The sequence below is a fragment of the Paenibacillus kobensis NBRC 15729 genome, assembly GCF_004000825.1.
Lineage (GTDB): Bacteria > Bacillota > Bacilli > Paenibacillales > Paenibacillaceae > Paenibacillus_T > Paenibacillus_T kobensis.
Genome location: NZ_BILZ01000012.1, coordinates 1 through 57,671, shown reverse-complemented (window position 1 = coordinate 57,671; position 57,671 = coordinate 1). Strand labels below are relative to the sequence as shown.

Sequence of the window (57,671 nt, the reverse complement as noted above, 5' to 3'; positions counted from 1 at the left end):
AATCATCGATTAATGATTAAAGGAGAAGTGCCGATTTGGACCATACCGAATTTATGCCGGGATCGATTATTACGAATTTGCTAATCGTTATCGTGCTCGTTCTGCTGAACGCTTTCTTCGTCGCCGCCGAGTTCGCATTAGTGAAAGTGCGACAGACGCGGCTGACACAGCTTGCGAATGAAGGGAACGCTCGCGCCAAATATGCGCTGAAGGTGAACCGGAAACTGGATGCCTATCTATCCGCGACACAGCTTGGCATTACGCTCGCATCGCTAGGTCTTGGCTGGGTAGGCGAGCCGGCGATTTCGGAGCTGATCGTCGAACCGCTATTGTATACGTTCGGCGTAACAGATAAGGTGCTGATATCGACTTTGTCGGTCATTATCGGCTTTATCGTCATTACGTTCATGCACATTGTGCTTGGAGAGCTGGCGCCGAAGTCGCTTGCGATCCAGAAGTCCGAGAGCGTGTCGTTATGGCTGTCTTGGCCGCTTATGATGTTCCACCGTATCTTCCTGCCTGCGATCTGGCTGCTTAACGGAACGGCGAACCGGCTTCTCCGGTTGATCGGCGTTCGGCCTGCCAGCGAGATGGAAGGTGTACATACTGAGGAAGAAATTCGTATTCTGATGGATCAAAGCGCACAGAGCGGCGTCATCGATAAGGACGAGATGACGCTGTTCGATAACATATTCGAGTTCTCGGACCGGTTGGCACGGGAAGTGATGCTGCCGCGAACAGACATGGATTGCATCTATATGGACCAGACGTATGATGAGATTGTGAAGCATGTATTTACAACTAAGCATACCCGGTACCCTGTTGGCATCGAAGACAAAGATCAAATTATCGGCTTCGTCCATATTACCGATCTGCTGACAGCGGACGGTCTCGGAAAGAAAGACATTCGCCGGTTTATTCGTCCGATCCTGAGCGTGCCCGAGTCGATGGAGATTAGCGATGTGCTGAAGCTGATGCAGCGGAAGCATTCGCAGCTTGCGATCGTCGTCGACGAATATGGCGGAACAGCTGGTATGCTGACGACGGAGCTCATTCTGGAAGAAATCGTTGGCGAGATTCACGACGAGTTCGATACGGAGCAGCCGAGCGTCGTCGTGAAAGGTGACATCACATCTGTCGAAGGACGGATGTTGATCGAGGACGTGAACGATATGTTCGGTCTTGAAATCGTCGACGAGGACGTCGATTCGATTGGCGGTTGGCTGTTCACGAGGATGGAGGGCGTGCCCGTACAGGGCGCTCGAATTGCTTACGACAGCTACTGGTTCGAGGTCGCAGAATGCGAGCCGCTTAGGGTGTTGCGGGTTAACATTTATAAGCAGGATTCAGAGTTGGAGCCGGAGGAATAGAAGTCTTAAGGCTGCACAAGTAGGAATTATACCGCTCCCACTCCTCAGACGAATGTTCTTCCGTTCGCTGTTGTTGCCAGACATTTTGAACAATCATCCAGTGTGGAAATCCGATAAAAACGGCTAGCTACAAGTTTCTCGGTGAAAAGCTACTTCGAAAGCAAAGGCTCGCTTCTTCAGAATGATTCGTCTTCTCCGTTCCCCGTGTACGTCATTTCAAAAACCAACCTCTCCTCAGCAGTATGCAGGCATCGGCCCCTTCTGCTCTGGGTAGAGGTTTTTTGAACTTTTTCTCCTGATTACTTGATTTTCACTTAAAATAGGCTGTGCGAAAGGTCATCACCCCGAAAACTGTTTCACTATATGTTGAATTACTAAAAAAGGGTAATATAGACCTGTAAATAATAAGAGATGTTGTTGATTAATCTTATTAAGCCATGACTTCAAAGAAAGGGAATAAATCCAACCACATTAGTTGAATATTCTGGAGGTAAATGATGAAATCAAAAATTATTTTGATCGTATTTCTTCTCCTCATATCTATCATGCTAGGGATATTCAGATGGGATAAAGATTCTTTTATTACTGGGGATATGGAATATAAAGTAGATAGATGGACTGGACAACAGTGGGTGGAGTTTTATCCGCCGAATGCATTAGTTACAAAACCATTTGAATATCCTGTTTTTGGCGAAGCGAAGTATTCAAGTAACGAGGAAATGGCGGAGATTATAAAGGACAGAACATTGAATGGCGATCTTATCGATCCTTGGCTATTAAGGATGAGAATAACTCATATTTATTATGGCTTTAATATTGGATTGGTGTTGTTGCTTCTCTATAGCGTGATGTTATTCTTCAAAGAAAAGAAACGATGATAAAATCATGATTGAGTAGATTTACAAAGGAAAAATCTAGAATTTATTCGAACATACGACACCTGTATGTTCTTTTTTATGTCCACGACAAAGAGGGCTGTTCATTGCCTGGGAAATAGTTCACATGTTCTTGGGACAAACGCCAGGCACATATGTTGGAGAAGAGTGATTACGACTCGAAGGAGGCGGCGATCATGAACAGCAATAACAACATGATTCCGAACGTGAATCCAACGATGACCGCGAACGCCAATGCCAACGTATATGCCCAGCCATTTGTTGCTGGCGTGAATCAAGCGGGTTATCGCGAATGGCGGCCTTTTATCGGTCCCCATGATCCTTGCCCGCCCGTGTACGTGAAGACGTATGTCGTACCGCCGAATCAATATATCCCCTATCAGCCCATGAATTTGCCGCAATTCTCGCTGAGTGAGGCGCTGAAGTTCGGGACGCTATGGCCAGCATTGTTCAGCGCATATGAATCCAAGAAAGGAAAAGGGGGGTGACCTTCGTTGAGCGAACAACAGCAAGAGCAGATCGAGGAACGGAAGCTGGATGAGCAGTATTATCAGAAGCTTCGGCAACTGCAAGAGCTGGACTTTGCTCTCGTCGAGCTGACTCTGTATTTGGATACGCATCCGAATGATTTGCATGCACTCCAGCAATTTAATCAACTGGCGCAGCAGCGGCAGCAGTGTGCCTACCAGTTCGAGATGCAATATGGCCCGCTGCTGCAATTTGGCCACAGCTACTCGCGGTTTCCGTGGCAGTGGTCAGAGCCGCCATGGCCGTGGCAAGTCTAATGCTGAATCGGGAGGGGGTGCCAGGAGATGTGGATTTATGATAAAAAGCTGCAGTACCCGGTACGTGTCAGCAAATGCGATCCGATGATGGCCAAGTTTCTGCTGGAGCAATACGGCGGGGCGGACGGAGAATTAGCCGCTGCGCTTCGATACTTGAACCAGCGGTATTCGATTCCCGATAAGGTCATTGGGCTGCTAACGGATATCGGGACGGAGGAATTTGCCCATCTCGAGATGATTGCCACGATGGTGTATAAGCTGACGAAGGATGCGAGCGTTGATCAGATGAAGGCTGCGGGTCTTGGTTCCAATTATGCGCAGCATGACAACGGAATGATGTACACGAATTCCTCCGGAGTGCCGTGGACGGCTGCCTACATACAGGCCAAGGGTGACCCGCTCGCCGATCTGTATGAGGATATCGCGGCGGAGGAGAAGGCGCGGGCGACGTATCAGTGGCTCATTGATATGACCGACGACGTAGATCTGCAGGACAGCTTGAAGTTTCTGCGGGAGCGGGAGATCGTGCATGCGCTTCGCTTCAAGGAAGCGGTCGAGATCATTAAAGAAGATCGGGCAACGAAGAAAGTATTCTAAGACTTCGAAGAACAAGTCAGCTCAAAACTAGGAAAAGTCATCCCATATTGGATGGCTTTTTTTAAGTTGTTTTCTAACCGGGAACGGCTACATTGCGAATGATGGGGAGCCTTAATCGCGGATAGACGCTAACCATATGTTACTACATAGTTAACAATGTAGGGATACATCTTTAATTTGTTAGGTTTTTATGAGTATGCTTTCATTTTATAATCTTCTTACCAAGAATAAACAATAGACTATAGACCAGGGGGAGAAATACGGTTTGTTCAAAATATTCGATCATAATTACAAATCGTTCGAGGGGATGGTTGCTTCACCTGATCATGAGGTTGTCGCATCCACTATACTTGATGTCATCTCGATCATTCGCCACTACGGAGTCATCACGATCTATGGAAAAGATGAAATGATCTTAACGAGAAAGCAATTCAAAGCAGCGATGGAAATACTCAGCACGCGCTAACATTACAGCACGGAACCGGTTTAGGGCGTATCTTTATATCACAAGGCTTGGTCTGCCTCCTGGCAGGCCAAGCCTTTTATTTGCGTCCGGTATCGGCGCTGCCTCAAGCGCAGGTTTCATTAATGTCCCCGCTGATTGGGAACGATAACAATAGTATCCGCTTTGAATCGAAGCTGTGAAGTAATGCTAAATACAAAAATTAAATATATAATAATAGCTAATAAAGAGGGTGGATTTTATCGGAGGGGGTTGATTCAATGCGGTTTTTGCAATATTTTAATGGCCGCTGGAACTCTATACGCAATAAAATATTCATTTCAACCTTGATATTCCTTATTATTCCATTTATTATCACATTTAATTGGATGAATAAAACGTTGGAAAACGTCATTGAGCGTAAAATCGGCAGCTCTGCCCAGGAGTCGCTGTATCTTGTTAACCTGAACATTGGGCTGTTCCTGGAGGATATGCTCCGGTCTTCCGTCGACATTGCAACCAATCCGAGCATTACCAAGCTGCTTAAAGAGCCGGAGTCGTTCACGCCGTACGAGAAGCTGCGGTTGAACGACACGGTATTGAACCGGCTGTACAGCTCCTATTTCACCAATACGTATGTAACGCTGTTCGACCGGGAGGGCCGATGGCTCAGCACGAGCTATTTGCCGGAGGAGCTTCATCAGCAATATGTTGGCGCAGCTTGGTACAAGCAGATGTTTGGCAAGCCCTATCAGCAGAAATGGATGTTCAACTACAACGAACGGCTTTATTTGGACCGCAAGCCCATCATTACATTGGTAAAAACGATTACGGAGCTCCAATCAGCACGTAATATCGGGATGGTTGCATTCAGCGTATCCGAGATGGATTTGCGGAGGTATCTCGTTGGTCTGAAAGGCGAGGTTTACCTCGTGGATCAGAAGGGGACGGTCGTCTCCAGTCTAACCAAAACGATGGTTGGTCAAAGCCTAGCTAGCGATAGCTATATGGACATGGTCAGAACGAGCAAGAACGGCCAAGAAATTTTCGAGAAGAACGGGGAAAAATGGATAGTCAATCACGGCACGATTGGGATAAACGGGTGGAAAATCGTTCAGTTGGTGCCTTACGACACCGTATTCAAAGAAATTTTCGATATCCGCCATACGAATCTTGTCTTGTTTATTCTCATTTTTATCGTATTCCTGCTCATTACGTTCTCGATTTCGTACGGTATTTCTAAACCGTTGAAGCTGCTGAGGAAGCGAATGCGTGAACTGGAGGAAAAGGGCTTTCACTCGACGCTATCCGTGTCGGGTCCGCAGGAGATCGCTTCGCTCATAGAAACCTACAACCGGATGGTGAAAGAAATACGCGGGCTGCTGATCCGGGTAAAGGAGGAATATGAGCAAAAGGAGGATATGCGTTTTCGGGCGCTGCAGGCGCAGATCAATCCTCATTTTTTGTTAAATACGATCAACAATATCAAGTGGATGGCCTATATTCGCAATAACGAAGAGGTTGGGGACATGCTCTCCAATCTTGGCGGGATCCTGGAAGGAAGCATCGGCAGAGGGGGAAGCCTCACTTCTCTCAAGCAGGAGCTCGACTACATTGGAAATTACATGGGTCTGATGCGAATGAAATATCACGATACCGAGATGACGATTGACGTGCCGGACGATCTGATGGACCAAGAGGTCATTCAGATCATGCTTCAGCCGGCGATCGAGAACAGTCTGATGCACGGTATCGAGTCCTCAAGCGAAGCGGGGCGGATTGCGGTCAGAGCCTACGAAGCGGAGCGGTGCTTCGTGCTGGATATCTCGGATAACGGCGTCGGCATGCCGCCGGAGCGGTTGGAGGAGATTCGGCAACGCCTGTCCGGCGAAGCATCGGATGCGAACCCGCTGCCGGAGCGAATCGGGATCAAAAATGTGCATGACCGTTTGCGGCTGCAATATGGAGAACAATATGGTATCCGCATATTCAGTACACCGGGAGAAGGCACCACGATCCAGTATGTGCTGCCGCTTTGCCGCGCGAATAGGGGGGATGAAACGTGAAGCTGAAAGTGATGCTGGTCGACGACGAGCTGTTGGTGCGCCTTGGAGTCAAATCGCTGATTGACTGGGAGGAGCATGATTTCGAATATATCGGCGACGCTGCCGACGGCGAGAAGGCGCTTGAACTAATGGAGCGGCAGGCGCCGGATATTTTGCTGACCGATATCGTCATGCCGCGCATGGACGGACTTGCGTTAATCGAGGCTGTGAAGCATCGCTACCCGAATACGCTTATCATCGTATTAAGCAGCCATAATGAGTTTGAGTATGTGCGCAAGGCGATGAAGCTGGGCGTGGAGGATTATTTGCTCAAAACGTCGATGAAGCCGTCCGAGCTGCTGGAGCTGCTCGTCGAGGCTTCGCGCAAGCTGGCCGAGAAACGGGAACGGAAGCCAGCAGCGGATGCTGTCAGCCAAGGCTTGGAGGGATCGGAGGCTCCTGCGTCTGCGTATGAAAGCCGCCGGGAGCGAATGGCGGAGCAGTTGACCATTCGGTTGTTGGGTCATTCGGTACAAGGAGAAGAGCTGCCTCCCGGCCGTTATCTTCTTATGCTGGGCATTAAGAGCAGGCGGGATGGGGAATTGGAGCAATCGGTTACGCGGCTGCTGGAGCATTTGATCGAATCCGAGCTTGCTGCCGTATTAGACAGTCGTCCGGTGCCGATCCGCGAAGGTGAAATGGCCGCTCTACTGGCAAGGCCGGAACAGGCTGAACAAGCGCCGGATTCCGTTGCCAATTCTGAACGGCCGCATGAGCTGGAGCGAGCGGTAAGTCAATTAGTGAATGCATCGAACCGGTTGCTTGGCATAACGCTGCATGCGGAGACGAGCGGGCTGCTAGCGGATTGGGCGGCTGCGGCTGATTTCTATGAGGCGTTTAGGGAGAAGCTGACGGAGCCGGCACCGCGCGAGCCCGCGCGCGAGGACATCAAGCGTTTGCTGGATTACATGTCTGCGAATATTGCGCAGGATATATCACTAAAGCAAGCTGCAGACATGATCAATATGAGCGAGAGCTATTTGAGCACCATTTTCAAGAAGGAGACGGGCTTAGGATTTACGGATTGGATCAACGTCAAGCGAATTGATCAGGCAGCGGCGTATTTGGAAGAAACGAGCCTGCCTAGCTATACGATCGCAGAGCAAGTCGGCTACGAGAACATTAATTATTTCGGGCGGATATTCAAAAAGCTAAAGGGTGCCAGTCCCCAAAAATATCGCGCACAAAGGCAAAAGCAATAGTCTGTCTCTCTTATTTTGCTGAGTGTCATGCAGCTGCGTATAAAGCCTCCCTCTCTAAAAAGACGAGGAGGCTATTCTTTGATTATTGGAGTTGTAAGCGCATTCAAAAGATCGTGAACAATGATTCGTAAAATCGTGAATATTCGCAACGAATCCAAAAATGTTGAATAAATGTCCTTAACTCTGTTCCTATTGGAGGCGTTTTCATCGCTATATAATTGGCGTAGAAGCCATCCGAACAAGCTAGCGTGGAACACAGCCATCGCGCTGCATCAACGCTCATCGGCACGGATCGTTTCGTCACCTTTGGAAGAGGAGGATAGAGCGACATGATTATAGGATCCGTCGATCATTGGGACATTCAGCGTCAATGGATGCACCCCGTCATAAGCCGGGCGATCGATTATTTGGTCCGGCAGGAAACGGGCACACTGGAAGAGGGCGTTCACCCCATCTGGGGCGAGGAAATGTACGCACGGCTCATGCAGCTGAAGACGAAGCAGAAGGAAGAGCAGCCTGCCGAGAAACATGAACAGTACCTCGATATACATTACGTGCTGCATGGAGAAGAGATTATCGGCTGGAAGCGGGACGACGGTATGAGCATTCCGGTTCAGCCATACGATGCGGAGAACGATTGCGCATTGTACGGCGAGCTTCAAGACGAGATGATGGTTACGCTGCGTCCGGGCATGTATATGGTGCTCTTTCCCGACGACATCCACCGTCCGTGTCTGACGGCCTCGACGGCTTCCGATCTTCGGAAGATCGTCATCAAGGCGAAGGTGTCATTGTTATCGTATTTCATAAGAACGGATTGAAGCGTACGAAGTGACAAGATATTCAAGGGGGAAATCATCTATGTTCAACAAACGCAAGCGCTTGTCGGCAATCTGTACATTCCTGCTTGTCATTGCCGTCCTGGCCGGCTGCTCCAGCAACTCGGCAGGAACGGATACGAGTCAGAATAACGGCACCGCAGCAAGCGGCAAGAAGAAGGTCGACATCTCGCTGTGGCTTACGCCGCAATGGAAAGGCGTACTCGACGCGACGGAGCCAGATGCGGACTACGACAGTTTCTTCAAGTATGCGGCCGATAAATTCGCCAAGCAATACAGCAAGTACGATGTAAAGGTCAATGTCCAGGTCGTAGCCGGCGATCAGCGGGACGAGCTGCTGAATGTCAACCTTAATGGCGGAACGCCTCCTGATATTTTCTTTGAAAGCGTTTTTGCAATGGGCGACTATGCTCATCGCGGTGCATTGGTACCACTCAATGACATCGTCGACGATGCAGCGAAGAAAGATATCGAGCAAGGCTACTGGGACAATGTAACGTTCGGCAACAACAAGGACATCTACTTCTATCCGTTCTCGCATAACCCGGGTACGCTCGTATACAACGCCGATATGTTCAAGGCCGCAGGCCTCGAGACCTTCGTCGGCGGCGAGAACGAAATCAAGACGTGGACGATGGACGAGTACAACACCATTCTGAAGACGCTGAAGGAAAAGCTGCCTAAGGATAAATATCCGAACGCTTATCCGATGGCTCTCTATGCGCTCAATAACCAAGGCGACACATGGAATCTGGCTTATCTTCGCTCGTTCGGCAACTCGTTCTTCAACGCGAACGGCAATATCGTGCTTAACGATGACAAAGGCGTAAAAGCGGCGCAATGGATGAAGAGCATCTATGATGCAGGCTATACGAACCCTGGCGCCGAGTCCGTATCGTCGAACGATGCGAACGCGATGTTCCAGAACCAGCAGCTTGCGGTCAGCTTCACGAACTCGATTCTGTACAATAATGCCAAGGCTGATATGAACGCAGGCAAATCGCCGAAATTCGATGTACGCCTGGCTAATATTCCGTCCGTAACCGGCAATCCGCTCACCTTTACGTATGTAGTAGGCGCTAGCGTATTCAAAACCGGTGACGCAACGAAGACGGAAGTTGCCAAAGACTTCGTCCAATTTTTCTCCAGCGATCCAGAGCTTGTCCAAGCATCGAAGAACAGTGTGCCGGTCAGAACTTCGGTCGTTAACGAGCTGAAGGATCAATACCCGCTGTTCGCTGCTTATGGCGCCAATGCATCCCACATGTTCAGCTTCACGGGCAACGTGCCTGGCTACAGCGAGCTTCGGCAAGTGCTTTATCCGGAACTGCAGGCTATGTACGTCGGCGAGAAATCGCCGGAGCAGGCCGTTAAGGATTATGAGTCCAAGGGCAATGCCGTTATTCAAAAGGCGAAGGACAGCTCGGTTATCAGCAAGTAGGCGCCTTAGCGCCGCGGACCAACCGAAGAGCGGGTAACGTCCCCTGCCCAAGCAATGCCGTTAAGAATCAATACTCGGCCTTCCGCCGCTCTGTGCGGCGGGAGCCGAATAAGAAAGGGAACGGATAACCATGAAACTACGCAATCAGGTTTGGAAGGAAAACGTAACGGGCTATCTGTTCATTTTGCCGCAGCTGCTCCTGTTTCTTATTTTTATCGTCTATCCGATTCTGGAAGGCATGAGGCTTAGTCTTTATAAGATCCAATACAAGCAGGAAACGTTCGTCGGCTTTCAAAACTATTCCACGCTGTTCCATGATCCCGTGTTTTTTAAATCGATCTTCAACACAGTCGTATTTGTTGTCTTTATCGTTATTCTGACTGTAGGCTTCGCCCTGTTCGTATCATCCGCCGTGTTCGACAAGAACGCGAAGTACGTATCCTTCATCCGGGGAAGCTATTACATCCCGGTCATGGTATCGATGGTCGTCATGAGCATGGTGTGGGGCTTTCTGCTCAACCCGGCTAACGGATTAATTTCGTTTACCGCACGCGAGATGCACTTCAGCACATTCAATCTACTTGGCAACAAAAACACGGTATTGCCGGTCGTCATCTTCGTTACTTTTGCGACCAATGTCGGCCAGGCGATCATCCTATATATCGCGTCCATGATCGGCGTTCCCAAAGATTTGTTCGAGGCGGCCGAAGTAGACGGTGCAAGCCGCTTGAGAGTTATCTTCCAAATCTTGATTCCGCTCGTCAAGCCGACAACGATCTATATTTCGATCATCAACATCATTGCTGTTCTGAAAATATTCGTTGTCATACAGATGCTGACCGGCGGGGGACCGAACAACGCGACCGTTACGATGATGTATTACCTTTACAACAATGCGTTCAAGTATAACCAGCTTGGCGTCGCATCCGCTGTAGGGGTTATTATGTTCATCATTACGCTGATGTTATCGGTGCCTCAGCTCAGAGCGATGTTCAAAGAGAAGTAAGGAGGATAACGATGCAACCAGTGAAACCGGTTAAAAAAAGGGAAGTCTATGACGTCGTCTCCAATACCGTCATTATCTTTTTCGCGATACTGAATTTATTCCCGTTGTACTGGCTGTTCACGAGCTCGCTCAAAAACAGCTCCGACGTGATTAAGATGCCGCCGGACTGGTGGCCCAAGTCGTTCACGTTCGCCAATTATAACGAAGTGTTCCAGAACCAGCCGGCGCTTCGCTGGACGTTCAACAGCTTGTACGTGGCAGGCCTGTCGACCGTGCTGGTCGTCGTCTCAAGCGCAATGGCGGCTTATGCGTTCTCTAAGCTTCGCTTCAAAGGGAGAAACGTGATCTTCATCATGTTCGTCTCCAGCATGATGGTGCCGAAGGAAGTGATGATCGTACCGCTGTTCAGACTTACGCAGCAGCTTGGTCTGGTCAACAGCTTGTACGGCATGATCTGGCCCAACGTTGCTATCGCATTCGGCGTCTTCTTGCTTAAGGGCTTCTTCGACAGCGCGCCGGACGCGCTTCGCGAAGCAGCCCGAATCGACGGAGCTGGCGAAGTGCGGACGTTCCTGCAGGTTATACTTCCGATCGTGAAACCGGGTATCGGTGCGTTGTTTATTTTGAACTTCGTCCAAGTATGGAACGACTACCTGTGGCAGCTCGTTGTCGGACAAGAGAAGAACAGTAAAACGTTGATGGTGGGCATTGCGACGCTCATGCAGGATCTAAATCCTAACTTTGCCTACAAAATGGCAGGTGCGACTGTCGCGGCCATTCCGATGCTGCTTATCTTCATTCTGTTCCAGCAATATTTCACACGCGGCATCTCAATCGGCGCCGTGAAGGAATAACGGGGGGGGATGAGCGATGAAACGGTATCTCGCAATCGATATCGGCGGCACCTCAATCAAATTCGCCGTCCTTGACGATGAAGCGGGCATCGTATTTCACCAATCGGTCGCGACGCCCAAGGGCCAGGCAGATGTCCGCATCCCCGAAGCGGTGTATGACATTATTGACCGTATGCGCTTCTTGTTCGACGACATCCAGGGAATCGGCATCAGCACAGCGGGCGTCGTCGATCCGCGCAGCGGCGAGATTCTGTATGCGGGAGAGACGCTGCCAAGCTATGCCGGCACGAATCTGAAGCAGCTGATCGGGCAGCGCTACGGGCTGCCGGCTTTCATTGCTAACGATGTGAATGCGGCCGCGCTCGGTGAGCATTGGAAGGGAGCCGCGCAAGGCTGCGATCACTTCTTCTGCGTCGCACTCGGCACCGGCATCGGCGGAGCGCTGTTCATCGGCGGCCAGCTCGTTACCGGCCACAGCAGCAGAGCAGGCGAAATCGGCCATACGCTGTTCGATAAGACGACGGGCACGACCTATGAGCAGCGGGCTTCCATGTCGGCATTAATGAGACGGGCGGCGCACGAGGTGCCGGGCTTCGACGGATCGGGCCGCGAGCTGTTCGAGCTGGCGCGGGCGGGAGAAGAGGCGAGCAACCGGCTGATCGACAGCTGGACCGAGCAAATCGCGAGAGGGCTCGCCGACATTGTGCTGACGTTCGATCCGTCGATGATCGTCGTTGGCGGAGCGGTATCCGAGCAGAAGTCATTTCTGATGGACCGGATCGAATCGCATATGAGCGAATATCTTCCTGACGGGTTTTCAACAACCGCGCTGCAAGCGGCGAAGCTGGGCAATCGGGCCGCTTTGTACGGCGCCGTGTATTCTTACTATAATAATTAATCGGAGCGTGAACCTATCATGGCAACCGGACTTGTATCTAAATTCGAAGGCATCTATATCGCATTGTATTCTGCTTATAACGATAACGGCGAAGTCGACCGTGAGCGTGCGAAGAAGTTAGCTCGTTATTACGTTTCGCGCGGTGTTAAGGGACTGTATGTCGGAGGCAGCTCGGGCGAAGGCATTTTGCAGAGCGTGGAAGAGCGCAAGACGATGCTTGAAGCCGTTATGGAGGAGGTCAAAGGCGAGCTGACGATTATTGTTCATGTCGGCGCCAACTCGACCCGCGACAGCGTCGAGCTGTCGAAGCATGCCGAGCAATGCGGCGCGGATGCGATCTCGGCCGTGCCGTCCATTTACTATAGAATGTCGGAGGCGGCAGTCGAGCACCACTGGCAGGCAATGATCGACAGCACGTCGCTGCCGTTTATTATTTATAACATTCCGCAGACGACGGGCTTCAATCTGTCACTGAAGCTGCTGAACAAGATGGCGGCGCAGGACAAGGTTATCGGTGTCAAAATGTCCGGTGAAAGCACCTTTGATCTGCAGCAGTATAAAGAGGCGGGCGGCGAAGACTTTCTCGTCTTCAATGGACCCGACGAGCAATTCCTCGCAGGCAGAATCATGGGCGCTGACGGCGGCATCGGCGGTACGTACGGGGTCATGCCGGAGCTGTTCTGCGCACTTAACCGTCTGTTCGAGCGCGGCCGCGTTCAAGAGGCGCAGACGCTGCAGACGAAGATTAATGGCTTTATTACAAGATTGTTAGGCTATCCGTCGCTGTATGGCGCATGCAAATACATTTTGCAATTGCGCGGAATCGAGTCGGGACAGCCGCGTCTGCCGCTGCTCCCGGTACGGCCTGAGCATCATGAGCCGCTTGCCGAGTTGAATCAGGACATTATCGCCGCTATTGGCAGTTACGCGAAGGTTGCGGAAGGGGCCGAAAGCCATGCTTAAGCAAATCGCAAGCGGACTAGTCGTCTCTTGCCAGGCGCTGCCGCATGAGCCGCTGCACAGCTCGTTCATCATGTCCAAGCTGGCGCTGGCAGCGATGAAGGGCGGAGCGGTCGGCATTCGGGCCAATACGAAGGAAGACATTCTAGCGATCAAGAACGAGGTTTCGCTGCCGGTTATCGGCATCGTCAAGCGTGATTACGAGGATAGCGAAGTGTTTATTACGGCGACGAAGCAAGAAATCGATGAGCTTCTGGCAAGCGGCTGCGAGATGATCGCGCTGGATGCAACGAACCGTCCGCGCCCAGGCGGCGTGACGACGGCTGAGCTCGTCGCGTACTGTCGCGAGAACAATGCTGCCGTACAGCTGATGGCCGATATTGCTACGGTGGAAGAAGCGGTCGCTGCGGCGGAGCTGGGCTTCGACTGCGTTTCCACGACGCTTCACGGCTATACGTCTTATACGTCGTCATCGAAGCTGTATGACAACGACTTCGAATTTCTCAAAGCCGTGCTGCGCGAAGTGCGGATTCCGGTTATTGCCGAAGGCAATGTGAGGACGCCAGAGATGCTAAAGCGCTGCTTGGAGCTTGGCGCCGCATCCGCCGTCGTCGGCGGTGCCATTACACGGCCGATGGAAATTACGGAGCGTTTCATTGAGGCGATCCGGTAGGCGGCATACGAGGGAAAGTGCAAAATATGCGGAGTGCCCCTGTGGGACTCCGCATATTTGCGTTTGCGGCGGAGAGATTATACAGAGGGCGCGGAAGCGCCGGTTCTAAGTTGGGAGCGCTTCTCAACAACCTGATGGCGATACATTCTGCTGTATAAGAAACTGTCAGGCAGAGCAGCGCTCGTATCCTTCATTTTGAACATGGCATATTTGTTTATTTATGTCAGATGGATCCTCCTATCGTTAAAATACTTCTAGCCCCCCTCAGCTTTGGCTCGGATTAACGCCGATTCCCGTACGCTGAAAGAGTTTTCCTTGCGCACGATGAGCGGCACGCCAATCTTTATCGGCACGCTGCCGGTCATCGCGGGATACGTATTTTTTAGAGGAATATTTTTATTGAAAGGCATTGTACTCGGCTCCGTAAAGGGGTAGTCATTCACATACAAAAGGCTCTGCAGCCATCGTCTTGAGACGTTGAGCTTCAGAGCCTTTTCGTACGTTGGATTATAGTCCCCGATATTGATTGGGAGACAATCCGTATTTTTCCTTGAAGGCACGGTGAAAATAGGGGTAGCTGTTAAAGCCGCAATCATAGGCGACCTGCTCCAGCTTCAGCGGCGTATGCTTCATCCGCTCTACAGCCATCGACAGACGGACGTCGAGCGTATACCGGACAATCGTCGTGCCGCTTCCTTCCCGGAACAAATGAACGGCCCGCGATACACTTAGTCCGACATGACGTGCAACGTCCTCGATTCGGAATGGAGTTGCGGCATGCTCTTCAATGAACCGCTTCATCTGCGTAATCTTGAAAGGCTCGCTTGATTCCTTGATGGCGCGGTCTAGGCATAGGCATAACGATTGGAGCAAATAACCGCTTAGCTCATGGGAATCATGCGATATGCTTCGGTTCTCGAACACCATCTGGCGCCACAGCGTCACAATCCGGTCATCGGGATTGATTCGGGCGTGGGATGGCCTGTCGGCACGGCTCCACCATTGATCCAGCCAGTCGCCGCGGCAAAATAAGTAATAGTCTGCGCTGAAGGAGCCGTTCAAATCCTGTTCGTCAATTCGAAGCTCATAGGGATCGCCTGGCTTAAATAACAGCAGACTGCCGGGCGTAACGTCGATCAGTTTGCCGCCGACAAGTGCTCTTCCCTTGCCTTCAGTCTGCAGACGAAGCAAATAGGTCGTAAGAGCGGTTAGCTTTTGGGTAGGAATTGGCGCTGCGTGTCTAGAATATCCGCAGCTCAACAGTTCGGTATTCATGATGCCCTCCATGACTTTTAGCCAAATAAGTGAACTGTCAACCACATTAGGTATGTCTTTCTGTCTGGTTTAAATCTACAATCATTAATGTGAATAAGCTTTACGCTTACATTCTATAGGAAGAAGGTCTTGACATGCAACGGATGGGAATTGGCTGCCAGCTGTATACGCTGCGCGATGAGATGGAGAAGGATGTGCCGGGCACGCTTCGCAAAGTGGCCGAGTTGGGCTTTGAAGGTGTCGAGTTTGCAGGCTATTTCAATATTCCGGCTGAACAAATGCGGGCGCTGTTGGATGAGAACGGGTTGAAAGCGTTTAGTACACATGTTGATTATACTCGCCTGAATGATGACCTCCAGGGTGAAATCGCATATGCTAAGGCAATAGGCGCTAAATATATTCCTTGCTCGTATATTAAGCCCGAGGATCGTCAGAATCCCGAAGACTGGCGCGGAATTATCGATTTCCTTCACACGGTGGCGGAAGAAGTAAACAAGCACGGTCTTCAGTTCTGCTATCATAATCATGAATTTGAATTCGAGACGAAGCTCGATGATGTCAGCGTATACGAGAAACTGTTCACGACGATTGGCGACAATCTGATGAAATCGGAGCTCGACGTATGCTGGGTTCAATTCGCGAAGGAAGATCCGCTCGCAGTTATCCGCCAATACGCAGGACGGCTTCCGCTGCTTCATGCGAAAGACTTCAAACGCGGCGAAGACAACGGCATGATCACGCTGCAGCTCGGCAAGGGCGAGGTCGATCTCCCAGCTGTGCTGGAGGAAGCGAGCCGTGCAGGAGTAGAGTGGCTCATCGTCGAACAAGACTTCTGCCAGATTCCTCCATTCGAGAGCGTTGAAGCAAGCTTGAACTGGCTCAAAGAACATTACTTAACGAAAGTAGGCGTGTCCTAAAATGTCTCAACTTAGAGTAGCCGTTATCGGCTGCGGCGCAATTGCAGTGCGCCGTCACATTCCTGAATATGCGAACAACCCGAACGTTAAACTCGTTGCATTCGCCGATCCGGTAATCGAGCGTGCAGAAGAGCTGGCGAAGCAATACGATGCGAAAGCTTACAGCGACTACGAGCAACTGCTCGCAGAAGTCGAAGTGGATGCGGTAAGCGTATGCACACCGAACCATCTTCATGCTCCGGCATCGATCGCGGCAGCGAAAGCGGGCGCTCACGTGCTCGTCGAGAAGCCAATGGCGACCAATGAGAAGGAAGCGCTTGAGATGATCGAAGCAGCTAAGGCGAACGGAGTTATGCTGATGGTCGGCCACAATCAACGTCTGATGCCTCCGCACGTGAAAGCGAAAGAGGTGCTTCAATCGGGACGTCTTGGCAAAGTTATCTCGTTCCGCACGTCGTTCGGCCATCCGGGACCGGAAGGCTGGAGTCTTGACGGCCGCGACAGCTGGTTCTTCCGTAAAGATGAAGCAGTTATGGGCGCAATGGGCGACCTTGGCGTGCATAAGTCGGACTTGATCCGTTATCTGCTCGATGACGAAGTGGCTGACGTAGCCGCATTCGTCGGAACGCTTCATAAAGAAGACACGGCAGTCGACGACAACGCGACCTGCATCCTGCGCATGAAGAGCGGAGCGATCGGCACGCTGGTGGCGAGCTGGACGTACTACCGCGGCGAAGACAACTCCACGATTCTGTGGTGCGAGAACGGCGTAATGAAGATCGGAACGGATCCAGAGCGCCAAGTCATCGTTGAACTGCGCGACGGTACGAACGAAAGCATCGATGCAGGAGCAATCTCGACGAACGAGAAGCAGCTGCCAAGCTTTGTTATCGATGAATTCGTTAACTGCATCTTGAATAAACAAGAGCCATCGATTTCCGGCGAAGAGGGACTTCGTTCGCTGCAAGTGATTCTGGCGGCGTTCGAATCGCAAGAGACCGGTAAAGTTGTGGCAGTAAAATAAGTTATATCCCATCTTGGGCAGACAGCCGCTTAATGGATAGATCCGTTAAGCGGCTGTCTGTTTGTCTATTCTTACGTATTACGTATCTACTATCTACTATATCTAATTATCTCAATGTTCCGCCGTTGTATACGAGTTCGTACACCAACTCGCCGCCCAGCCAAATTTGTTCTTGGCCGCGAAAGCTGTCTATGCTGCCCTCATATTCATTCCGGTATAGGTACCGGTCCTGTTCATAAGAAATTGGGCCCCGGTAGACGGTGACCGTATCCACTTGCATCAACGCTTGCCGAAGGAAGGCGTAGATCGCTGCCGTATCCTCCCATGACCGTTCCGGTTGCGTGATGCCGCCCGAATAGACCATCGACCAGACGGGGCGGTCATGCTGCTGAACGGTTTCTTGTCCGGCAAAGAACGACATGCCGAAATAAATATCCCGGTAAAAAAATTCTCCTCTGCGGTATTCCAGTTGCTTGGAACCGACCAACTGCGGCAGCACGGAGGCCTCGTCGCCTTGTGCGGCGTAAGTATGCTGCTTGGATTCGACAAGAAATTCGCGGAGCTGTTCATAATCGAGCGCCAATTCATATCCCTCCGATAATCCATATAAATAAATTTTTAAGAACATATGTTCCTGATTTATTATAACGGATCTTGGAATCTTGTGGGAAGTCTTTCGTCTTTAATTTTTTCGCTGCCGATGCCGATAACGAAATAAACCATATTTTTCATCGCCAAATTGGAATAATAGGTTGAAGCGTAGTAAAAAATAGAAAAACGTTTAGCGCCGATTGAGATGATTTCCCGCTCAGGATCGGCCGTTTGTAAAGCAATTTGGCGGGAAGGGAGACGGAAAGCGAACAATAACGACTGAAATCGATCTAAACTGACGGGAATTGCATTATGGTGCGCAGCTCCTGCTGATTCGGATTCATCTCTGTGTGAGAACGATATCATTCCAAAGTGTTATTTCTGTCTCACGGAGGTCTATACTATAATGGTTTCAGGAATGAATTGATTTTCCTCCATATTGAATATCCAATATATAATCCAAGACGGAGGTCTCACATCCATGTCGATGGACAATAGCAACTCACAACGGCCTTGGGAAGGGTTTTACGGACCTAACCTCGGCTATGCACAAGAACAATACGAGCTTTACATTAACGATCCAGCGTCGGTAGACGAAGCGACGCGCGCTATGTTCGAGCGCTGGGGGCAACCGCCGGCAGCCGAAGCAACAGTTACAAGCGGAACTTCGGGTTCTGCGGTCATAGATGCGAATTTGTTGAAGAAAGCGGTTTCAGCGGGCAAGCTGGTTTCGAATATTCGTAACTACGGCCACCTCGCTGCGAACATCGATCCGCTCCAGATCGGACCGAAGGCGGACATCGGAATGATGGAAGCTTCCAAATACGGCATGACCGATGCTGATCTGGCAGCAATCCCTGCTGATCTGGTCTGGTTCAATGCCCCGGCCGGAACGGCGAATGGCTATGACGCGATCACGAAGCTGAGAAAAGCGTACACGGGTACGATCGCGTACGAATTCAGCCACGTACACGTTGAGCAAGAGCGCGACTGGCTGAACGAGCAAGCAGAGAAAGTTGCTCCTGCGTTCGCCTTGTCGAAAGAAGAGCGCAAAGCGCTTCTTATAGGACTTGTTGAAGCAGAATCGTTCGAGGACTTCCTGCACCGCACGTTCGTCGGCCAGAAACGGTTCTCGGTTGAAGGCAACGAATCGGCTGTGCCGCTCGTTAACGAGCTCGTGAAGAAGCTTGCTGACGACGGCGCACGCAATATTGAGCTCGGAATGGCGCACCGCGGCCGGCTGAACGTGCTGGCGCACGTATTGCGCAAGCCATATGCGAAGATTTTCTCCGAGTTCCATCACTCGCCGAACCGGAACCTGGTTCCATCCGAGGGCTCCATGGGCATCAACTATGGTTGGTCGGGCGACGTGAAGTATCACCTTGGTGCCGATCACGATCTGAAGAACGGCGAGACCGTGCAGACGCACATTACACTGGCGAACAACCCGAGCCACTTGGAATACGTCAATCCTGTCGTACACGGCTTTGCCCGTGCCGCACAGGACGACCGTTCGAAGCCGGGTTATCCAGTACAAGATAAGAAGAAAGCTGCGGCCATTATTCTTCATGGCGATTCCGCATTCCCTGGCGAAGGCATCGTAACCGAGACGCTTAATATCGGACAGCTTAAGGGCTACACGAATGGCGGGTCGGTTCACGTAATCGTGAACAACAAGATCGGCTTCACGACTGAGAGCGTGGATTCGCGTTCGACGCACTATTCGAGCGACCCGGCCAAAGGGTTCGAAATTCCGATCGTTCACGTCAACGCAGACGATCCGGAAGCGGTCGTACTCGCAGCGCGTATCGCTGCTGGCTACCGGACGAAGTTCGAGAAGGACTTCCTGATCGATCTCATCGGTTACCGCCGTTATGGCCATAATGAGACGGACGATCCGGAAACGACGCAGCCGACGATCTACTCGAAGGTCAAGTCGCATCCGTCGGTTACCCGGATTTATGCGGACCGTCTCATCCAAGAAGGCACTCTGACGGCAGCCGAAGTAGAAGGTATCCGCGAGCAAGTGCTGAACCGCCTGAAGGATGCTTTTGAAGAAATGAAGAACAGCGAATCGCAGGGGCAGGTACACCAGCCGGTGGACGTTCGCGCAGCACGCCAGATCGGCAGCATTCCGACCGGCGTATCGCTCGAGAAGCTGCGCCAGATCAACATGCAGCTGCTGCAGTGGCCAGCGCAGTTCAAAGTGTATCCGAAGCTTCAGCGTATTCTGGAGCGCCGCTCAGGAGCGCTGAACGAAGGCGAGAAGATCGATTGGAGCCATGCAGAGACGCTGGCATTCGCGACGATTCTCGCGGACGGCAAGCCGATCCGGATTACGGGACAAGATGCGGAACGCGCGACGTTCGCTCACCGCAACCTTGTGCTGCACGATGCAGAGACGGGCGACACGTTCTGCCCGCTGCATAAGCTTCCAGATGCAAAAGCATCGTTCGCGATTCATAACAGCCCGCTGTCGGAATCGGCAGTGCTAGGCTTCGAATATGGCTACAACGTTCATTCGCCAGAGACGCTGTCGATCTGGGAAGCGCAGTTCGGCGATTTCGCGAACGTCGCGCAAGTGCTGATCGACCAGTTCATCTCGGCAGGCCGCTCCAAGTGGTCGCAGAAGTCGAGCCTTGTCATGCTGCTGCCTCATGGTTATGAAGGCCAAGGGCCGGAGCACTCCAGCGCACGTCTGGAACGGTTCCTGCAGCTGTCCGGCGAAGAGAACTGGACGGTCGCTTACTTGTCGAGCGCTTCGCAGTACTTCCATCTCCTTCGCCGCCAAGCGGCAATTACGGAGACGGAAGCGGCTCGTCCGCTCGTCATGATGTCGCCGAAGAGCTTGATCCGCAATCCGCGTGTCGCATCGCCGGCATCGGAATTCGCCGAAGGCAACGAGTTCCGTCCAATTATCGAACAGCCAGGACTCGGCACGAAGCCGGAGCACGTGAAACGTATCGTGTTCGCGACGGGCAAGATGGCTATCGATCTGGAAGACGCACTTGATAAAGAAGAGAACAAAGATAATGATTGGCTGCATATCGTTCGCGTCGAGCAGCTGTATCCGTTCCCGCAAGCCGAGATCGAAGCTGTGCTCGCACGGTTCCCGAATGCGAAGCAGCTCATCTGGGTGCAAGAAGAGCCGCAGAACATGGGCGCATGGTCGTACATCGAGCCTCGTCTGCGCGCAGTAGCCGGCAAAGGAACGACGGTCAGCTACATCGGACGTCCGGAGCGTTCCAGCCCGGCGAGCGGATTCCAGCATGTGCACGCATATGAACAACAGCAAATTATCGCATCGACATTCAGCCAACGACCAAGCTTGACATATAGCAAATAGCACTGGGAGGTAAACCGCTGTGAGCAATATCATCGTACCAGCAATGGGAGAATCCATTACGGAAGGAACGATCTCGAAGTGGGTCGTTCAAGAAGGAGCAGCCGTTCGCCAAGGCGACGTTCTGCTTGAACTCGAAACGGACAAGGTTAACATCGAAATCGGAGCGGAAGCTGACGGTATCGTATCGAGCATTCTGAAGAAGGAAGGCGACACGGTTGCGATCGGCGAAGTAATCGGCACGATCGGCGAAGGCTCGGGCGCTCCTGCAGCGCCTGCTGCCCCGGCACAACCGGAAGCGGCAGCTCCAGCAGCGGCACAAGCAGCACCGGCGGCAGCGCCTGCGGCAGTCGCAGTCGCAGTAGCGGATACGTCGGGCGTGAACGCTTCTCCAGCAGCACGCAAGCTTGCTCGCGAGAAAGGCATTGATCTGAACGCAGTGCCAACGCGCGACCCAATCGGCCGCGTATTCACGGAAGACGTGAAATCGGCATCGAACGCTCCAGCAGCGGCACCTGCGGCTCCAGCAGCAGCGGCTGCACCTGCGGCAGCGCCAGCAGCAGTACCAGGCAAGCCTGCTGAACGTAAGCGGATGTCGCGCCGCCGCCAGACGATTGCGAAGCGTCTGGTCGAAGCGCAGCACAACGCTGCAATGCTGACGACGTTCAACGAAGTCGACATGACGGCGATCCTCGACGTTCGTAAACGCCGCAAGGACAAGTTCAAAGAGAAGTTCGATGTGAACCTCGGTTTCATGTCGTTCTTCACGAAAGCTGTCGTAGGCGCGCTCAAAGCCTTCCCGCTTCTTAACGCGGAGATCGATGGCGACGACATCATCGAGAAGCATTACTACGACATCGGTATCGCTGTATCGGCTCCAGACGGACTTGTCGTTCCAGTCGTTCGCGATGCAGACCGTCTCGGCTTCGCTGAGATCGAGCGCAACATCGTCGATCTGGCGAAGAAGGCACGTTCCAACTCGCTGAGCCTGTCCGATCTGCAAGGCGGCACGTTCACGATTACGAACGGCGGCGTATTCGGCTCGCTGCTGTCGACGCCAATCCTGAATGCTCCGCAAGTCGGCATTCTCGGCATGCACAAAATCCAGCTCCGTCCGGTAGCAATCGACGCAGAGCGGATGGAGAACCGTCCGATGATGTACATCGCTCTGTCGTACGATCACCGTATCGTAGACGGCGCAGGCGCGGTAAGCTTCCTCGTTAAAGTGAAAGAGCTGCTCGAAGATCCAGAATCGCTGCTGCTCGAAGGCTAAACCTAAAAAAGCCGTCCGGTGACCATCAGGTCCTCGGACGGCTTTTTTGTATATTCGGGAAATGTTATTTCAGCTTCTTCGTCATGATAACGTGCGGGATACCGGCTTCATGGAACACGTCCGATACGGTCTCGTACCCGAGCTTGCTATAGAAAGGTGCGGCTTGTGTCTGACCGTGGAGCTTCGCTTTGACAGCCCCTTGGCGGAGGCCCTCTTCTTCAAGCGCAGTCGTAACCGCGGCGCCGATGCCGTGTTTGCGGTGCTCGAGCAGTACGCAAATGCGTTCGAGCTTGGCCGTATCGCCGATTAGGCGGACTCGGCCAGTCCCGGCCGGTTCTCCGTTATAGGAGACAAGAATGTGGGATGCGGTTGGATCGTGCTCATCATATTCCTCTTCCTCTGACACGCCTTGCTCGTCCACGAATACGGTCCGGCGAATCCGGAACACGTCCTCCAGCTCTTGATCCGATTGTGCGGTTTGTACTTGAATCATAATAAATCACCTTCCTATTAAGCGATGTTGAGTTCTAGCTGTAAGTCATGGTTGGATAGACCGCTAGCGCAGTTGTACCATGTTTGTTATAAGGAATGCAAGTTTCAACAAGGGAATCCGGATAGCCGGAACGCTAGGACAGGAAAGTCTGCCAATCGTTAGTCATTGACGATTTCGTGTCCAGTCTTTTACAATGAGTCTAGTTATTTAGTCCTGTGTGGAATTTAATACCTATTACTGGATCTATAAAGAAAGGCCGATTATGACAAGAATACGAGCAGTTGCGGTAAGTCTTTATTTGATGGTTATTTACTGGGCATCATCTCATTATCCGGATGCGCATACTCTGTTTTTTCCGACGCTGGGAGCGTTCTGTTTATTGTTTATGACCCGTTCATTCGAACGCAAGACGTGGACACGCATCAGCGCAGGTGCCGTCGTTGGTGCGACGGTCGGCACGTTGCTCTATTCAATCAATCCGGGTCCGATTACTTTCTTCATTAATGCGTTAGTGATGATCACCCTTATTACGCGGATGAAATGGAACGCGCCGCCGATTATGGCTGTCTCGTTCATTCCTTATTTCTCGCATCCGACGACAATGTGGGTGCTGCCAGTATCGGTAGCGATGTCGCTGTCGGGATTGATTGCGACGCTCTGGTTCACGGAGACGCTTGAACAAGGGCTTGTCGCAAAAAGAAGCAAACAGGTCGAATCCGGAATGTAACGGCTGGAATCGTAATATCAATAGTCTAGGTTTTAATTGAACGCAAGACGCCATATTGCGCGAAGGGGTTCGTCGGAAAACGAGGAGAGACAGGTGGGAATGGCGTGTCAATTAGAAAAGACGAAAGCAGCAGCTTAAGCTATAGCTGGATACGTGTCATGGTTGCTGCTGTGCTGGCAGCACTTCTAGTGCTGCCCGTTCAATCCCGTACGGTACAGGCGGAACTTGCATCAGGAGAACAAGAACAGACGGAGCAGTCTGAACAGGCTGAGGCGGTCAAACCTCCCGTCCTTCAGTCAGAAGCGGCTATTCTAATCGATGGCCGGTCCGGCATGACGATGTTCGCCAAGAATGAGACGGAACGAATGTATCCGGCGAGCATTACGAAGATCGTGACGGCGATCGTAGCTTTGGAGAATTCAGACGTATCTGACATTGTAACCGTTTCCAAGGGAGCACGGTGGGAAGAAGGCACCCGCGTCTATCTGGAAGAAGGCGAGCAAATGTCGATGGGACAGCTGCTGCAAGGATTGCTGATCAATTCGGGCAACGATGCGGCAACCGCGATCGCTGAGCATATTGACGGCTCGAAGGAAAAGTTCGCAGAGCGAATGACGGCCTTCGTGCGCGAGAAGGCAGGGGCGATGAACAGCCAGTTCCGCAATCCGCACGGTCTTCCCGACGAAGAGCATTATACGACGGCGGAAGATATGGCGAAGATTGCGCAGTATGCGATGCGCAACGATAAATTCCGGGAAATCGTAGGTACGAAGAGAGTCGCTTGGAACGGTCAGACGTGGCAGACGACGCTCGTAAACCATAACAAGCTGCTCGGGACTTACGAAGGGGCGACTGGAATTAAGAATGGTTACACGCAGGCAGCAGGCTCAACGCTTGTCGCTTCGGCGAAGCGTGACGGCATGGAGCTGATTGCAGTCATCTTGAAAGCCCCGTCCACGGATCTAATGTACAAAGAAATGCGCAGTCTGCTCGACTATGGGTTTGCAGCCTACGAGCCTAAGATGCTGTTCGACGAGAACGAAACGTACCGGATGAACGGCATGCCGTCAGTTGCTTATACGGCAGAAGAGCCGATTTGGGCAGTCGTACCGAAGGGCGAGACGCCGAAACTCATTGTCGATACGACAGGTGTTGTCCGCGTCGTTACTTCGAGCGGGGTCAAGGAAGCCGGACGGTTCCAAGTGAGCCACGAGCCGGAAGTAAGAGCGTTGGCGGCCGGATCGGAGAAGGCAGCCAATGTAACGTCCGCTTCGCATGACGCCAGCGGAGATGATTCGAATGGCGTGATGATCGGGACGATCGCCGGCATCTGTCTGTTAGCCGTAATAGGCGGCGCACTGTACGTGGTTCAATTGAGACGCAGGAATAAAATGTCGGATACTTTATAAATGAAATAAACAGCAAGTCCACAGATCTATCTGCGGGCTTGCTGTTTATTATAGGACCTGAATCCGTCCGTTAAGGGGATGATTTAGAACCCGCCACGGCGCATTAGGTTACGCTCGTGCTTGAGGCTGTCTGACTCGGAGTTTCTCGCCTGCGGAGGCCCTGGCCGAAGCCGTCCGTCTGAAGCAGCAGCGTCGGCTTACCCGTCGGGCCTTCCTCCAGAGCGACTGCTTTCAGCCCCGCCTTGAAGAACAGCCGCAAGCTTGCCGGATTATCGGAAGCAACATGGCAGCACAGCCCGCCGAAATGGTCGATCAGCCCGCAGATCAACGCATGGCCGACTCCTTGGCTGCGCGCATTAGGATGGACGGCGACGAGGCAAGCGGAGCGTCCGCTGTCTGCGGCGAATGCGAAGCCGAGCAGCTTGCCGTCTTGATGAGCGATGACGGCGGCGAACGGTGAAGACGGCGGAGCAACCGGTGCGGCTAGCGGTAATGCAGACCCTCCGCCAGCAGCAATTAGGGCTCGCAATCCGCCGGCCGTCAGCCGGCGGTCGCCATAACGCTGGGCGAAATGAAGCAGCCGGTTCCGCCAGAGCGGCCACTGGGCCGGCTTCAGCCGTACGATGTCCATCTTATGCGCCTCCGATCTTCGTCCTTTTCCGTCCATATAAATACAGGCTGTAATGGAAGATGCGCTCCAGCGATTTTTTGCGAATGTGCGGCTCGTCGAATTTCATCGGCTTGGAGTTCGCTTCGAAGAACCAGACGCTGCCTGTTTCATCCACTCCCAGATCCATCGACATCTCGCCGAGTTCGAATCCGGAGGCGCGTTCGATTTGTCTTGCGATAAGCAGCGCCGTATTTTTGGCTTTAATCATAATGACGCGTGCTTTCTCTTCGCCGAAGGACATGACGAGCAGTTTCTCCGGATCCTCGATGCTGCCGCCGCGCGGAACATGAGTCGTAATGCTGGATGTGCCGGCGACACGGGCGCCGATGCCGGTAATATCCCATTGTCCGCGTTGATTTTTCTGTATCAGTGCACGCAGATCAAAGCGGCGGTCGTTCACCGAAGCGAGCGGGATGCCTTGCTGTGCGATGTATGCTTCTCCTAAGCTTTGTTTGCGGATTCGCGTCCAGAGCTTCGGAATCGTTGAGCAATTGTAGGTGATGCTCTTCTTGTCATCCTGAATTCGGAGACGGTATGGCAGATGCTTCTCCGGCTCAACCTTGACGGTCATAATGCCTTTGCCTGCCTTGCCGCTGACCGGCTTCAAGTATAGATAGGGATGTTTGCGGATCAGACGGTTCAGCCCGGAGCAGGAGATCATCCTGCGGGTCATCGGAATGAACGGCTTTGTCGTCTTGGACATTTTGAGCCATTCGAACAAGTTCCATTTGTTAAAAAAAGTCGGGTTAAACAGCTGTGTGTTCGGATTCCGGATACAGGTGTCGATTTTGCCTTTGACCGCGGGCAATACCTCATCCTCGCGCAGCGGAATCCGGTTATAGATAACGTCCGGGAACGGGAACTGCTGGTCATACCAGACTTCCTTCTGCTCGTCGTACGTGTAGCCTTTCAGCTGTTTCTTCGAAAAATTCAAATGTTTGGCGGTCAGCACATAGACGATGAAGCCCATTCTGCGGCCGGTTCGGAGAATATCGGCAAAGTTTTCCCGGTTGCCCCGGAACAAGAGAACATCGTCTTCGATCGTCAGAATGGCCATGACGGGACGCTGTGCATGCAATTCCGCCGATTTCGTCTCAATGACCAGTTCAGGTTGTTCCATCCGCTTTGCCTCCCTGGAATCGGCTGAGGTATAAGCAGTGGTCCAAGATATAGGACAGCGATGCGCGGCCTTGCTCCTTCAACGCAGGATGTTTAAATATGGACCGGCCTGGCTTCGCATTCGCTTCGAACATCCATACCTCGCCGTCTTGGTCGATGCCGATATCGAGTCCGAGCTCGCCCAGGCGGTGCGGATAGTTACGTTCGATCGCTTCGGACAGCTTGACGGATACCCGCTTCGCCCTCTCCAGCACTTCGTCCGCTTTGTCCCCGAACACGCGTCCCAGCGCTTGCTCCGGCGTCATGAGCGAGCCGCCGTTTTTAATATGCGTCGTGACGCTTCCACGGCCTGCTTTCTTCGCGCCGATACCAGCAGGTACCCATTCGTTCTTGCCGTTCTTGTGCATATGGAACCGGAAGTCTAGCGGACAGCCGTCGATTTCGATCAGACGAATGCCCTGCTGGCTCACGTAGTTGCTAAGGCTGATGCCGTGCCGCGACTGGAGCATCCGCATCATGCTGTTGAAGTTGGAGAACCGCAGCAGCACATTGCTTCCGCTCCTGCGGAACCTTGCGAAATAGCCGCGCTTCGGATGATAAGTCAGCCTGTATATCCCGACACCGAAGCTGCCAGCAGCAGGTTTGAAATAAAGAAAGCCGTGCTTCTCGATCATTTCCTTAATCTTCTCCGCAGTTGGCTTGGAGACAGAGTCAGGTACATGCTTCAATGCTTCCACGTCGTTGTCGAGCATGCGGTATATATCCGATTTATTAAAAAACGTCCAGTTAAAGAACGGGATTTTGCGTTTGGTGAACCGTTCGCGGAATGCCGATATTTCGGACGACGTCTCTGCTCTCCGGCTCGGCAGGCGGTTGTATACTACATCGGGCAGCGGTACGACGCGTCTAAACCAGCTGCCGTTCGCATTCAGGAAGTAGCCGTTAATTGTTTCTTGCTGCCAATTGACGTCGCGCGGCGCGAAGGCGAAGAAATACGCTTTCTTCTCTCCGGTGCGGAGAAGCTGGCGGATAAATCCGGTACAGCCCCCGAACGGATTGCTTTCCGTCCGAAAGCTCGAATCGCACAGTACACCGATCAGCGGACCGAGCTGAAGGTCGTTGTTGCCGTCCTGCAGCAAATAGACGTTGCCCGCCTTCGGGACGCGGATCGACTGGCGGACGCCGGCCGACAGATAGACGTGATGCCCGGGACGCTTAAGCGGTTTGACTGCAGCTGTGATCGTCTCATTGCCGAGCTTGATGTGGACCGTCTTTTTGCCTGCGAGATTCAGCGACTTCAGCACCGGATTCGATAAATAGACGACACGGTCGGATTGTTGTGAAAATTGCACGTTACATAATGTCAGACTCATGAATGAACCTCCTGAACGTAGTCCGATGGGAAGAAGGCGTAATGGTTATTGCGGGTAACCGCTGGGCGGCTCGGCGTTCTGCCTTCCGCCAGCTTGCGTGCATAAGTGAGCAGGCGGCCACAGGACAGCCGCTCCGTCTGTTCGTCTCCGATGAGCTTGAACGATTGCCGGCCCGGCTTCGAATTTGCCTCGAGCAGCCACAGCTTTCCTTCTGGCGAAAGTCCAAAATCGAAGCCGAATTCGGCGAATTTGCCAAAATGCTGCTCTATAACACGGGCAGCGAGGAGTCCGGCTACTCGGATGGCTTCCAACAGCTCCATCGCTTTGCTGCTTCCGTATAAGCGAGTCAACCGGGCTTCGGCATCGTCAGCTGTTCCACCGCCGTGCAGGTTAGAAGTGATGCTTCCGGCTGCGCCGATTCGGCATACGGCACCAGTAACCGCCCATCGGCTGCGGCCGTCCTTCTGCACGAGCAGGCGCACATCATGCGGTCTGCCCTGCTCATCCGTCAGCGGCAAATATGGCTGAGCGAGATAAGAGCGAAGGCCGGCCAATCGGTCGACAATCTTTAAGATTTGGGTCTCGTCATGCGACAGGAAGCGGAACGGCCGATTGCTTCTTGTACGTCCTTCGATGGCAATGCTGCCGTCCTTATTCCAGCTTAAGCGAATGGTACCGCGTCCTTGCGAGCCGGCGGCCGGCTTCAGGAACAGTCCTTCCGGCTGGCGCTGCAACTGCTTCAGCAGCTCTTCGCGCCGGTACAGCCAAGTCGGCGCCAATAGAGGCGCCAGCAGTGGATCGCTCAAGAGAGCGCGGTGCACGGTCCATTTGCCGGGGAGTCCGCTGCTAAGGGGCTGTACGCCGGCATCGGCCAATGCACGCAAAGCGGTGCGGCATCGGATATGGTCCTGGCCGCTAGCCGCAAAGCTTCGGTCATAGACGAAATCGGGAACACCGCTCGTGCAGTGTATCCATGTGCGGTTTCTCAGCTCGAAGCCTGCTAGCTTTCCTGCCGGCAGACCGCTTGTGCTCTTGGGATCGATAAGGACAATTTGAATGCCGAGGCGATCCCCGGCAACGGCAAGAGAACGGCACAGACGGTCCTCCGGCATGCGCAGCTGGTGCACAGATGAATCGGCTTCCGCTATGAGTGCCTCAGGCAGCTTGGCGATGAGAACGGCAATAGTCAGCAATGTCCGGTCCATAGGAGACCTCCGGAATTAGAAGCCGGACAAGAACCGGCTGTATTGGATCATTCGAAGCACGGAAGGACGAATCTTCTGTTCAGTCAACGGCGTGTTGTCGCTCTTAGACGGCTTGGAGTTGACCTCTAGCATCCATATCCGCCCGTTCGTATCGACGGCAAGATCGATGCCGAGTTCGCCGAAGTGGGAAGGAATATGCTTATCGACGCCTTCTGCAATTTCGAGTGCTGCCTTCTGAAGCTTCGACGGGGCCTCTTGCCGTCCCGATGTAATATTCGAGCGGCCGATCGCTTCCCGAACGGTGCTCAGCGTTCCGCCGCGGGCCAGGTTGGAGACGAAGTGGGTGCCGCCGGCTGTACGGGCAACAATCGAAGTAACGGTCCACTTGCCGGATGCGTTCTTCTGGACGAGCGCCCGGAAATCGACCGGCCGTTTGGCGATATCGATCAGCGTCAGTCCTTGCTGGACCTGATAGCGTACCGTCCGCATCTTTCCGCTGATCGCGGAGAAGAGCTTGAGCAGACTTGCGTAATGCTGCTTGCGTGAGCCGGCCGAAGTCGTGAACATGGCGAGAAAGCCGCCGGTTTCGAGCTTCGATATTTTAATAATCCCTTTGCCTAGACTGCCGCGAACCGGCTTCAGAAACACGTTGTCGTATTTCGTGCACATCGCCTTCAGCATCGTGTAGTTGCGCAGAAGATGCGATTCGGGCAAATAACGTGTCAATGATGAATCATGCTTCAGCGAATCGAACACTTCGTGCTTGTCGAGAAATTTCTCGTTGAATACTTGGGCGGAATGCTGCTGCTTAACGTCTTTGAGAAACTGTTGGATACGCGGTTTGTTCTCCAGCTTGCGTGAAGTAAGCCGGTTGTTGACGATGTCCGGTATCGGCAACGTCATTCTTTTCCACGCGTTGTGATACACCCAGCCTTCGACCGAGTCTGAGCTGTCGGGAATTCCGTTCGGCGTGAAAAAAAAGACGTGCGCCCCTTGCTCCGCGCAGCCGTCGACCAGTTCTTTGCAAAACATCGTGATCGATCCGAACGGCCGATCGGGCATCTTGGGATAATCGCGGCTGACCATCACGCCGATAATGGGACCGAGCGAGAGCGTCGACGATTTCTCCGCGTAATGAAGGCGAAGCGTTGCGCCGCTGCCCAGGCCGACTCTCCGCGCTAGGCTTTGATTAATGCGCATGCCGTCATATCTGGCGATCGAAATAACCTTTACCGGCTGCCGGTAAGCGCCCAGCCTTAGCGTAATCGGTTGACCTAACGGAATTTTCCACTGTTTCAGGTACGATTCGCCCAGCATGATCGCATCGTCCGGCAGCAGGCCGGAGCTTACCGTCTGGACGGCGACTTTGGATTTGAGCATCATAAATCTCCTTCCAAGCGGGAGAATGACGTTGATTAGCAAGACTCTGGGTGTTTTACACGAATTACTTCATCATATGAGGACATATATCCCTTGGTGATTGGCTGGCGGGTTTCTTTGCGCAAAAGAACGCTGGATTTGCGCCCAACGTGAAAGCGGGACATGGTTATTGTGAACATTTGGCTGCAATGACTTGGCTGTACCGCATGCCAGGTGGTATGATCGAATTAACAATGATCGTGAATCGTGGTTATTAGGAGCGGATCGAGATGAACGTATACGACAAGGCATATGAGCTGGCGAAGTCGCTTCGCGACAGCGCGGAGGCGCAGTCTCTTACAGCAGCGAAAGCGGCAGTGGAAGGCGAGGCAGATGCGAGCAGGATGCTCGGCGATTTCCTTGAACGGCAGCATGATCTTCAACACCGTATGATGCTTGGTGAAGAACCGACACCGGAAGAATTGGAGAAAATGAATAAATTGTATGAGCTCATTGCTCTTAATCCGCTAATCAATCAATATTTCGAAGCGGAACGCCGGTTCGCCATTCTGTTCGACGACATTAACCGGATTATTGGTGAAGGACTCAAGTCTGTCTTGGAATAATGGCAATGGCTATGGCAACGAACAATGATCGTCCGGTCTAATGAACCAAGCTTCCGCATACGCTAATAGGGACAAGGGGCGAACAAAGCCCCGGCAGCTGCTGTCGTTTGGGCTGTCTTCCGAAGCGGGGAGGATGATCGATTCATGACCGGTAAATTTCGTCACGTCCTATATTTGGCTGTCGCATTGGCAATGGTGCTGTATGCTCTGCCTCGTATCGAATTCGAGCAGAGCTGGACGTTTGTAACGGTATTCGGCGTTGTCTGGTTAGCTTTAGCGCTCGTCATCATTAGCGCTCAGCTGTATATGCTGTTCGGTGTGAATGAAGCTGCGAGGCGGCAGTTGGCGCAGATTAAGCGCGAACGAAGGGCCTCGTGGGAACGCCGGCTTCAGCAGCCGGCAACCGCTGCTGACCGTTACCGCCGTTCGAAGCAATAAGCAGGAGCCCGATGCCGGCACACATCCGACAGCGGGCTTTTTGTATGCCGTGACGGCATGCTGCGGACAGCACGATCTTAACGGGAGGAATCGAGCATGACGAACAACGGTGGAACCGGCATCGAGTCTGGCGCCGCGACAACGAAGCATGAACAAATTTTGTCCGCGATCGAGAAGCTGGATGTCGGCTCCAAAATATCGGTGCGCGCGCTGGCGAAATCGCTAGGCGTCAGCGAAGGCACCGCCTATAAAGCGATCAAGGATGCCGAGGCGGCAGGGATCGTGAGTACGCGGGAGCGGATCGGAACGGTACGCATCGAGAAGCGAAGCCGCGGCACGGCTATCCAACTGACATTCGGGGAAGTCGCGGAGATGGTAGAAGGGCAAGTGCACGGCGGAGAGAGCGGACTGGACAAGGCGCTGCACAAGTTTGTCATCGGCGCCATGGAGCTCGATGCGATGATCCGGTATATCGATGAAGGAAGCTTGCTCATCGTCGGCAACCGGGAAAGCGCTCATCGCTGCGCAATGGAGCAAGGAGCGGGCGTCCTGGTCACCGGCGGCTTCGCACCGAGCGACGATATGAAGAAGCTGGCGGACGAACAGTCGCTGCCCATTATCGTCTCCCGTTACGATACGTTTACCGTCGCCTCGATGATCAACCGGGCGATGTACGACCGGCTTATTAAACGTAAAATTATGCTCGTCGAAGATATTGTTGCCATGACCAAGCCTGCGCAAGTGCTGAAACCGTCCGATACGGCAGCCGATTACCACCGGCTTGTCGCATTGACGGGCTTGTTCCGCTTCCCGGTCGTCGACGATCGCGGACGGGTAGCGGGCATGATGACCGGCAAAGATGCGATCGATTCGTCCGAAGAGCAGCCGGTGGAAAGGCTGATGACGCGCAATCCGATAACGGTCGCGCCGAACATTGCCGTTACGTCGGCCGCGCATACGATGGCGAGTGAAGGCATCGATCTGCTGCCGGTTGTAGACCGCCACCGGAAGCTGCTGGGCGTCGTCAGCCGCAAGGATGTTCTTGATGCCATGCGCTATGCCGGCAAGCAGCAGGAGACGGGGCAAACGTTCGATGATTTGATGTGGGACGGCTTCGAGCAGCAGTCGGCGGATGAAGGAACCGATACATACGAATACCGGTATACAGGCAGGATTATGCCTCAGATGTCGGGTCCGCTCGGTACCGTATCCGAGGGCGTGCTCGCTGCGCTGATGACCGAAGCAGCCCGCCGGTTCGTCCGGATCGTCGGTAAGCACGATTACGTGTTCGAAAGCTTGACGACCTATTTTATACGCCCGGTGCAGATCGACAGCGATATTGTCATTGTGCCGCGCGCGCTTGAGATCGGCCGCATGCTGTCCAAGCTCGAGGTCGAGGTGTCCGATGGCCGCGGCCTCGCCGCGAAGGCGATGCTGACGATGCAGACGATTGATCCGTGATGGGCGCGCTAGCTTGACGCATCGGCATGATGCACGGGCTTAAGTACAAACGGGGATCTGCGGGGAATCGAGATGGCTTATCTAATAATGGAAGAGGAGCGATCACATATGGACAACACAAAGCGTTTTTCCGACCGGGTCGATATGTACGTCAAATATCGTCCGAGTTATCCGGCGGAAGCGATAGATTTCTTATATGATAAGGTCGGATTCAGCACGTCTTCCGTCATTGCCGATATCGGAGCGGGAACCGGGAAGTTCTCGAAGCTGCTTCTGGATCGAGGCAGCAGCATCATGGCCGTCGAACCGAACAAGGAAATGAGGGAGAGCGCACTGCTGGAGCTCGGAGGGCAGGCCGGGTACCGTGCCGTTCCCGGAACGGCGGAACAGACGGAATTGGCCGATCAGTCTGTCGACTTTATCGTATGCGCCCAGGCGTTCCACTGGTTCGACCGGGTTGCGGCCCGCCAAGAATTTCGGCGGATTCTAAGACCGGGCGGCAAGGCCGTCCTGATCTGGAATTCCAGATTGACGGAGGGAACGCCGTTCCGGGAGGAATATGACCAACTGCTTCATCGCTATGGCGTAGACTACCACAAGCTCAAGCATAAAAATATTTCGCCGGCGGATCTCGCGGCCTTCTATCACCCCGAGCCTATGCAGGAGGCACGGTTCGTGTACGGGCAATCGTTCGATTTCGACGGGCTTTGCGGGCGAATGAAATCGTCCTCGTATATTCCGCTGCCCGGGGACCCGGCTTACGAGCCGATGATGCAAGAACTGCAAGCGATCTTTGCTCGGAATGAGCAGGACGGCCAGGTGCCGTTCGAATATGAAACCGAAGTTTATTGGGGTGAATTGTAACCGTAAGCCGTTACTTCGTCTCTCGATTGCTATTATCCTATGCCGCAAGAAAAACGCCTCCAAACCGCTGGGTTAGCGGTTTGGAGGCGTTCGTATTGATTAAGAAACTTCCCGGGATACCTGCTGCTTGCGGGCGACATAGAAGCTCCGGTTGCGGATGCCTGCGAACAGGTTAAACAGGCCGAGCACCATAAACACAGCGCCTACGATGACGAGCACCGTCGAGCCATTGTACATCAGCATTTGACTAAGGGCGATCAGCACCAGCATAATCCCCATATAAATATTCATCTGTGCGGAGTAGATGCCGCGATCATTCGCCGCCGTTGCACGGCGGGATTTGATGCTGTTCACAACGGACAGCACCGATGTCACGATGATGCCGATGAACAGAATCCAGTGAAATACAACCATTGGTATGCGCAATCCTTTCGTCATCCAGTGTGAAAGACAAGCTTTCCTTATTGTAGCACAAAAGACGTTGGGAATCGCAAAGGAAAGCTGAAATCAAAGTCGAGCTCATGATTGTCATGATTTTGCTCTAGATATACAATGATAGAGGATTGATTCGAACGATTTACTTGATATGTTGAGTCGTTAATATGGAGTGCGAATCGGCGGTGCGAATGTGAAGCTCACATACTCTCCTGAGGGCATTCGCACCAATAAATCAGCTAAAATATTCCTTTTGTTTCGAACCAGGTCACGAGAAAAGACGATTCTCAACTGATTTAGACTGTATTTGAGTAGAAATGAACGATTTTAGAGCCTATATTGGCTAAAATCGTTGTCGAACCCCGTGTGGGTGCGTGGATTGAAATATCGCGAATCGGTTGAATGTTGTAGCCGACAACCGTCGAACCCCGTGTGGGTGCGTGGATTGAAATAAACAACTCCTGTATTAATGCTTAATCCCAATTTGTCGAACCCCGTGTGGGTGCGTGGATTGAAATTTGTAGATAAACGGGACTTGTTTCGATGTTTTAGGGTCGAACCCCGTGTGGGTGCGTGGATTGAAATTGTATATAGGGGGTGTCACGGGTGGCGCTGACCGTCGAACCCCGTGTGGGTGCGTGGATTGAAATCCCCGTAAATGTAATGCCAGCATAGGCGCGGAATGTCGAACCCCGTGTGGGTGCGTGGATTGAAATATTCGTAATCTCGAATTCATAAGCATCATACGGAGTCGAACCCCGTGTGGGTGCGTGGATTGAAATGAACCTGCGATACCCTCGTATGAGCTGCCTCGTCGTCGAACCCCGTGTGGGTGCGTGGATTGAAATAACTCGTCGTGCTGGTCCTCGATCATCTCAATGGTCGAACCCCGTGTGGGTGCGTGGATTGAAATGGCCTAGAGCGAACAGCCGCAAGCGCAACGCAGGCGTCGAACCCCGTGTGGGTGCGTGGATTGAAATCTTTCCGCCACCGCGTTCGTCCGAGCTACCCTCGAGTCGCACCCCGTGTGGGTGCGTGGATTGAAATGAACGAGCTGCTGCGAACTTGCATCGTTACATCCGGTCGCACCCCGTGTGGGTGCGTGGATTGAAATTGTCAACGTACATATGCGCAACGGCTGGCATGTCGTCGCACCCCGTGTGGGTGCGTGGATTGAAATACGGTCCCCGTAACCAACATCCACAACGACATTAGTCGCACCCCGTGTGGGTGCGTGGATTGAAATATGGTCATTTTTTTGAACCGAACTGTAACAATGAGTCGCACCCCGTGTGGTTGCGTGGATTGAAATTGCAGGTTCGGGTTATTGGACGAGAATCGACCCGTGTCGCACCCCGTGTGGGTGCATGGATTGAAATTATCTCTCGCCCGTGCCTGTTCTACATACGTCGCACCATGTGTGGGTGCGTGGATTGAAATGCCGTATTCGTAATCAACACGCCGTCCAAAAAAAGTCGCACCATGTGTGGGTGCGTGGATTGAAATGCCTTGTACGATCTCGATGAAAAGATGATCCGCCTGTCGCACCCCGTGTGGGTGCGTGGATTGATATCACAAGGCGCTCCGTTATCGAGCGCAATTTGATGTCGCACCCCGTGTGGGTGCGTGGATTGAAATATGTAAGAGGTGATGCCGAATGGTATTGGTCAGGTCGCACCCGTGTGGGTGCGTGGATTGAAATACTCGGCCGGATCGTGTTGTGCATGCCAGCACATGTCGCACCTCGTGTGGGTGCGTGGATTGAAATCGATGTTCTGGCACATGGTCAGATGGTGGATCGGAGTCGCACCCCGTGTGGGTGCGTGGATTGAAATCGAAAGTGGATCACGAGCGAAGTAATCCCATCAGTCGCACCCCGTGTGGGTGCGTGGATTGAAATCGCACTAGCTTGTCCATCCCATCAAATTTCACGTCGTCGCACCCCGTGCGGGTGAGCGGATTGCCCCTTCTCACCGTCCTACCTTGTCTTGGATCGAGTGGCAATGAGGTTGATCGGATAGGTTTTGGAATTGCACCACGTGCGCTTCATTTTCGTAACCTTGTCCGTCAGCGACATCAAATATGCAAATAGGTTTCGAAACCGTGACAAAAATAGAAAGGTGAAGTTACTAGATCAGTAGAAATACATTAAGGAACAGCTGTTCGCTGGCATCTGTAGGTGATGTAGAATGATTTAAGCTCGCTCTAGAACGAATATGAATGGGGGGCTAGAATGAATTATGTGGCTCATGTGCGCGAAAACGACGGAATTGAGCAGTCAGTTGAAGAGCATTTGATTGGAGTCCAAGCGTTAGCTGAAACGTTCGGCGAGAAGATAGGAGTTAAACATCTTGCTGGTCTTGCCGGAATACTTCATGATATGGGCAAATTCACTAATGAATTTCAAACTTACATAAGAGAAGCCGTAAATAATCCGACAGCCCCGCCAAAAAGGGGAAGCGTCGACCACTCAACCGCGGGTGGAAAGCTGCTTTACGAATGGTTACATTCGAGCCCGCCAGACAGATTGCATGGTCTTGTAGCTGAAATCGTAGGTAACGCGATTTTATCCCACCACTCCTATCTTCAAGATTTTCTCAGCCCAGATTTAGAATCCCCTTACTTAAAACGCGTAACCAATGAACAACTGCCGGGTTATGAACATGCGAAGCAATGTTTTTTCGAGCGCGTGATGAGCGAAGCAAGCTTGAATGAGTACGTCTCGCAATCGACAGCTGAATTGGATCGATATTGGAAGGCTTCCACCGAGAGCGGTGAAGTCAAAATGATGTTTCTGACGAAATATGTGTTCAGTGCATTGATTGATGCCGACCGGACGAACACCAGACAGTTTGAACAAAATAGACCAGTCGAACCTCCCCTTCATTATGAGGAACTGATTCGGAGCTATTACAACAAACTTATGAATCACATTAATGCCTTTCCGGCGAATGATGCCAATAAACCAATTAACGTTCTCCGACGGCAAATGTCCGATCAGTGCGACAAATTCGCGTACAAGTCATCGGGAATCTACACCCTGTCTATTCCGACCGGCGGGGGCAAAACATTAGCGAGTTTAAGATATGGACTCAAGCATGCAATTGACAAGGGCAAGAAAAGGATCATTTATGTAGTTCCGTATACGACAATCATTGAGCAGAATGCAGAAGTAATACGCAATATTTTAATGGATGCGGAGCATCCCGAATATATCCTGGAGCATCATTCGAACGTCATTGATGACGAGAGGGATGACGACGAGTACGAGGACGGCTTGATCGATAAGAAGATGAAGTTGAAGTTGGCGAGAGATAATTGGGATTCGCCTATCATATTTACGACGATGGTTCAGTTCCTGAACGTGTTCTATGCAAAAGGGAGCCGAAACATCCGCAGGCTTCATAATTTGAGTGAAGCGGTCATTATTTTCGACGAGGTTCAGAAGGTCCCTGTTTCTTGTGTGTCTTTATTTAATCTTGCACTCAACTTTTTGACAACATATTGCAAGTCCAGTTTGATTTTGTGTACAGCAACGCAGCCAGCATTGGAATCGGTGGAATATAAGCTGCATAAGGCAAGCGATGCCGAGATAATAGCTGATCTGGATTCGATAATTAATGCATTCAAACGAGTGGAGATCGTCGACCGGGCATCGGATGAAACGTTCAATTCGAACGAGCTTGCAGCGTTTGTCTTAAACAAACTGGATGAGGTTCGCAGTATTCTTGTCGTATTAAATACGAAGAGCGTGGTGAAGGAGCTATACCGTCTGCTGGAGGATTGCCAAGTTCCGACTTATCACTTGAGCACGTCCATGTGTGCCGCTCACCGTTCCGATATTTTGGGGCAAATACGCGGTCATCTAGATCGGGAAGAGCGAGTGGTGTGCATTAGTACACAGCTAATCGAGGCGGGAGTTGATGTAAGCTTCGATTGCGTGATTCGGTCGCTCGCTGGACTGGATTCGATCGCACAAGCTGCTGGGCGATGCAATCGTCACGGTAAATACGAAATACCACAGAAGGTTTATGTGATCGATCATGAGGGAGAGAATTTAAAGCATCTTCGTGAGATTCAAGCCGGCAAGAAACTAGCGAAGCAAATTTTGCGGGATATGAAGCAGAATGAGAAGCTGCATGACGGGAACCTATTGTCCGCATCTGCGATGGAACTATACTTTAAGAGGTTCTACGCTGAGTTTAAAACAAGCCTGAACTATTTTGTTCGCAGTTTGGAAATCGATATAACGCAACTGTTGACTGCCGCACCAAGGCAGAATGAATACTTCAATGGCTATTTGCAACGATACGATGGGCAAAGGCTGCCATTATTCTTGTTGAATAGTTATCGTACAGCTGCGGAGTACTTTGAAGTGATTGATAGCGCCACAACAGCGGTGCTTGTTCCATATGGCGACAAGGGGAAAGAGCTGATTGCCGAATTGAACGGGGCAGAAGCAGTAGACGATTTGACCCGGCTGCTGCGTCAAGCACAGCAGTATACGATCAATCTGTTTCGATATGAACGCGAACAACTCGATCGGAATGGCGGAATCACCTGCTTATCGAACGGTAAAATACTAGTGTTGACGGAATCGGCATATAGCAACGAGTTCGGGTTAAACCTTAATAATGACAGCCGATTCGACTTAAGTATGTATTAGTAAAGAACAGAAGCCTATCTGCGAGCAGATAGGCTTCTCTCCATTATTTGATTTCAAACACTATATCTTTCAATCCACGCCAGATAAACCAGCGACCTTAAATATATCACACCATTGAAGAAACTGTTAATTAAAACTGTGATTATTTTGTGTAGTTCATATAATGTTTCAAATAAGAAAAACTATTGACCGCATTCAATTGGATGATGTAAGATTAGGAAGTAATATTTTACAATTAAGGATAGGGGGTGAGACGATGAGAAATGCAATAGAATTCGAGGTTTATGGTGAATACGCGCTCTTTACTGATCCGCTCACGAAGCTCGGAGGAGAGAAGCTTTCCTATCAGGTTCCGACATACCAGGCGCTGAAAGGTATTCTTGAAAGCGTTTACTGGAAGCCGACTCTCATCATGGTTGTGGATGCGGTCCGCATTATGAATCCGATCCGAATGGAGTCGAAAGGCATCCGGCCGATGGATTACGGAGGTGGAAATACTCTAGCTAATTACACTTATTTGCGCTCCCCTCGTTATCAAGTAAAGGGTCATTTCGTTTTCAACCATAATCGACCTGATTTGGCCCACGACCGGAACGAAAATAAGCACTATAGCATCATGCAGCGTTCGCTCAAGGCAGGCGGGCGAAGAGACATTTTCCTCGGGGCAAGGGAATGCCAGGCGTACGTGGAGCCCTGTGTATTTGGTGAAGGCGCAGGATTTTACGACAACTACGAAGGTGAAATTCACTTCGGCAACATGGTACATGGGTTGAATTATCCCGACGAAACAGGGAGAAATCAGCTCGAAGTTCGTTTATGGAGGCCAGTTATGAAAAATGGCGTCATCGAGTTTATTTGTCCGGAGAAATGTCCGCAGGTTCGAATCATTTCAGAGATGGCACCGAAGCATTTTGACCATACCAATGTTCAATCGGTTGAAGATCTGTTCATGCAGTTGGAAGAGGGGGGGAATCCATGAGCTGGTTGTTGAATCTGTACGAAACGTATGAAGCAAACCTGGATCTTGTCGGGAAGATCGAGAAAAAGCATAACGATCAGGAGTATACGCTGCTCCCTGTCTCTCACACTACACAAACTGCACACATAGAAGTATACATAACAGAAGATGGGCAGTATCATTCGGCTTCGGTTATCGAGGATAAGAATGAAGCCAATACGCTGATCCCATGTACGGAAGACTCCGCGAGCCGGGCGGGATCGAAGATCGCACCTTACCCTCTGCACGATAAGCTTAGCTACGTTGCCGGTGATTATGCAGCTTTCGGCGGGGAGATTAAGAAGGAAGAACCGTTCCCACATTATATCAGTCAGCTTGAGGAATGGGCTAACTCTCCCTATGCGGAGGACAAGGTCAGAAGCATTTATCGTTATCTTAAGAAAGGTAGTTTGATACGGGATCTCGTAAACGATAACGTTCTTCATCTGGACGAGCAACAGCGATTGCTGAACAAATGGACGAAATCGGGGGCAAAGCCTGCTATCTTCTCGGTTGTCAGCGCGGACCAAACAAGCGCGTTTGTAAGGTTTACCGTGTACGACCTGAACGGGGTTGCAACAAAGGTGTGGGAAGACAAGGAAATGTACAACTCTTTCATCCAATTTTACAGCAGGAAGCTGGGGGAAGAAGATATCTGTTATGTCACGGGAACAATGGTTCCTGCAACGGACAAGCATGCGAACAAGATTCGTAATGCCGGGGACAAAGCCAAGCTAATATCGGCTAACGATTCCAGCGGGTTCACGTATCGGGGCCGATTCAAGGACAGCAACGATGTCGCTCGAATTAGCTACGAAGTGTCCCAGAAAGCCCACAATGCATTGAAATGGCTTATTAATCGTCAAGGCAAAATCATTGATGGTCGAGTGTTTCTAATATGGGGGAACGATGTGATCGACGTACCGGGTCCTAATGAGGATTCGTATTCACTCGATCCTGACGGGGCGGTAGAGAACGAACGGCGAGTATCGTATACCAAACGAGAGCTTGCAAGAGAGTACGCTAAGGCGCTTGAAGGCTATCGTAGCCGAATTGCGGATTCTGCTCATGCGAAGGCGAACGTTCTTGTTCTCGATTCGGCCACGACCGGGCGGATGGCGGTGCTCTATTACCGGAATATGAATTTGGAGCTGTACTTGGACAAGCTGATCGAATGGCATTCTACATGTGTATGGTTACACCGCTATCGTAAGGATGAACAAGGTAAGCCGGTATTATTTTATGGTGCTCCCGCCACGAAGGATATCGCTTACGCGGCTTACGGGCCTAACGCAAGCAACGAGGTTATTAAAGGACTCATGGAACGCATGTTGCCTTGCATTGTCGACGGGCGGAACGTTCCGGAAGATATCGTCACTAGTCTCACTCGTCGCGCATCGAATCCGATCGCGCTGGATAAGTGGGAGTGGGAGAAAACGCTAGGTATAGCATGTGCTTTATTGAACAAACGTGAGGAGGGATTAGGTGTGGCGTTAGATCATGACAACAATGACCGCAGCTATTTGTTTGGACGTCTGTTGGCTGTAGCGGACGTTCTGGAGAGACGGGCTCTGGGCGATGAGACCCGAGCGAGCAATGCAATTCGGTATATGAACATGTTCCCCAAGCATCCGGCTCGAACTTGGACAATAATACAGGCTTGTTTGCAGCCCTATCAAATGAAGCTTGGAACAGAAGCTACCCGCTGGTCTAAAATCATTGACGAGATCGGCTCTCGCATATTGCCTGAGCAGTTCAATGATAAACCGTTATCGGGCTTGTATTTATTAGGTTTTTATAGCCAGCGTCATGAGCTATACCAGAAGAAGAAAAACAATGGTAGCAACAGCGGCAAGGATGATAGTGACTCGGCCGAAGAGCCAATTCAATCTTAAGGGAGAGATCGGGTATGACGATATTAGATCATAAAATTGATTTTGCTGTTGTTCTGTCTGTATCGAAGGCTAATCCGAATGGAGACCCCCTCAATGGCAATCGTCCGCGGCAAAACTACGATGGCTACGGGGAAATTTCGGACGTGGCACTAAAACGCAAGATTCGTAATCGTCTTCAGGACATGGGAGAATCCATCTTCGTTCAATCCAACGATCGCAAATCGGATACATATGGAAGCTTAAGGGAACGTGCGGATGCCAATGCGGAATTGGAAAAAATATTGAAGTCGAAAAATGGCTCCAGCGACGAATTCGCCAGCATCGCATGCCGGGAGTGGATCGATGTGCGCAGCTTCGGCCAAGTATTCGCATTCAAGTCAGATAGTAAAGGTTCAGGCGTATCGGTTGGCGTAAGAGGGCCGGTATCGATACATACGGCGACGAGCCTTGATCCGATCGATATTACGAGCACGCAGATTACGAAGAGTGTCAATTCAGAGCCAGGCGCATCGAGAGGATCGGATACGATGGGCATGAAGCATCGTGTTGATTCAGGTGTATTCGTATTTTATGGAAGCATTAACACGCAATTAGCAGAGAAAACCGGATTCTCGGGTGCAGATGCGGAACTGATTAAACAGGCTCTCGTCTCGTTGTTCGAGAATGATGCATCTTCGGCTCGTCCGGAAGGCAGCATGGAAGTTCACCAAGTCTATTGGTGGGAGCATAGCTCCAAGCTTGGCCAATATTCCTCCGCCAAAGTCCATCGCTCTCTTAAAATTACAAAAAACACGGATGAAGCTAAACAGTACGAAGATTATACCTTTAGCGTTGAGCCGCTTGATGGATTGAAAGTCACGATATTCGATGGTCGTTAATGAAGATGACGATTATTTGATGCTTTCCGGTATTCAGCACTATCAGTTTTGCAAGCGGCAATGGGCACTTATTCATATTGAGCAACAGTGGGCTGACAATGTGAGGACCATTGAAGGCGACTATTTGCATAATAAAGCGGATCAGCCGTTCCTTCGAGAAAAACGCGGAGACAAGCTTATTGTTCGTGCGATGCCTGTGAAGTCTGAAAGTCTGCAAATATCGGGCATATGTGATGTGGTAGAGTTTGTTCGTAGCGAGGATGGCGTTGTTATCAATGGGGCGGATGATAAGTATACTCCGTATCCGGTTGAGTATAAGCGAGGCAAACCTAAGAAGCAGGACGAGGATGTGATGCAACTAACCGCGCAGGCGATTTGCCTAGAGGAAATGCTGCTTTGCAACGTGGATGTCGGGTTTATCTACTATCATGAAATCAGACATCGAATCGAAGTGCAATTGACAGCAGATTTGAAATATAGAGTGAGAACGATATTTGCTGAGATGCTAGACCTGTACAACCGTAGACATACTCCCCGAGTGAAGAGCAGTCCAGCCTGTCGCAGTTGTTCTCTTCAACCGATTTGTTTGCCTGAGCTTATGAACAAGCGGACCGTTCGAAGCTATGTTGAAGGGAAAATAAACGAATGAAGAAATTGCTCAATACGCTATATATTACTCAATCGGACGTCTATTTATCGTTAGACGGAGACAATGTTGTCGTTCTGAAAGACGATGAGCGACTCGGAAGAGTCCCACTTCATAATCTGCAGTCGATTGTTTCGTTCGGTTATACAGGAGCTAGTCCGGCGTTGATGGGATACTGCGCAGAACGCAATATTTCTATCGTCTTCTACACAATCACCGGAAGGTTTCTGGCAAGAGTCATCGGTAAGAGCAATGGAAATGTGGTGCTTCGCAAGAAGCAGTATGCGATTTCTGCAGATGAGATGCAATCAGCGATCATTGCACGGAATTTTATCGTGGGGAAACTATACAATCATAAATGGATAATTGAGAGGATGACGCGCGATTATCCGATGAGAATCGAAGTAGAAAGATTCAAAACCGCTTCACAACAATTAACGGCACTAATGCAAGAGGTACGAAAGTGTGAGGATTTATCTCGATTAAGGGGTCTGGAAGGACAAGCGGCGGCAACGTATAACCGATTGTTGAATGATATGATTTTACAGCAGAAAGACGACTTCTATTATCAGGTCCGGTCTCGACGGCCGCCGCTGGATAATGTAAATGCGTTATTATCGTTTGCATATTCCTTATTAGCGAATGATGTTGCGGCCGCACTTGAAGGTGTAGGCTTGGATGCTTATGTAGGGTTTATGCATCGCGATAGGCCGGGCCGAGCATCGCTTGCTCTTGATGTGATGGAAGAACTTCGTGGCGTGATGGCTGACCGATTTGTATTGTCTTTGATCAATAAGAAGGCTGTGAGCAAGGATGATTTGGTGAAGAAAGAAAATGGTGCTGTTTTGTTGACGGATAGTGCTAGAAAGAAGTTCCTTGCAGCATGGCAAGAAAGGAAACAGGAGCAAATTACGCATCCTTATTTAGGGGAGAAGATATCTTGGGGACTTGTTCCGCATGCACAAGCATTATTGTTAGCACGTTATTTGCGAAATGATCTAGATGAGTATCCTCCTTTCTTATGGAAGTAGGTGAAGAAAGTGCTCGTGTTAGTTACTTATGATGTAAGCACAGTAAGTAGTGAAGGCCAGCGCAGATTACGTCAGGTATCGAAGATTTGCCAAAACTACGGACAGCGTGTGCAAAACTCGGTATTTGAATGCATTGTGGACTCCGCCCAATTCGCCGCATTAAAGTTTAAACTCCTTGATATCATTGACCCGCAACAGGATAGCCTCCGATTTTATCAGCTTGGCAATAAGCACAAGACGAAGGTAGAGCATCACGGTTTGAAATCATCTCTTGATCTTGAAGCACCTTTAATCTTGTAGTGCGAACCGATGGTGCGAATGTACAGCTCACATACTTTCCCAGGGGCATTCGCACCGAAATATCTATCAACAATTTCCATTTAGACTAACGCTATAACGCTTTTCTATGCTGTGAGGTTGTTGTTGTAATAAAAATTTAACGATTTTTGGCCTGTTGTTGCTTAAAATCGCTGTCGCACCCCATGCGGGTGCGTGGATTGAAATTTTTTTCATACGATATGCCTGAAGAACGTTGTCCGTCGCACCCCATGCGGGTGCGTGGATTGAAATTTATAAGCCCACTTTGCTGCAGTAGCCGTCTTCCCGTCGCACCCCATGCGGGTGCGTGGATTGAAATCGTGATTTTATGGATAACACGAACTCATCTGGTCCGTCGCACCCCATGCGGGTGCGTGGATTGAAATGTCCGCTCTGTTGAATTGGGGAAGGTGAGAATATGGTCGCACCCCATGCGGGTGCGTGGATTGAAATTCCTGCAGCGTTCGTAGGTCATTAATCACGTCCGGGTCGCACCCCATGCGGGTGCGTGGATTGAAATTATCGGCTGCCCCTCCAACGGTAGCCAGGCCCGTGTCGCACCCCATGCGGGTGCGTGGATTGAAATTTTAATATATCCATAACGAAACGCGTTAAACGAGTCGCACCCCATGCGGGTGCGTGGATTGAAATGCCCATTCATCACGCTCTTTAATCCGGCCCGTCCGTGTCGCACCCCATGCGGGTGCGTGGATTGAAATCTCATTTTGAACGCCCTATTACGTAAGCTTTGGGTCGCACCCCATGCGGGTGCGTGGATTGAAATTGTTGAACGGTTGATTACGTACGGGTTAAAAATCGTCGCACCCCATGCGGGTGCGTGGATTGAAATTAATGGACTGATCCCACTATGTAAGAAGCTATTGTCGCACCCCATGCGGGTGCGTGGATTGAAATTGGAGGTGCAGACGAATTACTAGAAAGCGAATTGGGTCGCACCCCATGCGGGTGCGTGGATTGAAATGGCACCGCTTGCATGAGACCGAGCATAATCGTCTTGTCGCACCCCATGCGGGTGCGTGGATTGAAATGTCATTGATTGGTTGTTGATCGATCCGAAATCGGTCGCACCCCATGCGGGTGCGTGGATTGAAATAACATTTGAAGAGCTATGTGGAACGCATGATGTAGAGTCGCACCCCATGCGGGTGCGTGGATTGAAATAAAATCGTGCATTGCGTGCCGCCAATCTTGCGTTTGTCGCACCCCATGCGGGTGCGTGGATTGAAATTCTTCATCGGTTATCGTGTATACACGTTGACCAGTTAGTCGCACCCCATGCGGGTGCGTGGATTGAAATTCTAGCTCAATTTGAGCTAATTCGGCGTCAACGGTCGCACCCCATGCGGGTGCGTGGATTGAAATTTTGTCGTAGGCCGTGGAATCGAAGACGACTGGCGTCGCACCCCATGCGGGTGCGTGGATTGAAATGGTTTACGAAGGCCAGCTAATCGGTGTAACGGCAGTCGCACCCCATGCGGGTGCGTGGATTGAAATAGCCATACGAGCTCTCGCCCACAACGCGGACAGATCGTCGCACCCCATGCGGGTGCGTGGATTGAAATTGACCAGGACGAAAATACTGGCCCGACCGAAGAAGTCGCACCCCATGCGGGTGCGTGGATTGAAATAATATCGCCACGGACAAAGACGACTTAGATGCATTGTCGCACCCCATGCGGGTGCGTGGATTGAAATCAAACTACGGTACTGGCTTAATCGCCGGGACTTGTCGCACCCCATGCGGGTGCGTGGATTGAAATAAAAACACAAACGTTGATACCTATAAGAAACTCATGTCGCACCCCATGCGGGTGCGTGGATTGAAATGTGATTACGGCCAGAAGGAACGCGAAACGGTCGTGGTCGCACCCCATGCGGGTGCGTGGATTGAAATGACTCAGCAATTTTGCAGAGTCCGAATACGTGAACCGTCGCACCCCATGCGGGTGCGTGGATTGAAATCCTTGTGCTTGAGAAACACAGAATAGGCGGTGGCGTCGCACCCCATGCGGGTGCGTGGATTGAAATATGTGATGGGGTTTGCTCATGCATGCTCAGGTGGAGTCGCACCCCATGCGGGTGCGTGGATTGAAATTGACTGGCATTGACCGGCACTTGCCGATAGATCGGGGTCGCACCCCATGCGGGTGCGTGGATTGAAATAGATAGTCAATCGCCGTCTTGTACTTGGCTGTGCCGTCGCACCCCATGCGGGTGCGTGGATTGAAATTATCAACGGTTGGATAGGGATCACCCTCGCTGACGTCGCACCCCATGCGGGTGCGTGGATTGAAATCTCTGTCCTAACCTCTGGCCGCCCCACGCCCTTGTCGCACCCCATGCGGGTGCGTGGATTGAAATCGCATCCTTTACCGGGTCGTCTACGATGGAGATGGTCGCACCCCATGCGGGTGCGTGGATTGAAATGCTCAATTTCTCCTTGGAAATGTCCAGTACATGGTCGCACCCCATGCGGGTGCGTGGATTGAAATCACGGGTTAACCACGCCGCCGTTGCCGCCGTTGCCGTCGCACCCCATGCGGGTGCGTGGATTGAAATGATCCACCATCGCTGGCAACTGTGACGGATGCTCTGTCGCACCCCATGCGGGTGCGTGGATTGAAATGTTTATTTTCTGTTCGATCAATCTAACCTCTTTTAGTCGCACCCCATGCGGGTGCGTGGATTGAAATTGGAGGGTGCTTACCACAAGTTGTTTCTGTACCGTCGCACCCCATGCGGGTGCGTGGATTGAAATGCAAACTGTTGGTGATTGCGGACGTCATGAAGCAGTCGCACCCCATGCGGGTGCGTGGATTGAAATGTCTTTAATTAGCCCTTGTAACTTTGCATAAACCCGTCGCACCCCATGCGGGTGCGTGGATTGAAATGGCTTAAGGTCGCTGGTACGGGGCCAGTAACAATAGTCGCACCCCATGCGGGTGCGTGGATTGAAATCTCATACTCTCTATGCAGCGGCCAGATGCCGACGTGTCGCACCCCATGCGGGTGCGTGGATTGAAATGAAACAGAAGAATGTATCTATAAGTTTAAGGGCGTCGCACCCCATGCGGGTGCGTGGATTGAAATCCTTCAAGTGGCGGTCAAGCTTGGGCGACTATTCGTCGCACCCCATGCGGGTGCGTGGATTGAAATTCCCTTCTCTTCTGACTTATCGTTGGTTATCAAATGTCGCACCCCATGCGGGTGCGTGGATTGAAATATGTAGGGCCTTGCGGACAGCGGGCTTAATCTCGGTCGCACCCCATGCGGGTGCGTGGATTGAAATTTACACGACTGCTTACGCCGAAACCGTCGAGGTTAGTCGCACCCCATGCGGGTGCGTGGATTGAAATGTCTTGTGCCTCTGCTTCGTCGTCCGGATCCGCACTGTCGCACCCCATGCGGGTGCGTGGATTGAAATCATTGTCCAGCAGCGCGAACCGGATTGAGAAGCCGTCGCACCCCATGCGGGTGCGTGGATTGAAATAAGACTTGCGGCAAGAAACGGATTCGCTGTTCGCGTCGCACCCCATGCGGGTGCGTGGATTGAAATTTGATGAACAGGCCCCACGTAATGGCCAATATAACGTCGCACCCCATGCGGGTGCGTGGATTGAAATCCTTTTGAAAACGACAATCGAGCCCGCTGACTAGTCGCACCCCATGCGGGTGCGTGGATTGAAATCGCAGATAAACGCTCGAAAGGTTAAAGAGATCAGTGTCGCACCCCATGCGGGTGCGTGGATTGAAATAGCGTACCGGAGGTGAATATTCAGCGGCTTTGATGGGGTCGCACCCCATGCGGGTGCGTGGATTGAAATTGGTTACTGCCGGCCCCTCAGGGAATGTCAGCTTGTCGCACCCCATGCGGGTGCGTGGATTGAAATTTTCTTAAATCGCATTTCCGTCCTAGTCCATTCCGTCGCACCCCATGCGGGTGCGTGGATTGAAATTGTCTCGGACAGCTTTGTCGTCTCGAGCAGCTGCACGTCGCACCCCATGCGGGTGCGTGGATTGAAATCAATCCGTATTGTCTGATCATTAATTGCAACCATGTCGCACCCCATGCGGGTGCGTGGATTGAAATTAACCATGATTAATCGAATTCACGACCAGAAATCGTCGCACCCCATGCGGGTGCGTGGATTGAAATTTTTGATGATGGGAATATCACATCGGTAGATTGGGTCGCACCCCATGCGGGTGCGTGGATTGAAATCTCAGTCCAACCTTTACGAATTCGTTGGTGGAACGTCGCACCCCATGCGGGTGCGTGGATTGAAATACCAGCTCCTGGCGGATCCAAACAGCGTCTATTTCGTCGCACCCCATGCGGGTGCGTGGATTGAAATTGATGTACCCTGATGAGTGCTTCCCCGAACGGAGTCGCACCCCATACGGGTGCGTGGATTGAAATCGCCAGCGCGAGTCTTCCTGGCTGTAGTAAACGAGGTCGCACCCCATGCGGGTGCGTGGATTGAAATGATACAGCACAAAGTCCATCACGTTTTGAGCCTGGTCGCACCCCATGCGGGTGCGTGGATTGAAATTCGATCCGTGGCACCAGTGCGAGTCGGACTGTCCAGTCGCACCCCATGCGGGTGCGTGGATTGAAATTTGGATAACGGTTGTTGGGCGCAAGAAACATGCGAGTCGCACCCCATGCGGGTGCGTGGATTGAAATGACTCGATGGCGGCATTCGCCGCAAAACCATAATGTCGCACCACATGCGGGTGCGTGGATTGAAATGTTAATCTGCCAATCAGTATCGAACGGTTCAAAGTCGTCGCACCCCATGCGGGTGCGTGGATTGAAATAATCAATCTGACCTAATAGCAGCCGTTGAAGAGTACGTCGCACCCCATGCGGGTGCGTGGATTGAAATGCGGAAGCAGTCACTTAAAGTTAGATCACCACACGTCGCACCCTATGCGGGTGCGTGGATTGAAATGTTCTTGCAGCTGGAGCGCAGTGTAGATGTACTGGTCGCACCCCATGCGGGTGCGTGGATTGAAATCATGAGCGAAGGATGCTCGCTTGCGTCTCGCCTGTCGCACCCCATGCGGGTGCGTGGATTGAAATCTCAACCGACACTCCGATCTGCGGTGCAACTACCTGTCGCACCCCATGCGGGTGCGTGGATTGAAATCGCTGACCGTGTTTATGGAAAGACCGGATTTATAGTCGCACCCCATGCGGGTGCGTGGATTGAAATCCGAAAAACATGTTTGTTCCGTCCACCAACTCGAAGTCGCACCCCATGCGGGTGCGTGGATTGGAATACGCGCTAGTACGACTTCGAGTACCTGATCTGTGTCGCACCTCATGCGGGTGCGTGGATTGAAATATGAAGCCAATCCCGGCAAGCGGATACATGGATATGTCGCACCCCATACGGGTGCGTGGATTGAAATGACGGAAGCCTTCGGGGAAGCGTACAAAAGCACGAAGTGACGCACCCCATGTGGGTGCGTGGATTGAAATTCGTACGACCCTAACTCCGATCCGGTCTATCAGGCGTCGCACCCCATGTAGGAGCGTGGATTGAAATTTGATCGGCTTGGCGCCGAGCCCGTTGACGCTAAGAGTCGCACCACGTGTGGGTGCGTGGATTGAAATGGGATAGTACAGGAAGCCCGTTAGCTACGTTAGAGGGTCGCACCCCGTGCAGGCCCCATCAACTTCACCAGCTTCGCCTCTGTCGAGCTCTCCGGTGCTGGCGTGTAAATGCTGCACCGCAGATCGGACCCGCCCTGCAGTTGAAGCGAAGTAAGATGGAACAACATCTTGCCCGCCTTTGCATGCCGGAACTCCAAGACGACTTCAGGCGCCGTGCTTACCTGGCTGTGCTCCCACAGCTCCTGAAAATCGGGATGCAGCTCCGTCATCTCCTTCAGAAACCGATCGTACCAATTGTCTTCGACATATTGACCGTAATACGCGCGGAAGATCGACAGGTAGCCGCTGGCGAATTCCTTCCAGTTGACGGCAAGTCTTCTAAGCTCCTGCCGGGTGAACAGCACCCTGATCATGTTCCGCTCTTCCTCAGGCACTTGCGAGAAGTCCAGAAAGACATGCGAGGCAGCCTCGTTCCATCCGACGATCTGGCAGCGGCGGTCCGAGACGATGGAAGGGCACTGGCGCAGCTCCTGCAAAATTTTGCGAAGGGGCGGACTGATATCGTCTTGTGTGTAAGGATTCTGCTCGACAGCCGAACTGCCCGCTAACGAACTGCTCTCCAGCGCAAGATCGTACAAATAGTTTCGCTCATCATGTGTCAGCCGCAATGCGGAGGCAATTGCATCCAGAACGGCGGGCGACGCCTGTATGTCGCGTCCTTGCTCCAGCCACGTATACCAAGTCGTGCTGACACCTGCAATCGCAGCGACTTCCTCCCGCCGCAGTCCGGGCGTCCGTCTGCGTGTGCCGGCTGGCAGGCCAGCCGATTCCGGCGATATTTTGGAGCGCTGCGTCTTTAGGAAAGTCGACAACGCCGCGAGTCTCGCGCTCTGGTTCATTGGGTCGAAACCTCACTTTCTTCGTTCAAAGCGGTATATGATTTTCCGTTGAATGCTATTTCATAGTACCCATTATACTAGGATAAACAACAACTTGTAATAGGATACAGACTGTGGGAACATGTTTAATACCAGGTACTAAAAATGAAGCGCAGCAGTCCGATGGCCGCCCGGTTCCGAACATGAATCCGTAATAGGCGGCGGACGGCGAAGCGCGCACAAGGAGTGTAGGCCGATATGGAACGTGTCGTCGTAACAGGCATGGGCGTCATTTCGCCTCTTGGCAATAAAGTAGAAGAGATGTGGAGCCGAATGCTGAATGGGGATTCGGGCATTGCGCGCGTGGATGCGCCATATACAGATAAGCTCAAGACGCAAATTGCGGGTGTTGTCGGCTCGTTCGATGCGGAGGGCCGGTTCGGCCGGAAGGAAGCTCGCAAAATGGACCGTTTCGTTCAGTTCGCAGTGGCAGCGGCGGAACAAGCGATCGATGATTCGGGACTGAAGTTGGACGAGATAGACCGTGACCGGGTCGGCGTATACGTCGGGTCGGGCATCGGCGGTCTGAATACTTTGCTCGAGCAGGATGGCATATTGCGTGAGCGCGGGCCGGACAGAGTAAGCCCGATGCTCGTGCCGATGCTGATTGCGAATATGGCGGCTGCCACCATCAGCATCCGGTTCGGCGCTACGGGACCAACTCTGGCTCCCGTGACGGCATGCTCGATCGGCAATACGTCGATCGGCGAAGCGATGAGACTCATCCGGCTCGGCATCGCCGATGTCGTAATCGCAGGCGGCGCAGAAGCGACCATAACCGAGATATCGCTGGCAAGCTTCGGCAATGCGCATGCATTGTCAACGCGCAACGACGATCCGACGCGGGCGAGCCGGCCGTTCGATGCCGACCGCGACGGCTTCGTTATGGCAGAAGGAGCCGGTATCGTCGTTCTGGAATCGTTGGCGCATGCAAGACGTAGAGAAGCTCGGATATACGCCGAGGTGACCGGGTACGGCGCAAGCTCGGATGCTTATCACGTCGTAGCGACGCATCCGGAAGGCGAGGGGGCGCAGAAGGCGATGCGTACGGCGCTGGCCGATGCGGGCATTCAGCCGTCCGAAGTCGACGTCATCAGCGCCCATGCAACGAGCACAGGGGTCGGCGACCGTTCGGAAGGGCAGGCGATCATCCGTCTGTTCGGCGAGCATGCCGCCCGCATTCCGGTTACGGCGAACAAATCGATGCTCGGCCATATGCTTGGCGCAGCTGGCGGCGTTGAGGCGATTGCGCTCATTCAGTCGCTGCGCAGCGGCATCGTGCCGCCGACAGCCAATCTGCAGCAGTTGGATGCGGAGTGCGGATTGACGAACGTTCCAACCAAGCCGCTCGAAGCGCCGCTGCGAACCGGGTTATCCAATTCCTTCGGCTTCGGCGGACACAATGCGGTTATTGTTATTCAGCGGTATGAAGAATAGGTTAATCGCGACAGCTTGCCGTTAATAGAAAAAGAGCCTTTCGGGGCTCTTTCGTATGATTAGGTCAGCCAGAGATTTCTGGTTGGCCTATTTTTCGTGGCATAAGGAGGTAACGTTGTTGTTACGCAGGCGGTCTCTCATATTTCACAGCACGCACCCATACTTGCAGCACATTGTCGGCGACCAGCACCGTGCGTATCGTAATGCGGTAATCGGCTCCGCGTACGCTGACATAGATTTTGTCCTTCAACAGCTTGCTTGCGAATTCGGCATTGTCGTCGATCTGATAGATGCTCGTGCCTATGAATACGGACAAATCCTCCTTCAACCGTTTCTTCAACTCCGCTTCGACGAGTTCATTGAGCGGCTCTTCCTCTTTTAGAATGATCGGTACGATGCTTTTGATGACGGTGTGCTGGTTTTTGTATTTGTTCAACCCTTCGATATCCCGCCCGTACTGCTCCAATTGCTCCTGCAAATCATGGTTTAGTTGTGTCACCCTCTCGAAGCTGCTCATGTAGATGGAGTGATAGACGGCAGCGCCGACGACGCCGCCAAGCATTAGAATCATGCCGTACTTGACATAGCGAGCGAACCGTTCGAATGGTGGCACCCGCATGCTACGCACTGCCTCGGCAGACCGCTTTGATCAGCTCGGTCCCAACGTGCGCGCCGAGGAAGGAGCAGACAATATAGAAGATCTGCACGGCAACGGGCGAGAAATGGCCTTCGAGCAAGTTGCTTTCGATGTATCGCATCGGATCGATCGAACCGCCGACAGCGGCGACGATCGCCCATATTTTCAGCTTGGCGGCCGTCTCGAGCATGGAGATGGACGGAGGCGTCATGACGAGCACGGCGCCAATGCCGGCCAGCATCGAGCCGCCGACGACGACACCGAATGCGATAAGAAAATCGAGGATTGCTTTGGACAGAATGCTGTTCAACATGGGCAAGCTGCCTCCCGTTCGCAGTGGACTTGTCCGCCATGCGGCGCAGCCCCTAGTCGGCCTGTCCGGCCATTGCTACATTGTATGGGCTGTGAGGGCTTGATTATGATAAAATAGTCGTATTGTATCATTCGGTACGGTGGAGGAGGGACGGACGGCGATGAACGTAACGGAACAAGGACGGAACCGGTTCGTGCATTTGCACGTGCACAGCGAATACAGCTTGCTGGACGGCGCGGCCCGCATACGCGAGCTGGCTGAACGGGCGGCGGAGCTTGGGATGGATTCGCTCGCGCTGACCGACCACGGGGTGATGTATGGCGCCATCCCGTTCTATAAGGCATGCCGGGATAACGGCATCCGGCCGATAATCGGCTGCGAGGTTTATATGACCGCGGGATCGCGGTTCGATAAAGGAACGAGAAAAGAGAATCCGATCTATCATCTTATTCTGCTGGCGAAGAACGAGACCGGCTACCGCAATCTGATGAAGCTCGTTACGATCGGACAACTGGAAGGGCTTCACTATAAGCCGCGCATCGATATGGAAGCGCTCGCTGAGCATGCGGAAGGGCTCATCTGCTTAAGCTCGTGCCTCGGCGGCGAAGTGCCGCAGCATCTGCTGCACGGACGCCCGGAAGAAGCGAAAGCGGCGGCGCTGCGGTATAAGGCGATATTCGGCGGCGATTATTATATTGAGCTTCAAGACCACGGCATTTTGGAGCAAAAGAAAGTGATGCCCGGGCTGATCGAGCTCGCTCGAGAGATCGGCGTCAAGCTTGCGGCGACGAACGATGCGCACTATTTGCGTACGGAGGACGCGGCGATGCAGGATGTGCTCATCTGCATCGGCACAGGCAAAACGGTCGACGACGAAGACCGTCTGAAGATGGCGAGCGACCAGCTCTATCTGAAGAGCGGCGACGAGATGGCGGCGCTGTTCCGCCATGTGCCGGAAGCGATAACGAATACGGCAGAGATCGCGGACAAATGCCGGCTCGAGCTGACGCTCGGACGTGCGGCGCTGCCGACGTTCCGGCCGGTCCCTGCCGGCATGACAAGCGCTGCTTATCTGGCTGCGCTGTGCAAGGACGGGCTGGACGCGAGATACGAAGGTACGCCGAGCGAAGAGGCGTTGGAACGGCTGCAATATGAGCTTGCAGTAATTGACCGGATGGGGTACAGCGATTATTTTCTGATCGTGTGGGATTTCATCCGGTTCGCGCATGAACGAGGCATCCGTACCGGTCCGGGACGGGGCTCTTCGGCAGGCAGTCTCGTCGCTTATGTGCTGCGCATTACGGACGTCGACCCGCTCAAGTACAAGCTGCTCTTCGAGCGGTTCCTCAATCCGGAACGGGTATCGATGCCCGATATCGATATCGACTTCAACGACGAGCGGCGCGATGAGGTCATCGCTTACGTCAGCGCGAAGTACGGCGAGGAGCATGTCGCGCAAATTATTACGTTCGGTACCATGGCCGCACGCGCAGCTGTGCGCGACGTAGGCCGTGCGATGAACGTGCCGTTCGGCGAAGTCGACCGGGCGGCGAAGCTGATCCCCAATCAGCTTGGCATTACGCTGGAGGAGGCGCTTCGGACGACCTCCGAGCTGCGCGAAGCCTGCGAGCGACAGCCGCGCACCGATGCGCTGCTGAAGATGGCGATGAAGGTCGAAGGGATGCCCCGCCACGCCTCGACGCACGCCGCGGGAGTCGTGATTTCACAGGAGCCTTTGACGCATTACGTGCCGCTGCAAGCCGGAACCGAGCGTACGGCGCTGACGCAGTATTCGATGGAGAACCTGGAAGCGGTCGGACTGCTCAAGATGGATTTTCTCGGATTGCGCACCTTATCGATCGTCGAGCGGACGCTGCGATGGGTGAAGGAGCTGTATGGCAGAGAAATCGATTTCCGCCATATCCGCGACGACGATCCGCAGACGTACGAGATGCTGGGGCGCGGTGAGACGACAGGCATTTTCCAATTGGAGTCGACCGGCGTAAGACGTGTGCTGAAAGAGATGAAGCCGTCTTCGTTCGAAGATATCGTCTCGGTGCTGGCGCTGTACCGTCCGGGTCCGATGGAGTTTATTCCGAAATATATTCAAGGCAAGCACGGGCTGATCGAGGTCGAATATCCGCATCCGTCGCTGGAACCGATTCTGTCCGATACGTACGGCATTATCGTTTACCAAGAGCAGATCATGCAGATCGCCTCGGCGATGGCGGGATTCTCGCTTGGCGAAGCGGACTTGCTGCGCCGTGCCGTGTCCAAGAAGAAGCGCGAAGTGCTGGATGAGGAACGCGCGCATTTTGTCGCAGGAAGTCTGAAGCAGGGGTATAAGGAAACCGATGCGAACCGGGTATACGATATGATTGTCCGGTTCGCAGATTACGGTTTTCCGCGTGCTCACGCGGCGGCATATGGCGTACTTGCCTTCCAGACCGCTTATTTGAAGGCGCATTACCCGGTGCCGTTCATGGCTTCGATGTTGGCTTCGGTAACCGGCAACCAGCGGAAAACGGCGGAATATGTCGACGAATGCAGGCGCATGGGCATCGACGTTCTGCCGCCGGATGTGAACGAAAGCGGCGTGACGTTTACGCCAGTGAAACGTGTGGCCGAAGAATCGGCGGCGCTCGCAGCAGTGGAGCGTGGTACGAGCGGGTCGGCAGTCGAACAGCCGTATGGGTCTGCACCAGTTGAAGAGGCGCACGAAGAATCGGCTGGCAGCTCTCGTATTGGCGGCGGTGACGGGACGACGCCGCTGGGAGCGGGGCAGCAGGATGGGAATGCAGACGCCAATGTGACGTCGAAGGGCAAGCCGAGCGCTGGCGCGATCCGGTTCGGCTTGGCCTCGGTGAAGAATGTGGGCACGCAGGCGATCGAATCGATCATGAAAGAGCGGGCGGAGCGGCCGTATGACAGCCTTACCGATATGTGCCGCCGCGTCGACCTTCGCGTCGTCAACAAGCGGGTGACGGAGTCCCTCGTCATGGCGGGAGCATCCGATTCGCTGCCGGGCCACCGGGCGCAGCTGCTCGGCGGGCTCGACGAGATTGTCGATGCGGCAGCGAAGTGGCGCAAAGACCGCGAGGAATTGCAGATCGACCTGTTCGGCTTCGAGGAAGTGATTAACTGGGAGGTCGAGCTGCCGGACGTGAAGCCGTTCACGACGGCGCAGAAGCTGGAGCTGGAGCGGGAACTGCTCGGCCTCTATTTGTCCGGTCATCCGATCGATGCGATCGAGGAAGCGCTCGAGCCGCACGGCGTCGACCGGCTCGTCGATCTGGCGGATCAGCCGGACGGCACGATGGCCGTCTTCCCGGTCATGGTCGTGTCCGTGAAGCCGATGATGACGCGCAAAGGGCAGCCGATGGCATTCCTCGAGGTCGAGGACCGCATCCTGCGCGTCGAGGCGGTAGCGTTCCCGGCGATCTGGAAGCGGCACGCGGACAAGCTGGCCAAGGGCGGCCTCGCGCTCGTGCTGGCCGCCGTGCAGCAGCAGGACGACGACTTCAAGCTGCTGCTCGAAGACGTCGTCCTGCTCGGCGGATCTGACCCGAATATCGCGGGTCAGGTCCGCCGGCTCCGCCAG

General features: G+C 52.6%; 49 protein-coding genes and 2 CRISPR repeat arrays (1 of these 51 running past the window's edge). Of the genes, 35 read left to right on the top strand and 14 right to left on the bottom strand.

Features of this window, described 5'->3' with window-relative positions; genetic code table 11:
• The 16 genes from yfkAB to PKO01S_RS09815 form a co-directional block, all read left to right on the top strand.
• On the top strand, window positions 1-13 hold the final stretch of the coding sequence (yfkAB, locus tag PKO01S_RS09890) for a radical SAM/CxCxxxxC motif protein YfkAB (RefSeq protein WP_127531173.1). Its footprint begins 1,130 nt before the window's first position; the window shows 13 of its 1,143 coding nt (coding positions 1,131-1,143); the start codon falls outside the window, past its left edge; its stop codon occupies window positions 11-13.
• A 40-nt stretch (window positions 14-53) separates the two neighbouring features.
• Window positions 54-1,370, top strand: coding sequence for a hemolysin family protein (locus PKO01S_RS09885; protein WP_127531224.1), 1,317 nt, complete (start codon window positions 54-56; stop codon window positions 1,368-1,370).
• 497 nt (window positions 1,371-1,867) lie between these two features.
• Window positions 1,868-2,248 (top strand): hypothetical protein, encoded by a 381-nt coding sequence (locus tag PKO01S_RS09880; protein WP_127531172.1) that lies wholly within the window; start codon window positions 1,868-1,870, stop codon window positions 2,246-2,248.
• Window positions 2,249-2,535: 287 nt separating this feature from the next.
• Complete coding sequence (locus PKO01S_RS09875; protein WP_246070519.1) at window positions 2,536-2,754, top strand: spore coat associated protein CotJA; 219 nt, start codon at window positions 2,536-2,538, stop codon at window positions 2,752-2,754.
• Between the two features lie 6 nt (window positions 2,755-2,760).
• Window positions 2,761-3,051 (top strand): spore coat protein CotJB, encoded by a 291-nt coding sequence (locus tag PKO01S_RS09870; protein ID WP_246070516.1) that lies wholly within the window; start codon window positions 2,761-2,763, stop codon window positions 3,049-3,051.
• Window positions 3,052-3,078: 27 nt separating this feature from the next.
• Window positions 3,079-3,648 (top strand): manganese catalase family protein, encoded by a 570-nt coding sequence (locus PKO01S_RS09865; protein WP_127531171.1) that lies wholly within the window; start codon window positions 3,079-3,081, stop codon window positions 3,646-3,648.
• A gap of 265 nt (window positions 3,649-3,913) precedes the next feature.
• Window positions 3,914-4,114 carry a hypothetical protein gene (locus PKO01S_RS09860; RefSeq protein WP_127531170.1) on the top strand — a complete coding sequence of 67 codons (201 nt, stop codon included), beginning with the start codon at window positions 3,914-3,916 and terminating at the stop codon, window positions 4,112-4,114.
• 377 nt (window positions 4,115-4,491) lie between these two features.
• Window positions 4,492-6,156 (top strand): sensor histidine kinase, encoded by a 1,665-nt coding sequence (locus PKO01S_RS09855; protein ID WP_246070515.1) that lies wholly within the window; start codon window positions 4,492-4,494, stop codon window positions 6,154-6,156.
• Window positions 6,153-7,397 (top strand): response regulator, encoded by a 1,245-nt coding sequence (locus PKO01S_RS09850; RefSeq protein ID WP_127531168.1) that lies wholly within the window; start codon window positions 6,153-6,155, stop codon window positions 7,395-7,397. Before PKO01S_RS09855 ends, PKO01S_RS09850 begins: the two co-directional genes overlap by 4 nt.
• 329 nt (window positions 7,398-7,726) lie before the next feature.
• The gene (locus tag PKO01S_RS09845; RefSeq protein ID WP_127531167.1) at window positions 7,727-8,218 is read left to right on the top strand and encodes a YhcH/YjgK/YiaL family protein; all 492 of its coding nucleotides are present in this window, start codon (window positions 7,727-7,729) and stop codon (window positions 8,216-8,218) included.
• A gap of 40 nt (window positions 8,219-8,258) precedes the next feature.
• Entirely contained in the window at window positions 8,259-9,677 is a 1,419-nt protein-coding gene (locus PKO01S_RS09840) for an ABC transporter substrate-binding protein (RefSeq protein WP_127531166.1), read from the top strand.
• 130 nt (window positions 9,678-9,807) lie between these two features.
• Entirely contained in the window at window positions 9,808-10,683 is an 876-nt protein-coding gene (locus PKO01S_RS09835; protein ID WP_127531165.1) for a carbohydrate ABC transporter permease, read from the top strand.
• An 11-nt stretch (window positions 10,684-10,694) separates the two neighbouring features.
• Entirely contained in the window at window positions 10,695-11,537 is an 843-nt protein-coding gene (locus PKO01S_RS09830; protein WP_127531164.1) for a carbohydrate ABC transporter permease, read from the top strand.
• A gap of 16 nt (window positions 11,538-11,553) precedes the next feature.
• Window positions 11,554-12,435: an ROK family protein gene (locus PKO01S_RS09825; RefSeq protein WP_127531163.1), complete on the top strand. Its 882-nt coding sequence runs from the start codon at window positions 11,554-11,556 to the stop codon at window positions 12,433-12,435.
• 18 nt (window positions 12,436-12,453) lie between these two features.
• Window positions 12,454-13,398: a dihydrodipicolinate synthase family protein gene (locus PKO01S_RS09820; protein ID WP_127531162.1), complete on the top strand. Its 945-nt coding sequence runs from the start codon at window positions 12,454-12,456 to the stop codon at window positions 13,396-13,398.
• Window positions 13,391-14,068, top strand: a complete 678-nt coding sequence (locus tag PKO01S_RS09815; protein WP_127531161.1) for an N-acetylmannosamine-6-phosphate 2-epimerase — start codon at window positions 13,391-13,393, stop codon at window positions 14,066-14,068. The genes PKO01S_RS09820 and PKO01S_RS09815 overlap by 8 nt, the downstream gene beginning before the upstream one ends.
• A gap of 254 nt (window positions 14,069-14,322) precedes the next feature.
• On the opposite strand, the gene PKO01S_RS28750 is transcribed toward PKO01S_RS09815, so the two are convergent.
• Window positions 14,323-14,478, bottom strand: a complete 156-nt coding sequence (locus PKO01S_RS28750; RefSeq protein ID WP_164779556.1) for a hypothetical protein — start codon at window positions 14,476-14,478, stop codon at window positions 14,323-14,325.
• A 97-nt stretch (window positions 14,479-14,575) separates the two neighbouring features.
• The gene (locus PKO01S_RS09810) at window positions 14,576-15,343 is read right to left on the bottom strand and encodes an AraC family transcriptional regulator (protein ID WP_127531160.1); all 768 of its coding nucleotides are present in this window, start codon (window positions 15,341-15,343) and stop codon (window positions 14,576-14,578) included.
• 134 nt (window positions 15,344-15,477) lie between these two features.
• On the opposite strand from PKO01S_RS09810, the gene PKO01S_RS09805 reads away from it, so the two are divergent.
• Both PKO01S_RS09805 and PKO01S_RS09800 read left to right on the top strand, forming a co-directional pair.
• Window positions 15,478-16,260, top strand: coding sequence for a sugar phosphate isomerase/epimerase family protein (locus tag PKO01S_RS09805; RefSeq protein WP_127531159.1), 783 nt, complete (start codon window positions 15,478-15,480; stop codon window positions 16,258-16,260).
• A gap of 1 nt (window position 16,261) precedes the next feature.
• On the top strand, window positions 16,262-17,284 hold the full coding sequence (locus PKO01S_RS09800; RefSeq protein WP_127531158.1) for a Gfo/Idh/MocA family protein: 1,023 nt from the start codon (window positions 16,262-16,264) through the stop codon (window positions 17,282-17,284).
• Between the two features lie 106 nt (window positions 17,285-17,390).
• Here the strand turns inward: PKO01S_RS09800 and PKO01S_RS09795 are convergent, their stop codons facing one another.
• Both PKO01S_RS09795 and PKO01S_RS09790 read right to left on the bottom strand, forming a co-directional pair.
• On the bottom strand, window positions 17,391-17,867 hold the full coding sequence (locus tag PKO01S_RS09795) for a DUF5680 domain-containing protein (protein WP_127531157.1): 477 nt from the start codon (window positions 17,865-17,867) through the stop codon (window positions 17,391-17,393).
• Window positions 17,868-17,926: 59 nt separating this feature from the next.
• On the bottom strand, window positions 17,927-18,241 hold the full coding sequence (locus PKO01S_RS09790; RefSeq protein WP_127531156.1) for a hypothetical protein: 315 nt from the start codon (window positions 18,239-18,241) through the stop codon (window positions 17,927-17,929).
• 115 nt (window positions 18,242-18,356) lie between these two features.
• On the opposite strand from PKO01S_RS09790, the gene PKO01S_RS09785 reads away from it, so the two are divergent.
• Together PKO01S_RS09785 and odhB are read left to right on the top strand one after the other, a co-directional pair.
• Window positions 18,357-21,221: a 2-oxoglutarate dehydrogenase E1 component gene (locus PKO01S_RS09785; protein WP_127531155.1), complete on the top strand. Its 2,865-nt coding sequence runs from the start codon at window positions 18,357-18,359 to the stop codon at window positions 21,219-21,221.
• Between the two features lie 19 nt (window positions 21,222-21,240).
• A complete protein-coding gene (odhB, locus tag PKO01S_RS09780; RefSeq protein ID WP_127531154.1) occupies window positions 21,241-22,491 on the top strand; it encodes a 2-oxoglutarate dehydrogenase complex dihydrolipoyllysine-residue succinyltransferase in 1,251 nt (416 codons plus the stop codon).
• Between the two features lie 64 nt (window positions 22,492-22,555).
• Here the strand turns inward: odhB and PKO01S_RS09775 are convergent, their stop codons facing one another.
• The gene (locus tag PKO01S_RS09775; RefSeq protein ID WP_127531221.1) at window positions 22,556-22,981 is read right to left on the bottom strand and encodes a GNAT family N-acetyltransferase; all 426 of its coding nucleotides are present in this window, start codon (window positions 22,979-22,981) and stop codon (window positions 22,556-22,558) included.
• 265 nt (window positions 22,982-23,246) lie between these two features.
• Here PKO01S_RS09775 and PKO01S_RS09770 point away from each other — a divergent pair, with 265 nt between their 5' ends.
• Both PKO01S_RS09770 and PKO01S_RS09765 read left to right on the top strand, forming a co-directional pair.
• Window positions 23,247-23,711 carry an HPP family protein gene (locus PKO01S_RS09770; RefSeq protein WP_127531153.1) on the top strand — a complete coding sequence of 155 codons (465 nt, stop codon included), beginning with the start codon at window positions 23,247-23,249 and terminating at the stop codon, window positions 23,709-23,711.
• A 104-nt stretch (window positions 23,712-23,815) separates the two neighbouring features.
• The gene (locus tag PKO01S_RS09765; RefSeq protein ID WP_246070514.1) at window positions 23,816-25,120 is read left to right on the top strand and encodes a D-alanyl-D-alanine carboxypeptidase family protein; all 1,305 of its coding nucleotides are present in this window, start codon (window positions 23,816-23,818) and stop codon (window positions 25,118-25,120) included.
• A 103-nt stretch (window positions 25,121-25,223) separates the two neighbouring features.
• Here the strand turns inward: PKO01S_RS09765 and PKO01S_RS09760 are convergent, their stop codons facing one another.
• Genes PKO01S_RS09760 through PKO01S_RS09740 form a run of 5 tightly spaced genes read right to left on the bottom strand, consistent with a single transcriptional unit; the run spans window position 25,224 to window position 30,867 of the window.
• The gene (locus PKO01S_RS09760) at window positions 25,224-25,751 is read right to left on the bottom strand and encodes a GNAT family N-acetyltransferase (protein WP_164779555.1); all 528 of its coding nucleotides are present in this window, start codon (window positions 25,749-25,751) and stop codon (window positions 25,224-25,226) included.
• 1 nt (window position 25,752) lies between these two features.
• Window positions 25,753-26,910 (bottom strand): YheC/YheD family endospore coat-associated protein, encoded by a 1,158-nt coding sequence (locus PKO01S_RS09755; protein ID WP_127531151.1) that lies wholly within the window; start codon window positions 26,908-26,910, stop codon window positions 25,753-25,755.
• The gene (locus PKO01S_RS09750; RefSeq protein ID WP_127531150.1) at window positions 26,897-28,282 is read right to left on the bottom strand and encodes a YheC/YheD family endospore coat-associated protein; all 1,386 of its coding nucleotides are present in this window, start codon (window positions 28,280-28,282) and stop codon (window positions 26,897-26,899) included. Before PKO01S_RS09750 ends, PKO01S_RS09755 begins: the two co-directional genes overlap by 14 nt.
• Window positions 28,279-29,487 (bottom strand): YheC/YheD family endospore coat-associated protein, encoded by a 1,209-nt coding sequence (locus PKO01S_RS09745; protein WP_127531149.1) that lies wholly within the window; start codon window positions 29,485-29,487, stop codon window positions 28,279-28,281. Before PKO01S_RS09745 ends, PKO01S_RS09750 begins: the two co-directional genes overlap by 4 nt.
• A gap of 15 nt (window positions 29,488-29,502) precedes the next feature.
• Window positions 29,503-30,867 (bottom strand): YheC/YheD family endospore coat-associated protein, encoded by a 1,365-nt coding sequence (locus tag PKO01S_RS09740; protein WP_127531148.1) that lies wholly within the window; start codon window positions 30,865-30,867, stop codon window positions 29,503-29,505.
• Window positions 30,868-31,136: 269 nt separating this feature from the next.
• On the opposite strand from PKO01S_RS09740, the gene PKO01S_RS09735 reads away from it, so the two are divergent.
• The 4 genes from PKO01S_RS09735 (at window position 31,137) to PKO01S_RS09720 (ending at window position 34,235) form a co-directional block, all read left to right on the top strand.
• Complete coding sequence (locus PKO01S_RS09735; protein WP_127531147.1) at window positions 31,137-31,472, top strand: YlbF family regulator; 336 nt, start codon at window positions 31,137-31,139, stop codon at window positions 31,470-31,472.
• 144 nt (window positions 31,473-31,616) lie between these two features.
• Complete coding sequence (locus PKO01S_RS09730) at window positions 31,617-31,910, top strand: hypothetical protein (protein WP_127531146.1); 294 nt, start codon at window positions 31,617-31,619, stop codon at window positions 31,908-31,910.
• Window positions 31,911-32,006: 96 nt separating this feature from the next.
• A complete protein-coding gene (locus PKO01S_RS09725) occupies window positions 32,007-33,371 on the top strand; it encodes a DRTGG domain-containing protein (protein WP_127531145.1) in 1,365 nt (454 codons plus the stop codon).
• Window positions 33,372-33,479: 108 nt separating this feature from the next.
• The gene (locus tag PKO01S_RS09720; protein WP_127531144.1) at window positions 33,480-34,235 is read left to right on the top strand and encodes a class I SAM-dependent methyltransferase; all 756 of its coding nucleotides are present in this window, start codon (window positions 33,480-33,482) and stop codon (window positions 34,233-34,235) included.
• Between the two features lie 99 nt (window positions 34,236-34,334).
• Here PKO01S_RS09720 and PKO01S_RS09715 read toward each other — a convergent pair whose 3' ends face one another.
• The gene (locus PKO01S_RS09715; RefSeq protein ID WP_127531143.1) at window positions 34,335-34,649 is read right to left on the bottom strand and encodes a YtpI family protein; all 315 of its coding nucleotides are present in this window, start codon (window positions 34,647-34,649) and stop codon (window positions 34,335-34,337) included.
• A 375-nt stretch (window positions 34,650-35,024) separates the two neighbouring features.
• Window positions 35,025-36,570: direct repeats of the CRISPR family, unit length 32 nt; unit sequence GTCGAACCCCGTGTGGGTGCGTGGATTGAAAT.
• A gap of 333 nt (window positions 36,571-36,903) precedes the next feature.
• Here PKO01S_RS09715 and cas3 point away from each other — a divergent pair.
• From cas3 to cas2, 7 genes are all read left to right on the top strand, one after another.
• Window positions 36,904-39,336 (top strand): CRISPR-associated helicase Cas3', encoded by a 2,433-nt coding sequence (gene cas3, locus PKO01S_RS09710; RefSeq protein WP_127531142.1) that lies wholly within the window; start codon window positions 36,904-36,906, stop codon window positions 39,334-39,336.
• 256 nt (window positions 39,337-39,592) lie between these two features.
• Window positions 39,593-40,315 (top strand): type I-C CRISPR-associated protein Cas5c, encoded by a 723-nt coding sequence (cas5c, locus tag PKO01S_RS09705; RefSeq protein WP_127531141.1) that lies wholly within the window; start codon window positions 39,593-39,595, stop codon window positions 40,313-40,315.
• The gene (gene cas8c, locus PKO01S_RS09700) at window positions 40,312-42,228 is read left to right on the top strand and encodes a type I-C CRISPR-associated protein Cas8c/Csd1 (RefSeq protein ID WP_127531140.1); all 1,917 of its coding nucleotides are present in this window, start codon (window positions 40,312-40,314) and stop codon (window positions 42,226-42,228) included. Before cas5c ends, cas8c begins: the two co-directional genes overlap by 4 nt.
• A 14-nt stretch (window positions 42,229-42,242) precedes the next feature.
• Window positions 42,243-43,106 (top strand): type I-C CRISPR-associated protein Cas7/Csd2, encoded by an 864-nt coding sequence (gene cas7c, locus PKO01S_RS09695; RefSeq protein WP_127531139.1) that lies wholly within the window; start codon window positions 42,243-42,245, stop codon window positions 43,104-43,106.
• Window positions 43,096-43,755 (top strand): CRISPR-associated protein Cas4, encoded by a 660-nt coding sequence (cas4, locus tag PKO01S_RS09690; RefSeq protein WP_127531138.1) that lies wholly within the window; start codon window positions 43,096-43,098, stop codon window positions 43,753-43,755. Before cas7c ends, cas4 begins: the two co-directional genes overlap by 11 nt.
• Entirely contained in the window at window positions 43,752-44,783 is a 1,032-nt protein-coding gene (cas1c, locus tag PKO01S_RS09685; RefSeq protein ID WP_127531137.1) for a type I-C CRISPR-associated endonuclease Cas1c, read from the top strand. Before cas4 ends, cas1c begins: the two co-directional genes overlap by 4 nt.
• 9 nt (window positions 44,784-44,792) lie before the next feature.
• Window positions 44,793-45,083 (top strand): CRISPR-associated endonuclease Cas2, encoded by a 291-nt coding sequence (gene cas2, locus PKO01S_RS09680; protein WP_127531219.1) that lies wholly within the window; start codon window positions 44,793-44,795, stop codon window positions 45,081-45,083.
• A 172-nt stretch (window positions 45,084-45,255) separates the two neighbouring features.
• Window positions 45,256-50,745: direct repeats of the CRISPR family, unit length 32 nt; unit sequence GTCGCACCCCATGCGGGTGCGTGGATTGAAAT.
• Between the two features lie 29 nt (window positions 50,746-50,774).
• Here the strand turns inward: cas2 and PKO01S_RS09675 are convergent.
• Window positions 50,775-51,644, bottom strand: a complete 870-nt coding sequence (locus PKO01S_RS09675; protein ID WP_127531136.1) for a helix-turn-helix transcriptional regulator — start codon at window positions 51,642-51,644, stop codon at window positions 50,775-50,777.
• A 237-nt stretch (window positions 51,645-51,881) separates the two neighbouring features.
• Here PKO01S_RS09675 and fabF point away from each other — a divergent pair, with 237 nt between their 5' ends.
• A complete protein-coding gene (gene fabF / locus PKO01S_RS09670) occupies window positions 51,882-53,120 on the top strand; it encodes a beta-ketoacyl-ACP synthase II (RefSeq protein ID WP_127531135.1) in 1,239 nt (412 codons plus the stop codon).
• A gap of 121 nt (window positions 53,121-53,241) precedes the next feature.
• On the opposite strand, the gene PKO01S_RS09665 is transcribed toward fabF, so the two are convergent.
• Entirely contained in the window at window positions 53,242-53,739 is a 498-nt protein-coding gene (locus tag PKO01S_RS09665; protein ID WP_127531134.1) for a hypothetical protein, read from the bottom strand.
• Between the two features lies 1 nt (window position 53,740).
• Complete coding sequence (locus PKO01S_RS09660) at window positions 53,741-54,070, bottom strand: YtrH family sporulation protein (RefSeq protein ID WP_407669642.1); 330 nt, start codon at window positions 54,068-54,070, stop codon at window positions 53,741-53,743.
• Between the two features lie 160 nt (window positions 54,071-54,230).
• On the opposite strand from PKO01S_RS09660, the gene PKO01S_RS09655 reads away from it, so the two are divergent.
• Window positions 54,231-57,671, top strand: a 3,441-nt coding sequence (locus tag PKO01S_RS09655; RefSeq protein WP_127531133.1) for a DNA polymerase III subunit alpha, incomplete at its 3' end; no start/stop codon positions are given.

Excerpts from the sequence above, each read along its gene's own strand:
- PKO01S_RS09730 (WP_127531146.1), top strand. The coding sequence starts at position 31,617 with ATGACCGGTAAATTTCGTCACGTCCTATATTTGGCTGTCGCATTGGCA.
- cas7c (WP_127531139.1), top strand. The coding sequence starts at position 42,243 with ATGACGATATTAGATCATAAAATTGATTTTGCTGTTGTTCTGTCTGTA.
- cas3 (WP_127531142.1), top strand. The coding sequence starts at position 36,904 with ATGAATTATGTGGCTCATGTGCGCGAAAACGACGGAATTGAGCAGTCA.
- PKO01S_RS09675 (WP_127531136.1), bottom strand. The coding sequence starts at position 51,644 with ATGAACCAGAGCGCGAGACTCGCGGCGTTGTCGACTTTCCTAAAGACG.
- fabF (WP_127531135.1), top strand. The coding sequence starts at position 51,882 with ATGGAACGTGTCGTCGTAACAGGCATGGGCGTCATTTCGCCTCTTGGC.
- PKO01S_RS09865 (WP_127531171.1), top strand. The coding sequence starts at position 3,079 with ATGTGGATTTATGATAAAAAGCTGCAGTACCCGGTACGTGTCAGCAAA.
- PKO01S_RS09830 (WP_127531164.1), top strand. The coding sequence starts at position 10,695 with ATGCAACCAGTGAAACCGGTTAAAAAAAGGGAAGTCTATGACGTCGTC.
- PKO01S_RS09770 (WP_127531153.1), top strand. The coding sequence starts at position 23,247 with ATGACAAGAATACGAGCAGTTGCGGTAAGTCTTTATTTGATGGTTATT.
- PKO01S_RS09790 (WP_127531156.1), bottom strand. The coding sequence starts at position 18,241 with ATGATATCGTTCTCACACAGAGATGAATCCGAATCAGCAGGAGCTGCG.
- PKO01S_RS09735 (WP_127531147.1), top strand. The coding sequence starts at position 31,137 with ATGAACGTATACGACAAGGCATATGAGCTGGCGAAGTCGCTTCGCGAC.
- PKO01S_RS09825 (WP_127531163.1), top strand. The coding sequence starts at position 11,554 with ATGAAACGGTATCTCGCAATCGATATCGGCGGCACCTCAATCAAATTC.
- cas5c (WP_127531141.1), top strand. The coding sequence starts at position 39,593 with ATGAGAAATGCAATAGAATTCGAGGTTTATGGTGAATACGCGCTCTTT.
- PKO01S_RS09810 (WP_127531160.1), bottom strand. The coding sequence starts at position 15,343 with ATGAATACCGAACTGTTGAGCTGCGGATATTCTAGACACGCAGCGCCA.
- PKO01S_RS09805 (WP_127531159.1), top strand. The coding sequence starts at position 15,478 with ATGCAACGGATGGGAATTGGCTGCCAGCTGTATACGCTGCGCGATGAG.
- PKO01S_RS09880 (WP_127531172.1), top strand. The coding sequence starts at position 1,868 with ATGAAATCAAAAATTATTTTGATCGTATTTCTTCTCCTCATATCTATC.
- cas4 (WP_127531138.1), top strand. The coding sequence starts at position 43,096 with ATGGTCGTTAATGAAGATGACGATTATTTGATGCTTTCCGGTATTCAG.
- cas1c (WP_127531137.1), top strand. The coding sequence starts at position 43,752 with ATGAAGAAATTGCTCAATACGCTATATATTACTCAATCGGACGTCTAT.
- cas8c (WP_127531140.1), top strand. The coding sequence starts at position 40,312 with ATGAGCTGGTTGTTGAATCTGTACGAAACGTATGAAGCAAACCTGGAT.
- PKO01S_RS09750 (WP_127531150.1), bottom strand. The coding sequence starts at position 28,282 with ATGAGTCTGACATTATGTAACGTGCAATTTTCACAACAATCCGACCGT.
- PKO01S_RS09815 (WP_127531161.1), top strand. The coding sequence starts at position 13,391 with ATGCTTAAGCAAATCGCAAGCGGACTAGTCGTCTCTTGCCAGGCGCTG.
- PKO01S_RS09720 (WP_127531144.1), top strand. The coding sequence starts at position 33,480 with ATGGACAACACAAAGCGTTTTTCCGACCGGGTCGATATGTACGTCAAA.
- PKO01S_RS09745 (WP_127531149.1), bottom strand. The coding sequence starts at position 29,487 with ATGGACCGGACATTGCTGACTATTGCCGTTCTCATCGCCAAGCTGCCT.
- PKO01S_RS09840 (WP_127531166.1), top strand. The coding sequence starts at position 8,259 with ATGTTCAACAAACGCAAGCGCTTGTCGGCAATCTGTACATTCCTGCTT.
- PKO01S_RS09820 (WP_127531162.1), top strand. The coding sequence starts at position 12,454 with ATGGCAACCGGACTTGTATCTAAATTCGAAGGCATCTATATCGCATTG.
- PKO01S_RS09785 (WP_127531155.1), top strand. The coding sequence starts at position 18,357 with ATGTCGATGGACAATAGCAACTCACAACGGCCTTGGGAAGGGTTTTAC.
- PKO01S_RS09800 (WP_127531158.1), top strand. The coding sequence starts at position 16,262 with ATGTCTCAACTTAGAGTAGCCGTTATCGGCTGCGGCGCAATTGCAGTG.
- PKO01S_RS09760 (WP_164779555.1), bottom strand. The coding sequence starts at position 25,751 with ATGGACATCGTACGGCTGAAGCCGGCCCAGTGGCCGCTCTGGCGGAAC.
- PKO01S_RS09845 (WP_127531167.1), top strand. The coding sequence starts at position 7,727 with ATGATTATAGGATCCGTCGATCATTGGGACATTCAGCGTCAATGGATG.
- PKO01S_RS28750 (WP_164779556.1), bottom strand. The coding sequence starts at position 14,478 with ATGCCTTTCAATAAAAATATTCCTCTAAAAAATACGTATCCCGCGATG.
- PKO01S_RS09660 (WP_407669642.1), bottom strand. The coding sequence starts at position 54,070 with ATGTTGAACAGCATTCTGTCCAAAGCAATCCTCGATTTTCTTATCGCA.
- PKO01S_RS09725 (WP_127531145.1), top strand. The coding sequence starts at position 32,007 with ATGACGAACAACGGTGGAACCGGCATCGAGTCTGGCGCCGCGACAACG.
- PKO01S_RS09835 (WP_127531165.1), top strand. The coding sequence starts at position 9,808 with ATGAAACTACGCAATCAGGTTTGGAAGGAAAACGTAACGGGCTATCTG.
- PKO01S_RS09755 (WP_127531151.1), bottom strand. The coding sequence starts at position 26,910 with ATGGAACAACCTGAACTGGTCATTGAGACGAAATCGGCGGAATTGCAT.
- PKO01S_RS09665 (WP_127531134.1), bottom strand. The coding sequence starts at position 53,739 with ATGCGGGTGCCACCATTCGAACGGTTCGCTCGCTATGTCAAGTACGGC.
- PKO01S_RS09885 (WP_127531224.1), top strand. The coding sequence starts at position 54 with ATGCCGGGATCGATTATTACGAATTTGCTAATCGTTATCGTGCTCGTT.
- PKO01S_RS09740 (WP_127531148.1), bottom strand. The coding sequence starts at position 30,867 with ATGCTCAAATCCAAAGTCGCCGTCCAGACGGTAAGCTCCGGCCTGCTG.
- PKO01S_RS09715 (WP_127531143.1), bottom strand. The coding sequence starts at position 34,649 with ATGGTTGTATTTCACTGGATTCTGTTCATCGGCATCATCGTGACATCG.